This is a genomic window from Betaproteobacteria bacterium (assembly GCA_016713305.1).
Taxonomy (GTDB): Bacteria; Pseudomonadota; Gammaproteobacteria; order Burkholderiales.
In genome coordinates this window covers 571,459-628,652 of the sequence record JADJPK010000004.1, presented here as the reverse complement: position 1 = coordinate 628,652, position 57,194 = coordinate 571,459, and the positions used below count along the sequence as shown (strand labels likewise).

53 protein-coding genes, 3 tRNA genes, 3 rRNA genes and 4 pseudogenes (2 of these 63 only partly in view) are annotated in these 57,194 nt (G+C 57.7%); 42 read left to right on the top strand and 21 right to left on the bottom strand.

Going from position 1 to position 57,194, the window contains the following annotated elements; translation table 11 throughout:
- Window positions 1-296, bottom strand: the start of a protein-coding gene (locus tag IPK20_03660; GenBank protein ID MBK8015892.1) for an ABC transporter permease. 472 nt of this gene lie to the left of the window's left edge; 296 of the gene's 768 nt are visible here — the first part of the coding sequence; the start codon lies at window positions 294-296; the stop codon falls past the left edge of the window.
- A gap of 76 nt (window positions 297-372) precedes the next feature.
- On the opposite strand from IPK20_03660, the gene IPK20_03655 reads away from it, so the two are divergent.
- The 3 genes from IPK20_03655 (at window position 373) to IPK20_03645 (ending at window position 2,084) form a co-directional block, all read left to right on the top strand.
- Window positions 373-639, top strand: a complete 267-nt coding sequence (locus IPK20_03655; protein ID MBK8015891.1) for a hypothetical protein — start codon at window positions 373-375, stop codon at window positions 637-639.
- Window positions 640-750: 111 nt separating this feature from the next.
- Entirely contained in the window at window positions 751-1,380 is a 630-nt protein-coding gene (locus IPK20_03650; protein MBK8015890.1) for a hypothetical protein, read from the top strand.
- Window positions 1,377-2,084, top strand: coding sequence for a HAMP domain-containing histidine kinase (locus IPK20_03645; protein ID MBK8015889.1), 708 nt, complete (start codon window positions 1,377-1,379; stop codon window positions 2,082-2,084). Before IPK20_03650 ends, IPK20_03645 begins: the two co-directional genes overlap by 4 nt.
- A 66-nt stretch (window positions 2,085-2,150) precedes the next feature.
- Here the strand turns inward: IPK20_03645 and IPK20_03640 are convergent, their stop codons facing one another.
- From IPK20_03640 to IPK20_03585, 12 genes and pseudogenes are all read right to left on the bottom strand, one after another.
- Window positions 2,151-2,789, bottom strand: coding sequence for a prepilin-type cleavage/methylation domain-containing protein (locus tag IPK20_03640; protein MBK8015888.1), 639 nt, complete (start codon window positions 2,787-2,789; stop codon window positions 2,151-2,153).
- Window positions 2,790-2,799: 10 nt separating this feature from the next.
- Window positions 2,800-2,931: a prepilin-type N-terminal cleavage/methylation domain-containing protein gene (locus tag IPK20_03635; GenBank protein ID MBK8015887.1), complete on the bottom strand. Its 132-nt coding sequence runs from the start codon at window positions 2,929-2,931 to the stop codon at window positions 2,800-2,802.
- Window positions 2,925-4,967, bottom strand: a complete 2,043-nt coding sequence (locus tag IPK20_03630; GenBank protein ID MBK8015886.1) for a hypothetical protein — start codon at window positions 4,965-4,967, stop codon at window positions 2,925-2,927. Before IPK20_03630 ends, IPK20_03635 begins: the two co-directional genes overlap by 7 nt.
- Complete coding sequence (locus tag IPK20_03625) at window positions 4,964-5,575, bottom strand: hypothetical protein (protein ID MBK8015885.1); 612 nt, start codon at window positions 5,573-5,575, stop codon at window positions 4,964-4,966. Before IPK20_03625 ends, IPK20_03630 begins: the two co-directional genes overlap by 4 nt.
- Window positions 5,572-7,128, bottom strand: a complete 1,557-nt coding sequence (locus IPK20_03620) for a hypothetical protein (protein ID MBK8015884.1) — start codon at window positions 7,126-7,128, stop codon at window positions 5,572-5,574. Before IPK20_03620 ends, IPK20_03625 begins: the two co-directional genes overlap by 4 nt.
- 2 nt (window positions 7,129-7,130) lie before the next feature.
- Window positions 7,131-8,336: pseudogene (locus IPK20_03615) on the bottom strand (type II secretion system F family protein).
- 60 nt (window positions 8,337-8,396) lie between these two features.
- On the bottom strand, window positions 8,397-10,067 hold the full coding sequence (locus IPK20_03610; protein ID MBK8015883.1) for a type II/IV secretion system protein: 1,671 nt from the start codon (window positions 10,065-10,067) through the stop codon (window positions 8,397-8,399).
- An 81-nt stretch (window positions 10,068-10,148) separates the two neighbouring features.
- Complete coding sequence (locus IPK20_03605) at window positions 10,149-10,724, bottom strand: tetratricopeptide repeat protein (GenBank protein ID MBK8015882.1); 576 nt, start codon at window positions 10,722-10,724, stop codon at window positions 10,149-10,151.
- Window positions 10,725-11,662: 938 nt separating this feature from the next.
- Window positions 11,663-13,306: a secretin N-terminal domain-containing protein gene (locus IPK20_03600; GenBank protein MBK8015881.1), complete on the bottom strand. Its 1,644-nt coding sequence runs from the start codon at window positions 13,304-13,306 to the stop codon at window positions 11,663-11,665.
- A 336-nt stretch (window positions 13,307-13,642) separates the two neighbouring features.
- On the bottom strand, window positions 13,643-15,151 hold the full coding sequence (locus tag IPK20_03595) for an AAA family ATPase (GenBank protein ID MBK8015880.1): 1,509 nt from the start codon (window positions 15,149-15,151) through the stop codon (window positions 13,643-13,645).
- 15 nt (window positions 15,152-15,166) lie between these two features.
- Window positions 15,167-16,596, bottom strand: a pseudogene (locus tag IPK20_03590) (sigma-54-dependent Fis family transcriptional regulator).
- A gap of 138 nt (window positions 16,597-16,734) precedes the next feature.
- On the bottom strand, window positions 16,735-17,433 hold the full coding sequence (locus IPK20_03585) for an ABC transporter ATP-binding protein (protein ID MBK8015879.1): 699 nt from the start codon (window positions 17,431-17,433) through the stop codon (window positions 16,735-16,737).
- Between the two features lie 150 nt (window positions 17,434-17,583).
- On the opposite strand from IPK20_03585, the gene IPK20_03580 reads away from it, so the two are divergent.
- The 23 genes and pseudogenes from IPK20_03580 to tatC all read left to right on the top strand — a co-directional run bounded on the left by IPK20_03580 (window position 17,584) and on the right by tatC (window position 32,599).
- Window positions 17,584-18,402, top strand: coding sequence for an ABC transporter ATP-binding protein (locus tag IPK20_03580; GenBank protein ID MBK8015878.1), 819 nt, complete (start codon window positions 17,584-17,586; stop codon window positions 18,400-18,402).
- A pseudogene (gene mlaE / locus IPK20_03575) lies at window positions 18,399-19,192 on the top strand (lipid asymmetry maintenance ABC transporter permease subunit MlaE). The gene IPK20_03580 and the pseudogene mlaE overlap by 4 nt, the downstream one beginning before the upstream one ends.
- Before the next feature lies 1 nt (window position 19,193).
- A complete protein-coding gene (gene mlaD / locus IPK20_03570; GenBank protein ID MBK8015877.1) occupies window positions 19,194-19,670 on the top strand; it encodes an outer membrane lipid asymmetry maintenance protein MlaD in 477 nt (158 codons plus the stop codon).
- Between the two features lies 1 nt (window position 19,671).
- Window positions 19,672-20,106, top strand: a complete 435-nt coding sequence (locus IPK20_03565) for an ABC transporter substrate-binding protein (protein MBK8015876.1) — start codon at window positions 19,672-19,674, stop codon at window positions 20,104-20,106.
- Window positions 20,107-20,157: 51 nt separating this feature from the next.
- Window positions 20,158-20,349, top strand: coding sequence for an ABC transporter substrate-binding protein (locus IPK20_03560; GenBank protein MBK8015875.1), 192 nt, complete (start codon window positions 20,158-20,160; stop codon window positions 20,347-20,349).
- The gene (locus IPK20_03555) at window positions 20,346-20,636 is read left to right on the top strand and encodes an STAS domain-containing protein (protein MBK8015874.1); all 291 of its coding nucleotides are present in this window, start codon (window positions 20,346-20,348) and stop codon (window positions 20,634-20,636) included. The genes IPK20_03560 and IPK20_03555 overlap by 4 nt, the downstream gene beginning before the upstream one ends.
- On the top strand, window positions 20,629-21,546 hold the full coding sequence (locus tag IPK20_03550; protein ID MBK8015873.1) for an ABC transporter ATP-binding protein: 918 nt from the start codon (window positions 20,629-20,631) through the stop codon (window positions 21,544-21,546). The genes IPK20_03555 and IPK20_03550 overlap by 8 nt, the downstream gene beginning before the upstream one ends.
- Complete coding sequence (locus IPK20_03545; GenBank protein MBK8015872.1) at window positions 21,543-22,298, top strand: ABC transporter permease; 756 nt, start codon at window positions 21,543-21,545, stop codon at window positions 22,296-22,298. Before IPK20_03550 ends, IPK20_03545 begins: the two co-directional genes overlap by 4 nt.
- A 21-nt stretch (window positions 22,299-22,319) precedes the next feature.
- Entirely contained in the window at window positions 22,320-22,556 is a 237-nt protein-coding gene (locus tag IPK20_03540; protein ID MBK8015871.1) for a BolA family transcriptional regulator, read from the top strand.
- Window positions 22,557-22,598: 42 nt separating this feature from the next.
- On the top strand, window positions 22,599-23,855 hold the full coding sequence (murA, locus tag IPK20_03535; GenBank protein ID MBK8015870.1) for a UDP-N-acetylglucosamine 1-carboxyvinyltransferase: 1,257 nt from the start codon (window positions 22,599-22,601) through the stop codon (window positions 23,853-23,855).
- A 55-nt stretch (window positions 23,856-23,910) separates the two neighbouring features.
- On the top strand, window positions 23,911-24,567 hold the full coding sequence (locus tag IPK20_03530; GenBank protein ID MBK8015869.1) for an ATP phosphoribosyltransferase: 657 nt from the start codon (window positions 23,911-23,913) through the stop codon (window positions 24,565-24,567).
- Window positions 24,564-25,862 carry a histidinol dehydrogenase gene (hisD, locus tag IPK20_03525; protein ID MBK8015868.1) on the top strand — a complete coding sequence of 433 codons (1,299 nt, stop codon included), beginning with the start codon at window positions 24,564-24,566 and terminating at the stop codon, window positions 25,860-25,862. The genes IPK20_03530 and hisD overlap by 4 nt, the downstream gene beginning before the upstream one ends.
- Window positions 25,855-27,012, top strand: a complete 1,158-nt coding sequence (locus IPK20_03520) for a histidinol-phosphate transaminase (GenBank protein MBK8015867.1) — start codon at window positions 25,855-25,857, stop codon at window positions 27,010-27,012. Before hisD ends, IPK20_03520 begins: the two co-directional genes overlap by 8 nt.
- The gene (hisB, locus tag IPK20_03515) at window positions 27,002-27,622 is read left to right on the top strand and encodes an imidazoleglycerol-phosphate dehydratase HisB (GenBank protein MBK8015866.1); all 621 of its coding nucleotides are present in this window, start codon (window positions 27,002-27,004) and stop codon (window positions 27,620-27,622) included. The genes IPK20_03520 and hisB overlap by 11 nt, the downstream gene beginning before the upstream one ends.
- The gene (gene hisH, locus IPK20_03510) at window positions 27,576-28,307 is read left to right on the top strand and encodes an imidazole glycerol phosphate synthase subunit HisH (protein ID MBK8015865.1); all 732 of its coding nucleotides are present in this window, start codon (window positions 27,576-27,578) and stop codon (window positions 28,305-28,307) included. The genes hisB and hisH overlap by 47 nt, the downstream gene beginning before the upstream one ends.
- A gap of 73 nt (window positions 28,308-28,380) precedes the next feature.
- Window positions 28,381-29,127 (top strand): 1-(5-phosphoribosyl)-5-[(5-phosphoribosylamino)methylideneamino]imidazole-4-carboxamide isomerase, encoded by a 747-nt coding sequence (hisA, locus tag IPK20_03505; GenBank protein ID MBK8015864.1) that lies wholly within the window; start codon window positions 28,381-28,383, stop codon window positions 29,125-29,127.
- 57 nt (window positions 29,128-29,184) lie between these two features.
- Complete coding sequence (gene hisF / locus IPK20_03500; protein ID MBK8015863.1) at window positions 29,185-29,955, top strand: imidazole glycerol phosphate synthase subunit HisF; 771 nt, start codon at window positions 29,185-29,187, stop codon at window positions 29,953-29,955.
- Between the two features lie 8 nt (window positions 29,956-29,963).
- Window positions 29,964-30,368: a phosphoribosyl-AMP cyclohydrolase gene (gene hisI / locus IPK20_03495; GenBank protein MBK8015862.1), complete on the top strand. Its 405-nt coding sequence runs from the start codon at window positions 29,964-29,966 to the stop codon at window positions 30,366-30,368.
- Window positions 30,365-30,697 carry a phosphoribosyl-ATP diphosphatase gene (locus tag IPK20_03490; GenBank protein MBK8015861.1) on the top strand — a complete coding sequence of 111 codons (333 nt, stop codon included), beginning with the start codon at window positions 30,365-30,367 and terminating at the stop codon, window positions 30,695-30,697. The genes hisI and IPK20_03490 overlap by 4 nt, the downstream gene beginning before the upstream one ends.
- Window positions 30,694-31,053 (top strand): histidine triad nucleotide-binding protein, encoded by a 360-nt coding sequence (locus IPK20_03485; GenBank protein MBK8015860.1) that lies wholly within the window; start codon window positions 30,694-30,696, stop codon window positions 31,051-31,053. Before IPK20_03490 ends, IPK20_03485 begins: the two co-directional genes overlap by 4 nt.
- Before the next feature lie 40 nt (window positions 31,054-31,093).
- Window positions 31,094-31,318 carry a Sec-independent protein translocase subunit TatA gene (tatA, locus tag IPK20_03480; GenBank protein ID MBK8015859.1) on the top strand — a complete coding sequence of 75 codons (225 nt, stop codon included), beginning with the start codon at window positions 31,094-31,096 and terminating at the stop codon, window positions 31,316-31,318.
- Window positions 31,319-31,349: 31 nt separating this feature from the next.
- The gene (gene tatB, locus IPK20_03475; protein ID MBK8015858.1) at window positions 31,350-31,814 is read left to right on the top strand and encodes a twin-arginine translocase subunit TatB; all 465 of its coding nucleotides are present in this window, start codon (window positions 31,350-31,352) and stop codon (window positions 31,812-31,814) included.
- A gap of 47 nt (window positions 31,815-31,861) precedes the next feature.
- Window positions 31,862-32,599: a twin-arginine translocase subunit TatC gene (gene tatC / locus IPK20_03470; GenBank protein ID MBK8015857.1), complete on the top strand. Its 738-nt coding sequence runs from the start codon at window positions 31,862-31,864 to the stop codon at window positions 32,597-32,599.
- 24 nt (window positions 32,600-32,623) lie between these two features.
- Here tatC and IPK20_03465 read toward each other — a convergent pair whose 3' ends face one another.
- Entirely contained in the window at window positions 32,624-33,796 is a 1,173-nt protein-coding gene (locus IPK20_03465; protein ID MBK8015856.1) for a Do family serine endopeptidase, read from the bottom strand.
- Between the two features lie 176 nt (window positions 33,797-33,972).
- Here IPK20_03465 and rplM point away from each other — a divergent pair, with 176 nt between their 5' ends.
- The 4 genes from rplM (at window position 33,973) to erpA (ending at window position 35,805) form a co-directional block, all read left to right on the top strand.
- Window positions 33,973-34,401, top strand: a complete 429-nt coding sequence (gene rplM / locus IPK20_03460) for a 50S ribosomal protein L13 (GenBank protein ID MBK8015855.1) — start codon at window positions 33,973-33,975, stop codon at window positions 34,399-34,401.
- Window positions 34,402-34,409: 8 nt separating this feature from the next.
- Window positions 34,410-34,802: a 30S ribosomal protein S9 gene (rpsI, locus tag IPK20_03455; GenBank protein ID MBK8015854.1), complete on the top strand. Its 393-nt coding sequence runs from the start codon at window positions 34,410-34,412 to the stop codon at window positions 34,800-34,802.
- 234 nt (window positions 34,803-35,036) lie between these two features.
- Complete coding sequence (locus tag IPK20_03450) at window positions 35,037-35,432, top strand: polymer-forming cytoskeletal protein (GenBank protein ID MBK8015853.1); 396 nt, start codon at window positions 35,037-35,039, stop codon at window positions 35,430-35,432.
- 22 nt (window positions 35,433-35,454) lie between these two features.
- Window positions 35,455-35,805 (top strand): iron-sulfur cluster insertion protein ErpA, encoded by a 351-nt coding sequence (gene erpA / locus IPK20_03445; protein MBK8015852.1) that lies wholly within the window; start codon window positions 35,455-35,457, stop codon window positions 35,803-35,805.
- Between the two features lie 107 nt (window positions 35,806-35,912).
- On the opposite strand, the gene IPK20_03440 is transcribed toward erpA, so the two are convergent.
- Window positions 35,913-36,854 carry a M23 family metallopeptidase gene (locus IPK20_03440; protein MBK8015851.1) on the bottom strand — a complete coding sequence of 314 codons (942 nt, stop codon included), beginning with the start codon at window positions 36,852-36,854 and terminating at the stop codon, window positions 35,913-35,915.
- A 536-nt stretch (window positions 36,855-37,390) separates the two neighbouring features.
- On the opposite strand from IPK20_03440, the gene IPK20_03435 reads away from it, so the two are divergent.
- The 6 genes from IPK20_03435 to rrf all read left to right on the top strand — a co-directional run bounded on the left by IPK20_03435 (window position 37,391) and on the right by rrf (window position 44,122).
- Window positions 37,391-38,581: a tyrosine--tRNA ligase gene (locus IPK20_03435; GenBank protein MBK8015850.1), complete on the top strand. Its 1,191-nt coding sequence runs from the start codon at window positions 37,391-37,393 to the stop codon at window positions 38,579-38,581.
- 250 nt (window positions 38,582-38,831) lie between these two features.
- A 16S ribosomal RNA gene (locus IPK20_03430) occupies window positions 38,832-40,365 on the top strand.
- A gap of 135 nt (window positions 40,366-40,500) precedes the next feature.
- Window positions 40,501-40,578: transfer RNA gene (locus IPK20_03425), tRNA-Ile, on the top strand.
- A gap of 11 nt (window positions 40,579-40,589) precedes the next feature.
- Window positions 40,590-40,665 (top strand) — tRNA-Ala (locus IPK20_03420).
- A gap of 333 nt (window positions 40,666-40,998) precedes the next feature.
- Window positions 40,999-43,886, top strand: a 23S ribosomal RNA gene (locus IPK20_03415).
- 122 nt (window positions 43,887-44,008) lie between these two features.
- A 5S ribosomal RNA gene (rrf, locus tag IPK20_03410) occupies window positions 44,009-44,122 on the top strand.
- The 16S, 23S and 5S rRNA genes sit together here with 2 tRNA genes alongside, the layout of an rRNA operon.
- Window positions 44,123-44,321: 199 nt before the next feature.
- Here rrf and grxD read toward each other — a convergent pair.
- From grxD to IPK20_03385, 5 genes are all read right to left on the bottom strand, one after another.
- The gene (grxD, locus tag IPK20_03405; protein MBK8015849.1) at window positions 44,322-44,633 is read right to left on the bottom strand and encodes a Grx4 family monothiol glutaredoxin; all 312 of its coding nucleotides are present in this window, start codon (window positions 44,631-44,633) and stop codon (window positions 44,322-44,324) included.
- Window positions 44,630-45,622, bottom strand: coding sequence for a peptide chain release factor N(5)-glutamine methyltransferase (prmC, locus tag IPK20_03400; GenBank protein ID MBK8015848.1), 993 nt, complete (start codon window positions 45,620-45,622; stop codon window positions 44,630-44,632). Before prmC ends, grxD begins: the two co-directional genes overlap by 4 nt.
- Window positions 45,619-46,701, bottom strand: coding sequence for a peptide chain release factor 1 (prfA, locus tag IPK20_03395; protein ID MBK8015847.1), 1,083 nt, complete (start codon window positions 46,699-46,701; stop codon window positions 45,619-45,621). Before prfA ends, prmC begins: the two co-directional genes overlap by 4 nt.
- Window positions 46,698-47,951: a glutamyl-tRNA reductase gene (locus IPK20_03390; protein ID MBK8015846.1), complete on the bottom strand. Its 1,254-nt coding sequence runs from the start codon at window positions 47,949-47,951 to the stop codon at window positions 46,698-46,700. The genes prfA and IPK20_03390 overlap by 4 nt, the downstream gene beginning before the upstream one ends.
- 156 nt (window positions 47,952-48,107) lie before the next feature.
- A tRNA-Phe gene (locus IPK20_03385) sits at window positions 48,108-48,183 on the bottom strand.
- 419 nt (window positions 48,184-48,602) lie between these two features.
- On the opposite strand from IPK20_03385, the pseudogene IPK20_03380 reads away from it, so the two are divergent.
- Window positions 48,603-48,752: pseudogene (locus IPK20_03380) on the top strand (IS3 family transposase).
- A gap of 103 nt (window positions 48,753-48,855) precedes the next feature.
- Here IPK20_03380 and IPK20_03375 read toward each other — a convergent pair.
- Window positions 48,856-49,641 carry a 3-hydroxybutyrate dehydrogenase gene (locus tag IPK20_03375; GenBank protein MBK8015845.1) on the bottom strand — a complete coding sequence of 262 codons (786 nt, stop codon included), beginning with the start codon at window positions 49,639-49,641 and terminating at the stop codon, window positions 48,856-48,858.
- Between the two features lie 96 nt (window positions 49,642-49,737).
- Between IPK20_03375 and IPK20_03370 the strand changes: the two genes are divergently transcribed.
- The 5 genes from IPK20_03370 to prsK all read left to right on the top strand — a co-directional run.
- Complete coding sequence (locus IPK20_03370; protein MBK8015844.1) at window positions 49,738-50,718, top strand: sugar kinase; 981 nt, start codon at window positions 49,738-49,740, stop codon at window positions 50,716-50,718.
- Between the two features lie 1,056 nt (window positions 50,719-51,774).
- A complete protein-coding gene (locus tag IPK20_03365; protein MBK8015843.1) occupies window positions 51,775-52,740 on the top strand; it encodes an HprK-related kinase A in 966 nt (321 codons plus the stop codon).
- A gap of 95 nt (window positions 52,741-52,835) precedes the next feature.
- The gene (locus IPK20_03360) at window positions 52,836-53,945 is read left to right on the top strand and encodes a nucleotidyltransferase family protein (GenBank protein ID MBK8015842.1); all 1,110 of its coding nucleotides are present in this window, start codon (window positions 52,836-52,838) and stop codon (window positions 53,943-53,945) included.
- A 143-nt stretch (window positions 53,946-54,088) separates the two neighbouring features.
- Complete coding sequence (locus IPK20_03355) at window positions 54,089-55,474, top strand: TIGR03013 family PEP-CTERM/XrtA system glycosyltransferase (GenBank protein ID MBK8015841.1); 1,386 nt, start codon at window positions 54,089-54,091, stop codon at window positions 55,472-55,474.
- Window positions 55,475-55,604: 130 nt separating this feature from the next.
- On the top strand, window positions 55,605-57,194 hold the 5' portion of the coding sequence (gene prsK / locus IPK20_03350) for a PEP-CTERM system histidine kinase PrsK (protein ID MBK8015840.1). The gene runs 516 nt beyond the window's last position; the window shows 1,590 of its 2,106 coding nt (coding positions 1-1,590); the start codon lies at window positions 55,605-55,607; its stop codon lies off the right edge, out of view.

Sequence of the window (57,194 nt, the reverse complement as noted above, 5' to 3'; positions counted from 1 at the left end):
CCCACCAGATATACGCCACGGGGCAGATCCACCGAGAGCAGATAGTCGGTGATGCGGTCCTGCTGTTCCCGAAGGGCGCTGCCGATGACATGAAGGCAGACCACGAATGAAGCGGCGACTCTGGCGAAGGAGGCAAGCAAGGCCAAATGGAGTCTCGCCGACTCCGTGAGAGCAAGGGAGCGGGCGAAGAGGCTCGATGCCAGGACGACGGCCGCCATGGCCAGGACAATCCAGGGCAGCCGATTGCGACGAGCCTCGGTCAACGCCATGCCGGCAATGACCCATACGCGTCGCAACGAAGAGGAAGTCCAATCGTGGTGCATGTTCCAGGGAGTGTAGTGGGACGGGCACCGCCGCGCTACGATCCGCTCCATGCAGGGTTCAACAGACGCAATCGCCGGAACGCACAGAATCACCCGCTGGGCACGTCCGAATCTCGTTCTCGGCCTCATGCTCTTCGTCTTGCATGCCGGGCTGATGTTCGGCGTGGGCACGGGGGCCTCCCGTGCATTGCTGCTCGCTCATTTCGGGTTGTTTCTGCTGTGGCAACCGCTGTGGCAAGGGACGAGTCAACTGGTCGCGCGCCGTGCCGTGCTCATCGTCGCCAATAGAGCGTCGCTAGCATGGTGGAGCACGTAATAACTCGTCAACCTGTGGATCGCACTGCTCTTCTCCCTGATCGGCGGAAGCCTCCCCGGCCTGCGCGCCCAGCGCCGGCGCCTCGCGCCCCTGCTGGCAGCGCTCTACCTGTTGTCCGTTCTGCTCGTGTGGGTCGTTCCCCACCTCGTCGGTTCCTTCGAGAGCCAACCATTGCTGGTGGTCACGGTCCGGTATCTGCTCGCCGTTCCCCTGTTGATCATCATCGCCCTCCCCAGCGGTCGCACGACGGAAGGTCCCCGCTATGCCGTGGACCTCTTCTACAGCTTTCTTCTGTTCCTGCTCGTGATCGTACTGGTGCTCGGTGCACTGTTCGTGCAGCAGATCACGCAGCACCCCTACGCGCTTGCCCTTGCCCAGACCGTCATCGCCATCGCGGGGGTGATGTTCCTCCTGTCGTGGCTATGGGATGCCAGAGGGGGGTTCGACGGCGTGGGGCAGTTGCTCTCCCGATACTTTCTCAGTCTCGGCATGCCGTTCGAGCGCTGGATGTACAGCTTGGCCAATCTGGCGGAGGGGGAGGACGACCCGGACGACTTCATTGCCGGTGCTGCCCAGGAGATGCTATCCCTGCCGTGGGTCTCGGGGGTCGACTGGAAGACGGCCGCAGGCGAGGGAGCATCGGGACACACACGCGATCCGTTACGCGCTTCGAGTTCCGCGGCCTGGACCTCCGACTGCACACGCGCTGGTCTCCCGGGCCGGGCATGTTGCTCCACATGAGGCTTCTCGCCAGGTTGTTGGGCGACTACTACGACGCGAAGGTTCGCGAACAGGATCAGCGACGCACGGCCTATCTGCAGGCCATCTACGAAACCGGTTCGCGCGTCACTCATGACGTCAAGAACCTGCTCCAATCGCTGCGTTCGTTGTGCGCCGCCGCCGAATCGGGCCCGGATGCCGAATCCGAAGCCTTGCGTCGGCTGATACAACGGCAACTTCCGCAGATTGCCCAGCGGCTGCAGACGACCCTCGACAAGCTGGACACCCGCAGAACGGTACCCATCGAGATGCAGTCCGCCGCAGAGTGGTGGCGAGCGCTGACGCAACGCTATGCGCACGAGCAGATCGAGTTTCACTACCCCGTCGGGGCGCTGTCGGCCACTCTTCCTCCGGAACTATTCGACAGCGTGGCGGACAACCTCGTGCAGAACGCGCTGGAAAAGCGGCGCAGGGGTGAGGCGGCGCGCATTCAGGTGGTTCTGGAGCCGATCGGCGATCGACGGTGCCGACTCCAGGTCAACGACGACGGCCAACCCATGGGGACAGTGCTTGCGGCGCGCTTGTTTCGGGAACCGGTCGTTTCCGAAACGGGTCTCGGAGTAGGTCTGTACCAGGCAGCGCGTCAGGCGGCCAACCAGGGATACCGCCTTCGCCTCGCGCACAACAGAGCGGGCAACGTTGCCTTTACCCTCGAGCCGGAGTGATTTGGAGGAAGGGTTGCGACCCGGTACTCCGGCGACTCGATACGAATCTATTAGTAAAGAACCTCGTTACAATTTTCCTGCGGCCGCCAACCGGCTGATCATGATGTTCGGCGAGATCCACACAGCAAGATCGTCGAACTCGTTGCCGGCCTGATCACTTTGCCCACGACTCACGAAGACCCTGTTGGTGTTTGCCATGTCAAGATTCTCGGCCTCGTCCGCGTCCGGAACCCGAACGGTATCGAAACCGTTCTTCCCGACGGAGAGTACGACGGCAATCGCATTGCCGTTCGCCAGCGCGACACCCGCAGAGCAACTCGCATCGTTCGTGGAAGCGGCCGAACATACCCATAGTCGGTTGTTCGCAGAAGAAACAAGGTTCATTCCAATAGCCTTCATCTTGCCCGTCGCCGTGTAGACCTTCGCATTGGCATCGAAGTCCACATCTGCCACCGCATAGCGAAGTCGATTAGCGTCACCACCGAACCCGTCGGTCTGATATCCGTTGCGATCCAGTGGCGACAGGCCGAGCGTTACTGCCGGCAGGAACCCACGATATTGCGCGCACATGCCGTTGGCCGCCGTACCGGCCGGAGGTCCCACGACAAACGCTTCCTGCCCATTGGACGCAGCGGAGGCGGGGCACGGAAACCGTTCCTGACCGATGACATATCCCAGCAACGCTTCGCGAGCCGCGTCGAGCAATTTCTGCGTTTCACTGGACCGGCGTTGATCGAGCTGTCGCAAGCGGCACGAGCAGCGCCGAGAGAAGCGTCGCCACGATGACCAGACCAATGGCGAGCTCGATGAGGGAAAAACCGCTTTGGCTCATTCGTGTCTTCAACATGGGTCCACCTTCGGAACGCGTGAGTCGGATCCGACAGTCTGAAACTGGATGCAATAGACCACGTCATTGAAGTTGGCGCTCTCCGCCGTACTTTCATAGGCGGTCCCTGAGCCGAGAACATTCAAGCGCGCCAGGTTCAGTCCTTCAAGATAACTGGACGGCAATCGGCGTTCAGTGGACAGTACGCGCATCTGGTTAAGTGCCGCGAGGCGACGTCCCGCGAACAGGACGAGCCCGGGATACTGTCCTGCACCGTTCACGGACAGACAAGTGCCAGTGCACTGTGTGTTGCCTGAAGAGCCGCCCTGGGAAAACTCCTGGGCAATGGCGTAGAAGAGGTGATCCTTCCAGTGCTGAAACCACGATTGGATCTCTGCCCAATGAGAGCAGTGCATCTCGATGTAGGCGGGATTGAGGGACGCCAACCCGGCGGCCGTATACGACCGTGCGGGAACTCGACCTTCCAGCCTGCCAGGAGACTCCGTATAGGCCGTGTCCGCACTGAAATCGGAAATGGTCATGGTGGCCGCATCGATCATCCGGCGATCAGTGCTGGTGGCGGGTGGATACGCGTCCGAGGGAAACTCGGCCATGCATTCCGCTACACGCCTCGTCAGCGTTCGCAGGATGCCGGGGCTGACAGCCGTACCCACAAGGCTCTTCCGCTTCTCGATCGCATCGAAGATCTCCTTTGGCGTGATCACGATCATCTGATCGTTCACGGAGACGGTCCCGGTGTTGGGATCCACGTAACCGTTGATCAACGTGGAGTTACCGCCTCCCACTGAATTTGTGGGTGTGACGAGCGTGTTGGCGGGAGACGCGTTGTCGGCACTCAGAGCAACCACTGCTTCCAGATACTGGTCGGCAGCATGGCTGCCCGGACAGCTGGGCGTGTTCTCGGCAGGAGCGCGAGACTGCTGTTGCAACGCGGCTCCGGGCGAGACGATGATGGCCGCAGCCAGCGAATCGGACGTTGCGCCCGCCACGCGAGTCACGCCGTCGGGGGCCAGCACCACGAACTGCCCGAGCGTATCCCAGTTCACCAGCTTGCCACCGGCTCCGCTGCGTTTGAAGTTGCCCGCAACCGCATACCAGAGACACTCGCCATGTGCGTCGCGGATCGGCTCGACGTCCAGCGTCTTCCACGGCAACCGTCCTACTGCGCTGACGTTCTGCGCACCGCATTCGAGCGGCGAGTAGCCTTCGTCATTGGGAATTGTTGGTGCCGCCAACTCCGGGCAGGGTAGCCGTCCCGGAGCTTCGTTCGGATATCGGTCCACGTTGGCGACGACATAGGCGATGAGTGCATCTTTGGCCTTCGCCAGCGCTTCCTGTGTTGATCGTTCCCGTTCGAGCTGTACAGGACGCGCTGGCAGGAGATTCACGACGATGAGCACCGCAAGCAGCCCGCTCAACGCGAGCATCAAGAGCAGCGCAGCCCCCCGGTTTGCCCGGGGATTGAGGAGTTCACGAACGGCCATTCGGGTCCGTGCTCCTCGAGCTTCGATCACGGACAGCGGAATCCTCCGCCGGTGAAGTACCTGCGCTTGCCGCAGGATCGTCTGCATCCTCCGGAGGAGCTCTCCACCTGCCACAGGCAAGGTTCGCCGCCGCGCGTAGCTCTCTTCAATGACGCCCGAGGTCGCCTCCACCGTTTGTCCCACCTTGAGACGTACCCGCCGGCCGCTCTCTTGCAGAGTGAAGCCAGCCGACTCCCGGCCGACACCTGTCGGGGCGATGTCGTTCGAGGCGCCTCGTGCCCCCACCGCCTTGCCGTTCACCCAGACGATCGTGTCGCCGTCGCTCCTGCGTACTATCCCATTCAGCGTCATGATCCGTGCCGCGGGTACTCGAGGTGCTTCCACCGGAGCGATTACCTTCGGCTTGTTGGCGTTGGCGATGGCATCCTCCCGGGCTGCGTCCATCCGTGCGCGCTCCGCCGGAGTGAAGAAGAGACGTCCCAGCGATTGCTGTGCCTGCAGTTCGCCGAGGCATAGGTTCATGAGAAGCAAGGCAAGAAGCGCGTGCCTCATGGTCTGTTCCTCTCCGCTTCTTCCTCGGGGACGGTAATCCAGGTCAACTCGCACTCCGCATTGAGCGTGGGCTGGGAGCCGTCGGAAACCCCTTGTCCGATCCGGTCGATCTCACAGGCGTTCATCGTGAAGACGCCGCTCCTGCGGGCCGCAAGCATTCTGAAGAAGTCCATCAGGTCGCCTTCATGCAACAGTGGGAGGCGGACCCTCATGATGGATTGGCGCATGGGCAGATCGGCCACTCCCAAGGTACTCGCTCCTGCATACGGCTCCTGCTGGCCGATCTGATACTCGACGCCATACAGCTTTGCTTCGCGGTTGATGGTGCGCAGGCCGTCCACCCAATTGATGCGCTGTTCGGCACCGACGAATCCGATCGTCTCCAGGGCATCGTAAGTTTCGCGGAATCGCTGAAGGATGTCCTTTTCTAGACCCGCATTGGCGTGGCGTTGGCGGGCTGTGGAAAGTTGCCGGGTCTGGGCCGTCAGTCGACTCTCCGCAGATTCGACGAGGCCTTCCACATACACGACCGCCGCAACCGCGCTTGCCAAGACGATCAGCAACAATACCAGCGGAAGAGCGAGAGGCGCGAAGTTGGCCCGGTTCACGATCCTTCACCCTCCTCCCGCAGCAGCACGGATATCTCGAAGCGCGCGCCCAGCGATGTCTCTGCGCGCGCGCTCGTGGTCCCCGTGAGGCTCTGCTTGGAACTGTCGTCCAGAGGCAGTTTGACGATCTTCGCATCCAGGACTCTCTGATGCTTCCGCAATTGATCGGCGAACTCCCGGATCGCGTTCACTGCCGAGCGATAGTCGCCTGTGAACGGCTGAATCTCCCCGCGGATCAGGCCGACCTGACGCATGGGGCCATCCTGGGATCCCGACTGAACGGAGGAGGTGGAAAACGCCGTCGTCAGGTCGGCGAACCGGCCATGCTTCCACGTCACCGACGATATCGAGACCAATGGATTGGGTTCGAGTGCAGCGCTCACCACCGAAAACAAGAGCTCCGGTGTTCTGGCGCGCTGGCGCAAGCGGTCGAATGCATCGACTGTCTGTTTCAGCGCCGCAGCCGTCACGGGCGCTTCCGGGAACTGACGCGTCAGTTCGGAATAGAGCGCGTCGTACCGGCGGGTCTGCTGCGCTGCAGACGCGATATCTTCCTCGATGGTGCGAACTCGGTTCAAATCGTAAGCGAACCAGAGGACCCCCACCGCAGCGACGCCGCCGGCGACCGCCAGCAGCCCCCGACCAACGCGATGGACGCGGAAGCCCTGTAACAGGTCCGGGGGTGCCAAATTCTCCTTGGGTGAGGCCCGGCCGAGCAGATGCAAGTGCAGCGCGTCGGCTGTCGAGTCGAACGCCGTGGGAGGAATCTTGAGCAGGGCGCCCAGCTGTCCCCTCGATATCCGCTGGGCACGCATCGCGCCGGGATTCTCCGCCACACGACGATAGAGATCCTGCAACGAATCGTCCTGATCGAGCAGGACCACGTCCACGATCTCGTCCGCGCTCGTTGCCTGGAGCGCATTCAGATACAAGCGCGTGTTGACGATCTCGGCGGCAAATGTACTGTCGAGGTTGTCTTCCGAGAGTCCGCGAAAGGGAGTCAGCCGCGAAAAACGGAAACGCCCGTTCTTCAGGAAGGTTTGCCTCAAGCCCGCCACGTGCTTCGAGACGATCAGCAGATTCGGACCCCGCAGCTTGAGTGGCACGACGGCCGCGGATGTTACCGCGGAGATCGGAAACACCCCGGCGATCGGAAGCCCGCGGGCCATCACTGCACCGACCCAAGGCTCGATGATCTCGAGGTCGGTCACAGCCATGAACAGAAATCGATCGTCCTTCCGACGGTCCTTCTCCCTCTCCTGGAGCTGTGCGGAGGCGAAGGGCGTGTTGCGATAGAGCTGCTTCAGCTTCCGGTCGATCATTTCGCGTCGGTCGCGTCCCACCGTATGAGGCAGCGTTTCGAAACGGTAGTCTTCCTCGACGGTGTCGACCACGAAATAGACCGGCACCCGGTGAACCGTCGTGAGCAGCTCGGCGAATTCGGCTTCTCCGGCTTCATCCAGAGAGAACCGCCTGCAGTTGACGAGCCCACGCCTCCATAGCGCGACCGACGCGCCAGCGGATGAGATACATACGAGCAGACGCGGACCCATGGTCAGAACTTGAGCTTGCCGATCATTTCGTAAATCGGCGTCAGGATGGAGAAGAGGATGAGTGCCATCAGCATTCCCAGCAGGACGTTCAGCGCGGGACCCATGATCTTGAGAGCCTTGTCCACCCCTTCACGGACATCCCGACCATAGAAGTAGTTGATGTTGAACAACGCAGTGTCCAGGGCTCCGGTCGTTTCGCCCACGCGAAACATCCGGATCACCAGGGGAGGGAACAGGTCCAGCTTCTGGAAGCTGTCCGACAAGGCTTCTCCGGAATTGATCTGTTGCCACGCCTGGCGAAGGCCTTCCGCGATCACGACGTTACCCACGATTCCCTCGCTGGGTGCGAATCGCATCGAGGATCGAGATGCCGGACTGATACATCAATCCGAAAAAGTTCGCGAACCGAGCGAGGATGATCTTCTGCAACAAAGGTCCGATCACCGGAATGCGCAGCTTGGCCAGGTCGAGCATATAGCGCGCGCGAGGGTCCGAGCGAACGAAACTCGCCAAGGCAATCGTCGCGACGATGGGAGCCCCCAGGATCAGCCACCAGTAATGCTGTGCGGGAAGTCCGAGGTGGCAATAAGGATGCGGGTCTGGATGGGCAGTTCCACGCGCATGGTCTTCAGCACCCCTACCAACTGCGGCACCAGATACATGAGCAGAAACAACGAGACCCCGATCACCAGCACCAGCAACGTGACAGGATAGATCAGCAGCTTCTTGGTTTCCGATGCCAGTTCGTCCTGCCAACGGAGAGATTTTGAAAGATTCTCGAACACGTCGGTCAACCGGCCGGTCTGTTCCCCGGCGCGCACAAGACTCACGAACACGGGATCGAACACCTTGGGGAACTGTGCCATCGCCTGCGACATCATCTTGCCGGCTTCGATGTCCTCGACCAGTGCCGATACGACTTGCTTGAACCGGGGCCGGTCCATGCCATCCCGGAGATCCCGCAGGCCATCGATGATGGGAATGCCCGCCCGGTTGATCTGCTCCATATCGAAGCAGAAGTTGATGAGATCCTTCCTCTCGACGCCGCCCCCTCGCAGCGAAGAGGCGCCGCGCATTTCCCGGAAGGTGATGAGATCGAGCCCCATCCTCCGCAAACGGAGTTCGAGATCGATGTCGTTGATCGCGTCGAGCTTGCCGCGCGCAACGGCACCGGAGGTGTCCATGGCCTTGTAGCGGAAGGAAGGCATGGAGGGGCGCTCTTGGTCGTTCCGGTCGGATGCAGGTCGCCGTCGCCGACCCGCACGGACCTACAGTAGCCGCCCCGTGAGATCCACGGAGCGGGACAGTTCAGCGATGCTGGTCGTGCCATCGAGCACGCGTTCGATGCCCTCCTCGGCCAGCAATCGGAAGCCTTTTTCCGCAGCTACCCGGCGCATCTCCCGGCCCGTGGCGCGGCGAGCCACCAGCTCGTCCAGATCGGCATCCATCGGAAGAATCTCCAGGATCGCGGTTCGCCCCCGGAAGCCGCGGTGATTGCAGTGTCGGCAGCCACCCTCGCGATGACGAAAGAGCGAAACACTGCTTTCAGGCGCCAGACCCAGGATGTGCTTTTCCTCCAGCGACGGTCGATACTCGATCCGGCAATGCGCACACAGCACCCGGACCAGCCGCTGAGCAATGACGCCGATGACGTTTCCGGAAATGATGTCCGGAAGAATGCCGATGTCGAGCAATCGCGGAAAGGCACCCAAGGCGGAGTTCGTATGCAACGTGGAGAATACTTGGTGACCGGTCATGGCGGCGCGGAACGCCATGTCGGCGGTGTCCTTGTCGCGAATCTCTCCCACGAGGATGATGTCCGGATCCTGGCGCATGATGGACCGGATGCCGTTCGCGAAGTCGAGTTTCACCGCCTCGCCTACCGAAGTCTGCCGCATGAGAGCGACGGGATATTCGACCGGATCCTCCAGCGTCATGATGTTGACGCCTTCGACGTTCACCTGGGAAAGAAGCGAATAAAGGGTGGTCGTCTTGCCGCTTCCGGTGGGGCCCGTGATGATGAGAATGCCCTCAGGCCGCGCAAGCATGAGGTGCAGTTTCGCGACCGTGGGCTTGGGCAGTCGCATCTGCTCCAGGCTGATGATCGACTTCTCGCGGTCGAGAACACGAAGGACGATGTTCTCGCCGTAAATCGTCGGATGGCTCGACACCCGAAAATCGATCGGCCTGCCGTTGAGGTTGAGTGACATCCGGCCATCCTGCGGTGCGCGGGTCTCGGCGATGTTCATGCCGCTGATGACCTTCAAGCGAACCGCGATGCCGGGCCAGTAGCTCTTGTGCAGACTTCGAACCTGTTCCAACACGCCGTCGATGCGATAGCGCACGCGCAGGAATGCCGCTTCCGGTTCGAAGTGGATATCGGACGAACCACGCTTCACCGCATCGACGAGGAGCGCACCCACCAGGCGCACGATCGGCTGCGTGTATTCGTCCCCACCTCCCTGAAGACTCTGCCAATCGAGTTCGCCCGTCTCGATCTCTCTCAGGATGCCGTCTACGGAGAGTTCGTATCCGTAGAAGTGATCGATCGATTCCTCGAGCTGGGCCTCGCCTGCCAGCAGAGTCCGCAGCTGAATGTCGGGAGGAAGCGAAGCGCGGAGTTGGTCGGTGACCACGACATTGAGCATGTCGGTGATTGCCACGACCAGGGTGCGCGTCTGCGAATCGAACGCAATGGGCAGCACGTGATGCCGCCGGGCGAACTCCTGAGGCACGAGTTTGAGGGCCTCGGCGTCCACCACGACCTGCGCCAGATCGATGGCCTCCTGACCGATGGTCCGGGCCATGATGTCCCGGATCACTCCCTCCGTGACAAACCCCAGTCGGACGAGCAATCGGCCCAGCGGAATCTTCTGGGCGCGCTGTTCGGTAAGCGCGATCCGAAGCTGGTCAGGCGTGATGAGACCCTGCTGCACCAGGCTTTCGCCAAGGCGCGACTTCCGGCGGGTGTCGGGGACCGGAGCTGCCGCCTTGAGAGGGAGTCAGGGACGCCATGTCATTCATTCTACTGGTGCCCCGAGCTTGCCGAGGCGTGTCACTACTTGCTTCCGGTCGAATCCGGCGAAACCGCGGGCGCGCGCCAGATCCAGTGCCTGGCGGTAATAGCCCACGGCGAGTGGTTGCTGACCAAGATGTTCCAGACCCACGGCCAGGTTGAAGGCGTAGTCGGGGTTCGTGGGTTCCATCTGGAAGGCCTGAAAGTACGCCTGCTGAGCGGCCGCCCACTGATTCTGCTCGGCATGAACGTGACCGAGGGCCGCATAGAGGAAGCCCGAAGGCTCGCGCGCGATCAGCTGTTTCAGCCGCGTCTCGCTGGCAAGAGGATCCACACGTCCAGCGATTCCGATGAGCCCCGCCTGAGCGGCCGCATTCTGGGGTTCGAGTTCCAGCACACGGTAGTAGTAGTCGCTGGCCTTCTCGGAATTGCCCTGGCGCCAAGCCGTGGCCGCCAGGCCGAGGAGAGAATCGACATTGCGGTGGTCCTTGGCGAGGACGGACTCGTAGAGGGACTGTGCTCTCGCCGCATCTCCTCGCTGCAGGGACGCATAGGCTTCACCGACCTGCTGGCTGATCACGCTCCCCGCATCGGTGGAACGGACCCGTAGACGATCTCCCGTTTCCGCGGCGGCGCCATCCCGCGGGGCGGCAGGTCCCCCGGACGCACGTGCAGAGTTCGTGGCGCCGCTGTGGCGGGGGCGCATCGGTCGCGAATCCGGCACGGCGCCAGAGGAACTGTCCGGCGCTTGCATCGTTGCGGACCGTGCGGGACTGACCGTCGCTCCAGAACCGGGTCCGCCCGAACCTTCATTGGCAGGAACCGCCACGGGAACGCCATTCGCGGACGGCGCACTCTTCGAAGGCGTCGAGGGCGGGATTGGAAGGGAAGTGCTGCTGGGACTCGGTGTACCGGTCGTTCCGGCCGGGGCTGCGGCCGTGTTCAAGCCTTTGATGGCGTCCGGCTCCACACGCCCCGGCAGATCAAGGCTTGGCATGGGCGGAGGCGGCAGATCCGCCGGCGGCGGTGCGGTGATTGGGCCCGTCGGCGTCGGCCCGGAGGTTCTGGCGAGGGGCTGTATCTGGGCGCCAGTCGGCGCCGTGAAGCCCGAAGAACGCGTGAAAATTCCCGGATAGTTGATCGCGAGGAATACGTAGGCGAAATAGAAGACCAGAAAGACGAGAACGGCGATGGCGAAGACGTAGACAGGGTTCTCCCGAGCCCATTCGACCACGCTGAAACGTTCAGCCCTCAGGGCACCAGCGTCCACAGTGGCTGCGCTTGCGGCTTCCGCAAGATCTGCCGGTTCGGCGGCACGGGCGAAGAGATTCGAGCCCTTCGGTCTGCTGGTGAAATTCAGATCCCGGGCGGCGGAAGGCGCCCGGGTGCGCGCCCTGGGTGGAAGCCGCGGCAGCTGCGGCACCTCCCGCAGCAGGACGACCTGCCGCGGGCTGGCGGGCGTCGCCACAGCGGATTCGCGGGACTTGGACGCTCGCTGCAGTGCTTTGAGAAGCAGGCTCATGGCGACTTCGGCGAATCCGTCACCGCATCGAACTGCTCCGCCCGGGGAAGCTGCGAGCGGAGGAACCGCAAATCGCCCGCTTCAACGGACGGCGCCTTGACGACGGTGGGCCGCAGGAAGATCACCAGTTCGGTCTTGGTCGTCGAGTCGTTCCTGTAGGCGAAGAGATCGCCCGCACGAGTGTTTCCGATGCCCGGCACCTGGTCACGGTTGCGCCGGACCTCGTCCTTGATCAGTCCGCCGAGGATTGCGGTTTGGCCACTCGACAACTGCAGGACCGATTCGATTTCGCGGATCTCAACGATCGGGATCACGCTTTCAATGGTGATGGCGGGATTGGGATCCCTGGCTGAACCCACTTGGCTGGTCACCGTGGGACGCACCGTCAGACTGACTGTGCCCGCTTCGTTGATCTGAGGCGTGAGTGACATTACCAAACCGATGGGCACGGTTCGAGCAATCGTCGTCGTCGCCTGGAGGTTCTGGCCGCCCACCGATGTAGCTTGCGATATCTGCTGCTGCACTTGAAAGTACACGATGTTGCGCACGACCTTGAGCAACGCAGTTTGATTGTTGAGCGCCATCACCTTGGGGCTCGAAAGCACCCGGGCATTGCCGAACTGCTCGAGCAGCTTGATCGCGGCGAAGATGCCGTTACGGGTGTTTGCGCCATACGTGAGAGCGGTCACCGGCGCCGCCGCAAGACGAGTGGTTCCAACCAGGGTTTGGGAAAATTCTATTCCTGCTCCCTTGGAAGACGCGACTCGACCCCAGTCGACTCCCGCCTGATAGTTGCGTGAAAGCTCGACTTCCACGATGGTTGCTTCGATCAGGACCTGTCGCTGGGCTGACGCCATCACCGAATCCAGATACTCCTGAACCAACTGGTGCTGACGCTCGGTGGCCATCACCGTGACAGTCCCGGCAATCGAATTCACGGCCACTTCGTTGGCAACGTCACCGGGCAGGGGCAATGCAGGCTGATTCGCGAATACGCTGGAAAACAGATCCTTGGCGTTGTCGCCGGCTCGGGCCACGGCCTCGGCCTGTGCAATCCTTTCTTCGCGCTGGGCCTTGGCCGCCTCCGCGCGCGCCGACCGCTCGTCCGCGGACATCGCCTGGGCACGGGTGGCGGAGAGCATGCTCTTCAGGTTCCTTTCGAGCGTTTCCCAGAAGTCGTTGCGGGACTTGGTCGTCACGGTGGCAGTGGATGCGTTGTTGCCCCCGCCAGTACCACCCGTTGCGCCTCCCCCGCCCGCTGCACCCCCTGCACCTCCCGTCGTCACCGTAGCGATCTGCCCCGATACTGCCACGGTGGAATCCGTTTCCCGGGTCACGTTCACGTAGTTGACCCGGTACGACTTCACGTACGGCGTGTCGGGCACGACGTAGATCGTCCGGCCTTCCTGCTTCCAGCGCAGGTTCACCTGCTTGGAAATCCGTTCGAGGATGGCCGGGAGGGTCTCGTCGATGGCATTCAGGCTGACCAAGCCGGACAATGCCGGATGGACGTCGATGTTCTGTTTGGTGTCGCGAGCCAGCGCAAACAGGAGGTCCTTCAACGGCACCTCGTTGACCACTACGCTGTAGGTGGGAAGTTTCTGCTGTGGTCTGGGGGCGGGTACGCTGGGTGATACCACCGGCGGAAGGATGTCATCCGGCGCTGTCGCGGTCTTGTCCGCTGTCAGATGACTCTCCGACAGTGGAAGCTTGGGTGCTGGGTACGAGCATGCTCCCAGAAGCAAGGCACCTGACAGCGAAATCAGAAGCGCACGGATACGTCCGGGCCGCTCGAGGCGAACGTCACGCGCCGCGCCCGTCGACACGGGGCGTCGGATTGCGTGTGACGAAGGCAATACATGATTCATCTGCGGGCTGCGCTCCCTGGCAACGTTCGCCTGCATGGCGGCCGACGGTCGACGGCCTGACGTGCCCAGGGCGCCAACCGATGCAAACGGGACTAGCGCTGGCAAGGACTATTCCAAGCCCGCGACGGATGCGGCCTCCACCTCGGAACGGATCACACGGAAACTCCGCGCATATGGGCGGAATCGGGTGAGTTCGGGGGGCAAGGTCCACAACGCTTCGTTCGCCTCGCGCTGACCGGCGAAGCTGCCGAAGACCACCGTGTACAACGGTCTCGCGTCTGCCGAGGTACGGTACACAAAAAATCTATCCCTTTCAACAGATTTGGGAAGGTTCCTGAAATAGCTCTTGAGGTACTCCTCATCGGCGCCGGTCAGTATCTGGATGGAGAAGGCATCCGGGTTCTGGGCCTTCAGCCATGCCACGCTTTCGACGATTCTCGTGGCAACGAAATCACTGGCGGCGGGAGCCGAGGCAATGCTCGCGGTCTGAGATGACAAAGGAATTGTCGCCTCCGCGGGTGATCGTGCCGGGGCGATTGGTTCCACATTGGGTCCTGCAACCGGTGCCGCAGGAGAAGCAGCTGAAGGGACGTACCCGGCCGGCATGGGCCGCGCCATTGGCTCTTGGGCAATCGACCCTGATGGCGAGGGGCTGGCAGCCGGTTCGTTCACGAGCGAGGTTACCGTTGCCGGTCTGGCTGTCCACAGAAGCCAGCCCACGATCCCCAATACGGCGAGGGCGGCGCCGCCAGCGACGAGCCACTTCCCGGACATCGGCAGAACGCCTGAGGAGCGGTTGGACTCTCCACGGCTGAATTCGCTGTCGGCGATGGCGCTTCGAACATGCTTGACGCCAAGGGTGTGAGTGTTCTCGGTGAATGCCGCGAGCATTGCCTTGTCCGCGATGATGTTGACGCGCCGCGTCAGTCCCTTCGACGCCTCCGCGATGACATCGACAACCGCTTTGGAGAAGAGGGCGGGACCTCTATAGCCCGCGGCTCTCAGCCGGAACGACAGGTACTGGGCGATCTCGTCGTGCTTGAGAGGCCCCAGATCGAAGCTGTATGTGATGCGCTCCCGGAGTTGCCTGATGTGCGGCTGCTTGAGGTTCTCATCCAGTTCCGGCTGCCCGAAGAGCACAATCTGGAGCAGTTTGTGATCGCTTGTCTCGAGATTGGATAGGAGCCGGATCTCCTCGAGCGTCTCCAAGGGCATGCGCTGGGATTCCTCCACGAAGAGGACCACCTGGTGCCCTTTGGCATGACGCGAGACAAGGTAGTTCTGCAGGGTGTGGAGCACCTCGACGCGGCTCGCCTCACGAGGAATCTTGAGAGACAGTTCGAACGCAATGGCGTGGAGAATCTCGTTGGGGGCCACGCTTGGGTTGGCCAGGTACACGACGTCCACGGTCTGGTCCAGCCGGTGAAGCAGCACCCGGCAGAGCATTGTCTTGCCGCTTCCGACTTCGCCCGTGACCTTGATGATTCCCTCTCCCTGCGCGATCGCGTACAGCAGGGCTTCCAGCACTGCACCACGATTCCCACCCTCGAAAAAAAAGGCGGTATCTGGCGTGATCTTGAAGGGTGGGCGCTTCAGGCCGAAAAAGTCGTAATACATGCCTTTGTCTGTGCGTCAGGTCGGTCCGATCCGGCTTCGAGGGACATTCTCGGAATCCGAGTCGAATGCCTGTATGCGACTGTATAGCGTGGTTCGGTGCATGCCCAGCATTTTGGCAGCCTGGGACAAGTTACCCTGGGTAAGCTTGAGGGCGGCCTCCACGAAGCTTCTTTCCCAGGCGCGCAGCGCTTGGTCGAGTTCTATCGATCGGTGGGCGGACAGAATGGACGTGGCGACGGCGACCGACGCATCGAAGTCGACCATCTGCGTTCCGGGCCGCCCGTAAGTGTGCCTTCCAAGTCCAGTTCTCTTCCGAGTTCCTGGGGCCCAACCTGTTGTCCGGCATGCTTGGTGACGAGCCTGATCGCAATGTTGCGCAGCTCCCGCACGTTCCCGGGAAATGAATACCTTCCCCACAGTGATTCCCCCTCTGGAGAAAGCGTGCACGGAGAGGCGCCCGCTTGTGCCGCGTAGAAGTTCACGAAATGCGTGAAAAGCCGCAGCTTGTCGTCCCCGAGATCCCGTAGTGGCGGGACCTGGACAGTGAACACCGATAGCCGGTGGTATAGGTCCACGCGAAAGCGGCCCGACTTGATTTCCTGCCTGAGGTCCCGGTTCGTCGCCGCCACGACTCGGGCACGGCTCACTCTGAGCTGGGTTTCTCCCACACGTTGATACTCGCCGTTCTCGAGTACGCGCAGGAGCTTCGCCTGCAACTCGAGTGGAAGTTCGCCGATTTCATCGAGGAACAACGTGCCTTCGGCAGCTTCCTCGAAATACCCGGCCCGCGGGTTCGTCGCCCCCGTGAAGGCGCCTTTCGCATAGCCAAAGAGCGTGGGCTCCACGAGGCTCGGGGCAATGGCGGCGCAGTTCAGGGCGAAATACGGTCGACCGGAACGCGGAGAGCCCGTGTGAAGGGCCCGGGCAACCAGTTCCTTGCCGGTACCGGACTCACCTTCGATCAACACGGGATACGGTGAGGATGCATACTGGCGTATCTGTTCGCGCAGCTTTCCTATCGCGAAACTCGATCCGACGATACCCGAGCCGTCGGCTGCCGCAGCCTCTTCTGCCTCTCCGAACTGCCGCGCCTTGAGCAGGAGATCCTTGAGCACGATCGGCTCGCAGGGTTTGGCGACGAACTCCACCGCTCCCAATGCGCGTGCATGGCGCGCGTTGATCTCGTCGTTCTGGCCCGAAAGCACGATGATTTTCATGGCGGGCGATGCGGCCATGAGTTCGGAGATGAGTTTGAAGCCCTCGTCGGGACGGTGAGGGGTGGGCGGAAGTCCGAGGTCTACCAGCGCCAGCTCCGGCACGTGCCCCAATTGGTCGATGAGGCCTTTCACCTTCTGCCGCGATTCGGCCGAATAGACGCGGAAATCCCTGCTGAGAACGAAGTCCAGCGTGTCGACGATCAGGGGATCGTCATCGACGATCAGCAGATCCGGCTTGCGGGATGCAGAAGTGTCCACCCGGTATGGTCCCAGTCGCCTTGAAGGATCGAGCGTTCAGGTCTTCAGGTCGAGCGAATCGTGCGTCACTCACCAATTCTGCCAGACATCCAACGGTTTCCTGCTCCGCTAATCGATCGTTGCGAGAAACGCGGATTCCAGGCTGTCTTGCCCGGTGACGGTCCGCAGTCCTCCGGGTGTTCCGATATACCGCAATGCACCACCGTGCAGGACAGCCATGGAGTCGCACATCTCTTCCACGTCCGCGAGCGCGTGAGACGTGAGAAACACCGTGGTGCCCTTCGAGCGCGAGGCCCTCAGTGCGACCTTGAGCAGGGCCCGCGCCTTGGGATCCAGGCCACTGGCCGGCTCGTCGAGCACGAGCAGAGGGCGCTCCGAAAGAAGGCAGGCTGCCAGGCCAAGCTTCTGTGTCATCCCTTTCGAATAGGATTTCACCGGGCGGCAAAGCGCGTCCGGGTCCAGGTCGAGGGACCGGACTGTCGCGTCCACAGCCACAGACGTCGAACGGACTCGATAAAGCCGACTCATCAGAACGAGGAATTCCAGCCCGGTGACATAGTACGGGGCCGAGAATCGCTCCGGGAGAAATGCAAGTTGTCGTCGGGACTGCGTCTTTCGACTCGATTCACCGAAGATACGGATCTCGCCCGAATCCGGTCGAATCGCATCGAGGAGACACTTGATGAGGGTCGTCTTGCCAGCCCCGTTAACACCCACCAAGCCAAAAAAGGCTCCCGCCGCAACGCTGAACTCCACATTTCTCAGGGGATGAACGCTGCCGTAACTCTTGTGCACGGCAGCGACCATCAACGCAGATTCGTTTGCCGGAACGTCCAAGAGATGGGTCATGTAGGGGTCTTGTAGGAACCATGGCACGGTAACCCAATCAAAAACCAGGAACAAGCTGCGACCGTCTACCGAGGCGTTCAATTACAATCGCTTACCCCAACCACCTGCATGCCCGTGATATCCAACGCAATCGTCGAGCTCAATGACGTTGACTTTGCCTACGACTCCCGCCCGATCCTTCAGGGCATCCGGATGCGCTTCCCACGGGGAAGAGTGGTCGCCATCATGGGCGGCAGCGGGTGTGGCAAGACGACGATCCTTCGGCTCATAGGAGGGCAGGTGCGTCCCGCGAGGGGCACGGTGACGGTCAATTCGACACCGGTGGACTCCATGTCCCATTCAGGGCTGTATGCGATGCGCAGGCGCATGGGCATGCTGTTCCAGTTCGGCGCCCTGTTCACGGACCTCACCGTGTTCGAGAACGTCGCGTTCCCACTGCGGGAACACACGAGGCTCCCGGATGCGCTGATCCGTGACCTGGTCTTGATGAAGCTGCACGCCGTCGGTCTCCGGGGGAGCTGCCCAACTCAGCCGGCAGAGTTGTCCGGGGGGATGGCGCGGCGAGTGGCGCTTGCCCGGGCGGTCGCGCTAGATCCGGAACTCATCATGTACGATGAACCGTTCACCGGTCTGGATCCCATATCTGTGGGCGTGATCGCGAATCTCATCAGGCGGCTCAACGATGCGTTGGGCGCAACGTCCATTCTTGTGACACACGATGTCGAGGCGTCGTTCAAGATCGTCGATTACGTCTACATCGTGGCGGCAGGCAGCATCGTGGCCGAAGGCACGCCGGAGGAGATTCGGCAGTCCGAGGAGCCGCTGGTGCGGCAGTTCGTCAGAGGCGAGACGGATGGCCCTGTGGCGTTCCACTACGGGGCGAATTCCTATGCGGGCGACCTGGGCCTGGAGGACGTCGTGAAATGATCGGGACGCTAGACAGAACCCTTCGGCACATTGGCGCCCGCGCGATCGATGGGGTCTGGAAGCTGGGCTGTGCCAGTCGATTCACCGCGACCGTCCTGTTGCGGTCCGGGACAAGCTTCCGGCGACCCCAACTGACGCTGGATGAAATCTTCTTCACTGGGGTCCTCTCACTGATCATCGTGATCGTCAGCGGATTGTTCGTAGGTCTGGTGCTCGGCCTCCAAGGGTACGAGACGCTGAAAAGATACGGTTCGGCGGAGGCCCTGGGTACGCTCGTCGCGCTTTCGCTGGTCCGTGAACTCGGGCCGGTGGTTTCCGCATTGCTGTTTGCAAGCCGTGCCGGGTCCGCCATCACGGCGAAAATCGGGATCATGAAGTCCACCGAACAACTGTCGGCCATGGAGATGATGGCGGTGGATCCCTTCGAACGCGTGCTTGGACCGATCTTCTGGGGCGGCGCGTTGTCCATGCCCCTCCTGGCTGCGATCTTCAGCGCCTTCGGTGTGTTCGGGGTTATCTCATCGGAGTGGTCATCATCGGAGTGGACGCTGGAGCGTTCTGGTCCCAGATGCAGGCGAGCGTGGATCTTTGGGACGACGTCGCCAACGGTGTCATCAAGAGTGCGGTTTTTGGTGTGGCAGTCACGCTTATTGCTCTTTTCGAGGGGTATGACGCTCCGCCGACGGCGGAAGGGGTGTCGTACGCGGTCACACGCACGGTGGTGACCTCGGCGCTGGCCATCCTGGCCCTGGATTTCGTGCTGACCTCCTTCATGTTCACGGGAGTCTGATATGAAACGGACGACGGTCGATCTGTGGGTCGGCGCGTTTGTGGTGGGTGGTCTGATCGCCTTGCTGGTATTGGCCCTCAAGGTTGGCAATGCGAATACGGTGAGTGCGAGTGATGGTTACCGGGTGACGGCCGAATTCGACAACATCGGCGGACTCAAGCCCCGTGCCCCCGTGAAGAGCGCCGGGGTGGTGGTCGGGCGAGTGGAGAACATAAACTTCGACAACAAGAAGTTCGTCGCTCGCGTGACGCTGCTTCTGGACGGGGCGTACGAGTTTCCGACCGACACGACAGCATCGATTCTTACCTCCGGGCTGCTTGGCGAGCAGTACGTGGGACTCGATGGAGGGGGGGACGACAAGCTGCTGAAGGACGGCGACCGCTTGCGCCTCACGCAGTCAGCGATGGTCCTGGAAAAGATGATCAGCCGGTTCCTCTACAGCAAGGCCGCGGAAGGCCCCGCAGCGCCGGAGAAATGACGTGAAGCTTGCAATGGAGATGTCTATGAAGGAATCAATGCGCCGTCTGGCGCTTCGTATCGTGGCATTGGCCTTGCCCGGATTGCTGCTGGTCGCGACGAACCTTCGGGCGGAGATCCTTTCCCCTGACGTGCTCGTCCGACAGACGAGCGAAGAAGTCTTGCGCGGAGTCGCCGACGACAAGGAACTGCGCAATGGTAACGCCACCCGTTTCATCGAACTGATCGAAACGAAGGTCGTGCCTCATTTCGACATGCAGAAAATGACCCGTCTTGCGGTCAGCAAGAGCTGGGAGACAGGCGTCGACCGAACAGCAGAAACAGTTGGTGAAGGAATTCCAGACCCTGCTAGTCCGGTCCTACGGTGCCGCCTACAGTTCGTTCCGCTACGTCAAGGTGGACGTCAAGCCGCTGAAGATCTCGAACGGCGAGGATGACGTCACCGTGAAATCGGTGATCCTGCTTCCAGGCGGGGCACCCCTGTAACGGTGGACTACCTGATGAATCTCACTGCAGATGGCTGGAAGGTTTATAACGTCGTCGTGGAAGGCGTGAGTCTGGTGACAACGTACCGAAACGACTTCGCCACGCAGATCGAGCAGAGCGGTATCGACGGGCTGATCAGGAATCTACAGGAACGCAACAGCAAACCAGCCACGGCACAGAGTACGAAGAAATGATTCAGAGGGATGGAGACCGCCTCAGGGTGCTGGGCGAAGCCACCCTGGAGACGGCCGCTGCTTTGCTGGGACAGGGAGAGGCGCTACTGGGTAGCGGAATAACCACTCTGGATCTCGCCGGCGTTTCCGCGGCGGATTCGAGTGGACTGGCGATACTGCTCGGTTTGAAGCGCGCGGCGCGGCGCCAGGGGGTTGACCTTCGCATCGAGAATCTGCCCGCCAATCTTGCCTCGCTTGCGCACCTGTACGGACTGGAGCCCATATTGCTGCTCGACGCGCATGTCTAGTGTCAGGGCAGGGACGCCTGCCATCGAAGTCACAGCGCTGTGCAAGCGTTACGGAAGTCTCCAGGCACTTGACCATGTCGATCTTCGGGTCGAGGCCGGTGAGTTCTTCGCCTTGCTGGGACCGAACGGCGCCGGCAAGACGACCCTGATCAGCATTCTGGCGGGATTGGCGCGGGCCGATAGCGGCGCTGTTCGTGTTCTGGGGCATGACGTGGTGCAGGACTACCGTGCGGCGCGACGCTGTCTCGGGGTTGTGCCACAGGAACTGGTGTTCGACCCGTTCTTTTCCGTTCGGGAGACTCTCCGCTTCCAGTCCGGATACTTCGGCCTGCGCGAGAACGATGCCTGGATAGACGAAGTCATGGAGCGGCTGGACTTGGCGCCAAAGGCCGACGCGAACATGCGGGCTCTCTCCGGCGGCATGAAGCGGCGAGTTCTGGTCGCACAGGCGCTTGTGCACAAACCTCCGGTCATCGTGCTGGACGAACCGACGGCGGGCGTGGACGTGGAACTGCGTCAGGGTCTTTGGGGCTTCGTCAGCCAATTGAACAAAGACGGCCACACGGTCATCCTAACGACACATTACCTGGAAGAAGCGGAGGCACTCTGCGGGCGCGTTGCGATGCTCAAGCAAGGCAGGGTGGTGGCTCTTGATACGACCGCCAATCTCCTCAAGGGCGTCGCGGCTCTGCGCCTGCGGCTCGTGATCAATCCACGAGTGGTGCCCGAGGTGCTGTCCTCTGCAGTGACCTGGAATGAGGACGGGTCCATCACCATGCCGCTTGAGCGCCCAGCCGACATAGCTGACCTGGTCGCCGCCGTGCGAGCGTCAGGGGTGGAGATCCAGGACCTGAGGGTCCTGGAACCTGACCTCGAGCACGCTTTTCTCAAGATCATGGGAAGCAAGTGACAGGTTTTCGCACACTGCTCTACAAAGAGCTGCTCAGGTTCTGGAAGGTCAGCTTTCAGACGATTGCCGCTCCCATCCTGACGGCCATGTTGTATCTCCTCGTCTTCTCACATGTGCTGGAAGATAGAGTGCAGGTCTATCCGGGAGTGCCCTACACTGCCTTCCTGATTCCTGGATTGGCGATGATGTCGTTGCTGCAGAACGCATTTGCCAACAGCTCGTCGAGCCTGATTCAGTCCAAGGTCACCGGGAACATCGTCTTCATATTGCTGCCACCCCTCTCGCACGCAGAATTCTTCTGGGCCTACATCATCGCGTCCATCGTGCGTGGTATGGTGGTCGGGGCAGGTGTCTTTCTCGTGACGCTGGTGTCGACGAAAGTCCCGTTTCCGAACATCGCCTGGGCGCTTGTCTTTGCTGTGCTAGGGGGGGGGGTACTCGGTGCTCTGGGACTGATCGCGGGGATCATTGCGGACAAGTTCGACCAGCTGGCCGCCTTCCAGAACTTCATCATCGTTCCGCTGACGTTCCTGTCGGGTGTCTTCTACTCGGTCCATTCGCTTCCGCCCTTCTGGCAGGGCGTTTCACATGTCAATCCCTTCTTCTACATGATTGACGGGTTCCGCTTTGGCTTCTTTGGCGTGTCCGACGTTTCGCCCGAGGTCAGTCTGGGAATTGTTGGAGGATGCTTCGCTGCCTTATCATTGGCAGCATTGGCGATGATCCGGAAGGGTTACAAGCTGCGTCACTAGGTCCCCGGGCGGGAAGTTCACATGGTCACCCCACAGCAGGTCCGGCAGTACATTCTCGAGAATCTCGCTTGCGAGCACGTCGAAGTCCAAGGCGACGGCCACCATTTCGAGGCGGTCATCGTGAGCCCGGCTTTCGAGGGCAAGTCGCGGATTCAGCAGCACAAGACGGTCTACTCGGCCCTAGGCGACAGGATGCGCGAGGAGATACACGCGCTTTCCATGAAGACCTACACTCCCAGAGAGTGGGCAACCCGGTAGTCTTCCCTCCCGGGCGTTCAGGCGCCCCCTGAATCTATCTTCATGGACAAATTACGCATCGAAGGTGGTGCGCCGCTCTCCGGTCGGGTGCGGGTTTCGGGCGCCAAGAACGCCGCGCTTCCGATACTCTGCGCTTCGATTCTTACCGAAGAGTCACTCGCTCTGACGAATGTCCCGCAACTGCGGGACGTTACAACCATGCTGAACCTGCTCGGGCAGATGGGCGTGGAGCTCTCGTTGGACGAGAAGTCAGGCGTTTCTCTCTGTGGATCGGGCGTTGCCCGCTTCGTGGCCCCTTACGATCTCGTGAAGACGATGCGAGCGTCGATACTTGCGCTTGGCCCCCTGGTGGCGCGTTTCGGGCAAGCACGTGTCTCTCTTCCAGGAGGCTGCGCGATCGGCATGCGACCGGTAGATCAGCACATCAAGGGCTTGCAGGCGCTGGGCGCGGAAATATCGATAGACCAAGGGTACATTCAGGCGAAGGCGGCGCGACTCAAGGGTGCGAGACTTGTGATGGACATCGTGACCGTGACAGGTACCGAGAATCTGATGATGGCGGCGTGTCTTGCCGAAGGAGTGACCGTTATCGAAAACGCCGCGCGGGAACCGGAAGTCGTTGATCTGGCAGATTGCCTTGTTGCCATGGGCGCCCGAATAGAGGGTGCGGGCACTGACGTCATAACGATAGAGGGCGTTCGTGAACTGGGGGGGTGCTCCTACTCTGTCATGCCCGACCGGATCGAGACGGGTACTTTTCTCGTAGCGGCGGCAGCCAGCCGAGGCGAGATCGTCCTCGACGGCGCTCGTCCTGGAACGCTCGATGCGGTCCTGGCAAAGCTTCAGGAAACCGGGGCAGTGATAGAAACGGGCCCCGATACCATCCGCCTGTCGATGCCGTCGCGACCTCGCGCAGTCAGTCTGCGAACGGCACCCTATCCGGCGTTTCCGACTGATATGCAGGCCCAATTCATGGCACTCAACTGTGTGGCAGAAGGGACGGCGGTGATCACCGAAACGATTTTCGAGAATCGCTACATGCATGTTCAAGAGCTTCGGCGTCTTGGAGCAGATATCGAAGTGGACGGCCATACTGCGGTCGTCCGGGGAGCTTCGCGCCTGCAGGGCGCCACTGTCATGGCCACCGATCTTCGTGCATCCGCGAGCCTCGTCATCGCCGGTCTGGTAGCTGATGGTGAGACGATCGTCGATCGGATCTACCATCTGGACAGGGGATACGAGCGAATCGAAGAGAAGCTGTCGATGCTCGGCGCAAGTGTCGGCAGACATAGAAACTGAGACCTGAAGGTTACAATCCCCGTCATCACTCCCTGATTCGAAGCGCGATTCCGACGTGCCCAGCATTACCATAGCCCTCTCGAAGGGACGAATTTTCGAAGAAACTCAGCCTCTTCTCGCGGCGGCTGGGATCGTGTCGTCCGAAGATCCGGAAAGATCGCGCAAGCTCATTCTTGAGACCAATCGTTCCGATGTTCGAATCATCATCGTGCGAGCTTCGGACGTTCCGACTTATGTCCAGCACGGCGGCGCAGATCTGGGAATTGCCGGAAAGGACGTGTTGATGGAACACGGGGGACAGGGGCTGTATCAGCCACTCGATCTGGGAATTGCGCGATGTCGGTTGATGGTGGCCGTCCGGGAAGGGTTCGACTACGCCCAGGCTGTCAAGAAAGGCGCTCGTCTGCGTGTAGCAACGAAGTATCTCCACACCGCGCGGGAGCACTTTGCCGCGAAGGGCGTGCACGCCGACCTCATCAAACTTTACGGCTCGATGGAATTGGCGCCTTTGGTGGGACTTGCAGATGCCATCGTCGACGTCGTTTCGAGCGGAAACACCCTGCGTGCGAACAAGCTCGTCGCTGTGGAGGAGATCGCGTCGATCAGTGCACGTCTGGTGGTGAATCAAGCCTCGCTCAAACTCAAGCACTCTGCGTTGCAGCCCGTGATCGACGCGTTTTCTTCGGCGTGCGAAGACGAGGTTGAGACATGAAGCCTCGTCGCCTGAGCAGCACGGACCCGGCGTTCGAAGGGGAGCTTGATTCGTTGCTCGCCTTCGAGAACACCCTCGACCCCATCGTAGAAAGAACAGTGTCCGAGATACTGGCCGATGTGCGTCGGCGGGGAGACGATGCGCTCCTGGACTTCACCCGGCGCTTTGACAGGCTGCCAGTGGGTACGGTGGGCGAGCTTGTCGTCGAGGCTCAGGAATGCCGTTCAGCGCTTGAGCGTCTTCCGGCTGAGCAGGCTAGAGCCTTGCAAGCCGCGGCACAGCGTGTTCGCTCCTACCACGAGCGGCAGCTGGCTCAATCCTGGTCGTATACGGAATCGGATGGCACATGTCTCGGCCAGCAGGTTACATCGCTCGATCGCGTCGGAATCTACGTTCCGGGTGGCAAGGCGGCGTATCCGTCGACTGTATTGATGAATGCAATTCCAGCCAAGGTGGCTGGGGTCGGTGAGATCATCATGGTGTTCCCCACACCTGATGGTGTACGTAACGAACTTGTTCTTGCGGCCTCGGCTGTGGCTGGTGTGGACCGAGTCTTCACGGTGGGCGGGGCGCAAGCCGTGGGAGCTTTGGCTTACGGGACACAGTCAGTGCCTCGCGTTGACAAGATCGTAGGGCCGGGAAACGCGTTTGTGGCTGCAGCCAAGCGTCAGGTATTCGGAACCGTTGGCATCGACATGGTCGCGGGTCCTTCGGAGATCCTTGTTATCTGCGACGGGGGCACAAAGCCTGAGTGGATCGCGATGGATCTCTTTTCTCAAGCAGAGCATGACGAACTCGCGCAAGCGATACTTCTGAGTCCCGATGCGTCTTTTCTGGATGCGGTGGAGCGCTGCATGCACGACCTGTTGCCGTCGATGCCCCGCAAGGCCGTGATCGCGGACTCCGTGACCCGGCGGGGTGCACTTATTGAAGTCAGGAGCCTCGAAGAGGCCTGCACTATCGCCAACAGGATTGCGCCCGAGCATCTGGAACTGTCTGTGGATGACCCGAGTCAGTGGCTTCCGAAGCTGCGCCATGCAGGTGCGATTTTTCTTGGGCGCTATACGTCGGAGGCACTCGGGGACTACTGCGCAGGTCCCAATCACGTGCTGCCAACCGCAGGTACTGCGCGCTTCTCGTCGCCGTTGGGCGTCTACGACTTTCAGAAGAGAACCAGCATCATCCAGGTATCGCGCGAAGGGGCTCGCACACTTGGCGCGATAGCAGGCACGCTCGCCGACGGCGAAGGGTTGCCTGCGCATGCCGTTTCCGCGCGGTATCGTCTGCATGCCTGAACAGCATTCGGAGTTTCCGGTGACAAGGTCTTTCCATTCCCCCGCGAGCAGCCCCGCGACATGTTGTCCAAAGGATGTCCTGCGACCGGAGCTCCTGGACTGGAGCTCCTATCACGTGCCAGACAGTTCAGGCATGGTGAAGCTGGATGCGATGGAGAATCCATACAGTCTTCCGGCTGAACTGCAGCGCGAGATGGGGACCATTCTGGCGAGGGCCCCCATCAATCGGTATCCGGACGCCGGATGTACCGCACTGAAGTCGCGGTTGAGGGACTACCTCTCTGTTCCGAACGGCTGCGAGATTCTGCTGGGAAACGGCTCGGACGAGATTATTCAGATTCTGTGCATGGCGGTCGCACGGCCTGGCGCGACGATCATGGGGGTCGAGCCCTCCTTCGTCATGTATCGGGTTTCCGCTGCAGCCGCGGGTGCTGCCTATGTCAGCGTTCCTCTCACAGACGATTTCCAACTGGATCTCCAGCAGATGCTGGAAGTGATGCGAAATCGTCGTCCAGCGCTGGTGTTCCTTGCCTTTCCCAACAATCCGACGGGTAACCTCTTTCGTCGTGCTGATGTCATGCAGATCCTGGACGCGGCACCAGGCCTTGTCGTGATCGATGAGGCGTACCATGCGTTTGCTCGGCAGTCCTTGATGAGCGAGTTGGTTAGCCGACCGAATCTGCTGATAATGCGTACCCTCTCTAAGCTCGGACTGGCGGGTCTCCGTTTGGGAATGGTGGTTGGAAGATCTGCCTGGATTGCGGAGTTCGACAAGCTCCGACTGCCATACAACGTCAACGTGCTTTCGCAGTTGGCAGCAGATTTCGTGTTATCGCATGTGGACCTTCTCGAACGGCAAGCCGAGCAACTGCTTCTGGAGCGTCAGTGCATCATCGATGCCCTCCAGGGAACGCCTGGCGTCCAGGTCTTTCCCAGTGACGCAAACTTCGTAACGTTTCGGGTCGCCGATGCTTGTGCGGTGTTCGATGGTCTCAAGCAGCGCCAGGTACTCATCAAGAACTTGCACCTGGCGCATCCGATGCTGCGGAATTGCCTGCGAGTCACCATTGGAACTCCTGCTGAGAACAGGATGTTCTTGCATGCACTGAATGAGCTCGATTGGATCCGGGAGAACGTTCATGTCGGATGAATCGCGGGGCGTGTTGTCGCCTGTCCGTACCGCCGAAGTCGTTCGAGAGACCTTGGAAACGAGAATTCGTGTGAAGGTCGGCCTGGACGGCACAGGCGCTTCACAACTCGATTCGGGAATAGGTTTTTTTGACCACATGCTCGATCAGCTTGCGCGCCATGGTCTGATGGACTTGGAGGTGGAGGCCCGTGGTGACTTGCACATCGATGGTCATCACACTGTCGAGGACGTCGGTATCACCTTGGGACAGGCCTTCGCCCGTGCCCTAGGGGACAAGAAGGGCTTGCGCCGGTATGGTCACGCTTACGTACCGTTGGACGAAGCGCTATCTCGCGTTGTGGTGGACCTTTCCGGACGGCCTGGATTGGAGTTCAACGTGCCATTCACGCGGACAACGATCGGCGCCTTCGACGCAGAGCTGTTCTACGAATTCTTCCAGGGGTTTGTGAATCACGCGCTCATTACGCTCCACGTAGACAACCTAAAGGGACGTAACGCCCACCATCAAGCCGAGACGGTGTTCAAGGCGTTCGCGCGCGCCCTTCGAATGGCTATCGAACCCGATGCGCGGACTGCGGGAAGATTGCCTTCGACCAAGGGTGTCCTGTAGCGAGTCACTCATGCGGATCACGGTCGTCGACTATGGAATGGGCAACCTGCGGTCGGTTGCGAAAGCTCTTGAGCGAGTGGCTCCAGATGAAGAAGTGGTGGTCACCAGCGATCCGGATGTAGTCCACTCCTCTGACCGAGTTGTTTTTCCCGGCCAGGGAGCGATGCCTGATTGCATGCGGGAAATGGACGCGCGTGGATTGCGGTCCGCGATTCTTGATGCGGCTCGCAGCAAGCCGTTTCTTGGAATTTGCATCGGTCTGCAGATGTTGTTCGAAAGGAGCGAGGAGGGGGACGTAGCCGGCCTTGGGCTTCTCGAGGGCAACGTCCGGCGATTCCCCAGGAACCGCATGGTGGACGCGGAAGGAAGGAAGCTGAAGGTCCCTCATATGGGCTGGAACATGGTGCGCCAGACTCATACCCATCCGCTATGGGAAGGTATTGACCAGAACGCCCGCTTCTATTTTGTACACAGCTACCACGTAGTGGCCAATACGAACATAACTGCCGCAGAGACTGACTATCCAACACCGTTCGTGAGCGCGGTTAGCGTTCGTAACATTTTCGCGGTACAGTTTCATCCGGAAAAGAGTCACAACGCTGGACTCAGGCTGCTTTCCAACTTCGTTTCATGGAAGATCAGCGATGTCGGCGCGCTCGATCTCTCCCGGCAGATCTCCGCGTAGCTTATCGATTGTTCATCGTTCATCCGAGCGTCTCCGATACTTCGGTCCGGGCCTCCAGCGTGCAGAGGAAATCATGCTGATCATTCCAGCCATAGATCTGAAAGACGGCCACTGTGTGCGCCTCAAACAAGGTGTGATGGAACAGGCGACGGTCTTTTCCGAAGACCCTGCATCGATGGCGAGGCATTGGCTTGCTCAGGGTGCACGACGATTGCACTTGGTGGACCTCAACGGCGCATTCGCCGGCAAGCCCAAGAATGAAGAGGCCATAAAAGCGGTGATCCAGGCAGTTGGCGACGATGTGCCTGTACAGCTTGGAGGTGGCATTCGTGACTTGGACACCATCGAGAGATATCTTGACGATGGAGTGAGCTACATCATCATCGGAACAGCTGCGGTGAAGACTCCTGGTTTTCTTCATGACGCTTGCTATGCCTTTCCGGGACACATCATGGTCGCGCTCGATGCGAAGGCGGGAAAGGTTGCAGTAGATGGCTGGTCCAAGATGACTGGACATGATGTGGTTGATCTCGCCCAGAAGTTTCAGGACTATGGTGTTGATTCGATCATCTATACGGACATCGGGCGGGACGGCATGCTCGTTGGGGTCAACGTGGAAGCCACCGTGTCACTGGCTCGCGCACTGTCCGTACCGGTGATTGCTAGCGGCGGCATCGCCTCTCTGGAAGACGTGCGCAGTTTGTGTGCAGTCGCGCAAGAAGGCATTGCCGGTGCCATTTCAGGCCGTGCCCTGTATGAAGGCGCACTTGATTTCAGGCAGGCGCAGGCTCTGGCTGATCAGTTGGCGCCCGAGTCTTGACCGGGTCCACATGATCAGTTTTCGGACCGGACAACTCTTGGCGAGACACTGATTATCATGGGCCTAGCAACTCGAATCATTCCCTGCCTTGATGTGACAGCAGGCCGTGTGGTCAAGGGGGTGAATTTCGTTGGCCTCAGAGACGCTGGCGATCCCGTGGAGATCGCACGTCGATACGACGACCAAGGCGCGGATGAACTCACGTTCCTCGATATCACAGCGAGCTCCGATGGTCGCGATACGATGGTTCATGTCGTCGAGCAGGTTGCGTCCCAGGTATTCATTCCACTGACTGTTGGCGGAGGGGTGCGCTCCGTCAGTGACATTCGTCGTCTATTGAACGCCGGAGCTGACAAAGTCAGCATCAATACTGCTGCGGTACAGGATCCCCACTTCGTAGAAGAAGCGGCGTGTCACTTCGGATCCCAATGCATTGTCGTAGCAATCGATGCTAGGCGAAGAAGTAGTGAAGGGTCCGGGAGGTGGGAGGTGTTCACCCACGGAGGCCGCCGGGCTACGGGGTTGGATGCCATCGAGTGGGGTATTCGGATGGAAGCCGCAGGCGCCGGCGAGATCTTGCTTACCAGTATGGATCGCGACGGCACAAAACTAGGTTTTGACATCGAGTTGACGCGAGCTTTCTCCGATTGTTTGGAAGTACCGATTATCGCCAGTGGCGGTGTCGGAACCCTTGACCACCTTGTGGCAGGTGTTCTTGACGGTCGCGCTGACGCCGTTCTTGCCGCAAGTATCTTTCATTACGGCGAATTCACGGTTGGGCAAGCGAAGGTACATTTGGCAGCGACGGGAATCGAGGTTCGCCTGTGAGTGAGGTCATGTCCTGGATTGACGACATTGCGTGGTCCGCGGAAGGGCTGTTGCCAGTTATTGCTCAAGACTCGAGGAGTGGGCGCGTGTTGATGTTTGCGTACATGAACCGGGAGGCGCTGGAGCGCTCTATCAGTACAGGCGAGGCACACTACTGGTCCCGTTCTCGCGCGAAGCTATGGAGGAAGGGAGAGGAGTCTGGGCACTTGCAGAAGATCAAGGGGATCTTCATTGATTGCGACGGCGACGTGATTCTTCTGAAGGTCGACCAAGTCGGAGGCATTGCCTGTCATACGGGCCGAGAAAGCTGCTTTTTCAGGCGGCTCGATGGAGAGCAGTGGCGATTGACTGATGAAGTCATTGTGGACCCCTCGGTCATCTACGGATCGCGTGAATTGAAAGGTAAGTCATGATCGACGCCGAGATTCTTCATCGTCTCGCAATTACTCTGAAAGAGCGAAAAGGAATGGACCCGTCGTCTTCCTACGTGGCCTCTCTGCTCGCGAAAGGGACCGATGCCATCCTCAAGAAGATCGGGGAAGAAGCAGCCGAAACCATAATTGCCGCGAAGGGCGATGATAAACTTCCCGTTGTCCGTGAGATGGCGGATCTTTGGTTCCATTGTTTGGTGTTGCTCTCCCACTTCGATTTGGGTCCCGATGATGTCTTAGCGGAACTCCGGCGAAGGGAGGGCATTTCGGGCGTGGAAGAAAAAGCGTCGCGTGGACGCAGTCAGTCATGAAATCAGACCCACACTGCATTTTCTGCAAGATCGTCGCTGGGACGATACCCAGTCGAAAGGTGTACGAGGATGAGGAGGTGTTGGTTTTTCACGATATAGAGCCAGTCGCTCCCGTTCACCTCTTGATCATTCCAAAGGAACACGTGCCTTCCATGGCGGAGTTGTCGTTTGATCACACTGCTCTAATAGGAAGAATGATGGTGATGGCTGGCCGTCTGGCGACTGAACAAGGATCCCCAGATGGATTCCGGTTGATTGCCAACACGGGTCGAATCGGGCGCCAAGACGTTTATCATTTGCATCTTCACGTGATCGGAAGTTCCCAGCCTTTGCCGGGTATGATCGCGCGGTCCTAATCGAAGCGGGGCTCGAGCGCCCCCTACTGGAGGTGGGAACATGGGAAGCTTTAGCATCTGGCACTGGTTGATCGTGCTGCTCGTAGTAGTGCTTATATTTGGTACCAAGAAGTTGCGCAATCTGGGGCAGGACCTCGGAGGAGCCGTTCGGGGCTTCAAGGACGGAATGAAGGGAGACGAGGAGAAAGGTTCAAATCAGAAGCTCGAGGCAGCTACCGCGGGTCAGACTATCGATGGTGAGGTCAAAGATAAATCTAAGGCCTGAGTGATCCACTAAGGAACGAGGCGCGACCGGAATGTTCGATGTCGGTTTCTCGGAGATGCTGGTGATTGGCGTCGTCGCCTTGGTGGTCATTGGCCCCGACCGGCTACCGAAGGTGGCAAAGACGGTCGGACATCTGATGGGACGGATGCAACGGTATGTGGCAGATGTCAAGGCAGACATCAACAGAGAAGTGGAGATGTCCGAACTGAAAGACCTGAAGAGGACCATGGAAGACGCGGCTGCTTCCGTGAACAGTGCAGTAACCGCCCACGCAAACGAAATCTCCGAAGAAATAAAGAAGACCGAAGAAGAGTTTAATCGTCTCTCCAATCCCATGGTGCATTTCGGTCTGGCAGGGAGCGGGGTTTCGGCACCGATGCATTCGTCAGAGCATGACTCGGGCGAGGCTCTTTCGCCACCTTCGCAGATGGAATTGGGCCTGTCAGATGTTGGAACGAGTGCCAACGTGGAGCTCGCGCCGGAACCGCGTTCGTAGTTACAAACTTCCTCTCTGAGGCGGTCATTCGCAGTAAAGGAAGTTCTATGAGCGAGCCAGACACCTTTCTTTCACACTTGATCGAGTTGCGTGACCGTCTTCTCAAGGCGGTGCTGGCCGTCTTGATTGTTTTTCTCCCTTGCTTTTACTTCGCTCCGCAACTCTACGATTTCCTTGCGCAGCCTCTGATGGCAGCATTGCCTGAAGGCTCTCACATGATTGCGACTGGGGTGGTCACGCCATTCCTGGTTCCGGTCAAGGTAGCCATGCTGGTTGCGGTCTGTATATCGCTTCCGGTCGTTCTATACCAAGCTTGGGCCTTTGTTGCTCCTGGGCTCTATGCACATGAGAAGCGATTTGTCTTTCCCCTGATAGTCGCAAGCACATTCTTGTTTTTTGCGGGGATGGCATTTTGTTACTACTTCGTATTTGGGGTTGTGTTCAAGTTTGTCTATGCCATCGCACCAAAGAGCATTGAAGTGGCGCCTGACATGGAGAACTACTTCAGTTTCGTGATGGGGATGTTTGTCGCATTCGGCGTAACGTTCGAAGTGCCCGTCGCCGTCGTCCTGCTCGTTAAAATGAACTTTGTGACTGTTGCGAAGTTGAAGGAGGTTCGACCCTACGTCATTGTCGGCGCCTTCGTTGTTGCTGCCGTAGTGACGCCTCCTGACGTTGTTTCCCAAATCATGTTGGCTATACCCGTTTGGCTCTTGTATGAATTAGGAATCATCGTCGCTACGCTTGTCGCTAGGGGGTCACCGCAATCCCAAACCTCGGGCTGACACTATGTCGTGAGTTCCGCGGGTTCATTCTTCTGTAGTGGGGGTGCTGGCTTGCGAGGGTCTTCGTCCGACTAGCACTGATACGTGCATCTCCTTGCCGTTTCGTATTAGTTGGAGCCGAGAGACCTTTCCAGGTCTTAGTGCTGCCACAGAGTTCAACATGGACGAGGAGTCTGTCACGGTCTTGCCGTCGACTTCAGTCAGGATATCCCCAGGTTTTACGCCTGCCTTGTCGGCCGGGCCACCCCGTAAGACACCAGCTATGAGGGTACCCGTAGCGGATCGCAGCCTAAAGGACTCGGCTAGTTCGCTCGTAAGCTCTTGAACTTCTACACCGATCCAGCCGCGCGTAACAGTGCCGGTTGCGATGATTTGATCCATCACCTGCTTCGCCAAGCTTACGGGAATCGCGAATCCTATTCCCATGCTGCCTCCACTACGCGAATAGATGGCACTGTTGATTCCAACAAGATTGCCACTACTATCCACTAGGGCTCCTCCGGAGTTTCCAGGATTGATCGCCGCGTCTGTTTGAATGAAGTTCTCGAACGTATTGATGCCAAGATGACTTCGTCCAAGCGCGCTCACAATTCCCATAGTCACGGTCTGACCTACTCCGAATGGGTTGCCGATCGCAAGTACGATATCGCCCACGCCAAGTGCCTCCGTAGGAGCGAGGGTGACCGCGTGGAGACCCGTCGTCCTCACTTTGAGTACGGCGAGATCCGTCTCGGGATCTGTGCCGACGACACGTGCGGCCATCTTTCGTCCGTCAGGCAAGGCGACCTCAATGCCGTCGGCAGAGTCAATAACATGATGATTTGTTAAAACAAATCCAGTTGCGTCAATAACGACCCCTGAGCCTAGGCTGGAGAATCGCTGGGTTTCTTCGTCAAGCTGATCGCCAAAGAACCGGCGAAAGAACGGTTCATTCGTAAGGGGGTGTCTCGGAATCTTGACGTCCTTGCTTGTGAACACGTTCACCACAGCCGGGGATGCCTTCTTGGCAGCTTCTCGGTAGCCGGTAGCCAGTCCTGACGTTGGGGGTGCGGGCGGGCTCCGAACTTCTCGAATCGTGACAAGGGCGTCTCGCCGATCGAAAAAGGGGACCAACTCCGGTCTCAAGGTTGTTGCTACCAAGGTCGCCGCAAGAGTAACCGTGACCGCTTGGGTAAATAAGAGCCAAAGCTTGTGCATGAAGCGTGTCAATCGAAGGGTAACGTATGAAGAATATCGGAACCCTCTCTGGCGCTACACATCATTCCAAGTGGATATATCCCGCGCTACAAATGGTACTCGCGAATTGGTTTGACTACTCGAGCTCCCTCGACTACCATTTCGGGCTCTTTTGAATTCTCGGCGGATCTTCAACGATGAAGACCTTTTCAGCCAAACCACTCGAGATTGAGCGCGATTGGTTCGTAGTCGATGCAAGCGACAAGGTATTGGGCCGGGTGGCGTCTATCGTCGCTCATCGTTTGAGAGGAAAGCACAAACCTATTTTTACGCCTCACGTGGACACTGGAGACTTCATCGTTGTGGTGAATGCTGACAAGATGAGGGTGACGGGCCAAAAAAGTAAGCAGAAGATTTACCATCGGCACAGTGGATATCCTGGCGGCATCCGCAGTGCGGCCTTCGAGAAGGTTCATGCGCGCTTTCCTGGTCGAGTGCTTGAAACGGCAGTGAAAGGCATGCTTCCAAAAGGGCCACTTGGATATGCCATGCTCCGCAAGCTGAAAGTGTATTCGGGTGCGGCCCATCCTCACGCTGCGCAGCAACCAAAGGCCCTCAATATTTAGGAGTCCTCATGGACGTTCATCAGAGTCTTGGTACAGGACGCCGAAAGAGTGCTGTTGCACGAGTTTTTCTGCGTCCGGGAAAGGGTGCATTCGTCCTTAACGGTAAGCCGGTTGACGAATTTTTCTCTCGCGAAACGGGTCGTATGGTCGTTCGTCAGCCCCTTGAACTTACCAACCATCTCGGTTCATTCGATATCATGGTGAATGTGACTGGAGGTGGTGAGTCCGGCCAGGCAGGTGCAGTGCGCCACGGTATCGCGCGCGCGCTCGTTGAGTATGACGAGGCACTTAAGCCGGCATTGCGGAAAGCCGGGCTGATAACACGGGACGCCCGAGAGGTCGAAAGAAAGAAGGTAGGTCTGCATAAGGCGCGTCGGCGCAAGCAGTTCTCAAAGCGGTAATCGAACTGTATTCAAAGAAGCAAAGGGCCGCATTGCGGCCCTTTGCTTTTCGACGAAGTAAGGGGTTCATCTCGGCTTTCCTTGAATTGATTCGTTGTGTGCTCAACTCGCAGGTATATTGAGTGCTGCCTGTGAGCGACCACCGGTCCTTGGCGACGGAGACACGCGTTTGTCCTTTGGTTGTTTGAAGGAGCCCTTCTGAACGGGCGCCACTACGAAGCGAAGGAGGGTGGGATGAAACCCGCACAGCGGATTGACAGCTTGGTCGGTGCAACGGTCAAAATTCAGGGCAACGTGGAGTTTGCTGGGGGGCTCAGAATAGATGGTTGCGTATGCGGAAATGTAGCTGGACGAGTTGGTGAACCTTCTACCCTGGTGTTGTCAGAACAAGGCTGCATTGAAGGAGAGATTCAGTCATGTGTCGTCGTAGTAAACGGTGCAGTGCGTGGGTCAGTGCGTGGAACCGAGTACGTTGAGCTGCAACCAAAGGCCAGCGTAACCGGAGACGTTTACTATAAGACCATAGAGATCCAGTTAGGAGCACTGGTGGATGGTCGGCTAGTGCACGAAGAGTCTGATGGGGGGGGGAAAATAGTCGCCCTTAAGCACCCTGCCACTTCTATTGAGTAATACTGCAAGTCGGAGTCTTGCTATGAACACGACAACTGGGACTATGGAAGCACTGGTTTTTACGGACGGTGCGGCTGAAAAAGTTAAGCAACTCATTGAAGAAGAAGGTAACCCTGACTTGAAACTCAGGGTTTTCGTAAGTGGGGGCGGCTGCTCGGGCTTTCAGTACGGTTTCACTTTTGAGGAACGGGCGGAGGACGATGATCTGGCGGTCGCCAAGGCGGGCGTAACTTTGCTCATTGACCCCATGAGCTATCAATATCTGGTCGGTGCGGAAATCGATTACCAGGAAAACGTGGAAGGTGCGCAGTTCGTGATCAAGAATCCAAACGCGACAAGTACTTGCGGGTGTGGGTCATCGTTTTCAGCATGAATAGAAGCGCGCGCGTCTGTCGTCGAAAGCCCAGAAGAGCTGTCTTGGCAAGAAAAGTTGGCTTTGCGTAGAACAAGACTGCTGGGATTGAACGAATTACCCTACTATCACTGCGCAGAAGCTACCGATACATCCCTCAACGCACTCAATTGCGAGAGTCTGTCGGACGCAACTTCAAGGAACCGGTGCCTTGAGTTGACAGAGAGTTCATTGCCCGGGCGCTTGGCCAGACGCGTGGGATCGACGTGACTTCCATTCACATGGAATTCGTAGTGAAGATGTGGTCCTGTAGCTAGGCCCGTCATGCCCACGAAGCCAATGACCTCGCCTTGCTGAACCCTGTTTCCCGATCGCAATTCCCTTGGGAACCCGGACAGATGACCATACAACGTCGTGTATCCGCGACTGTGTCGAATCACCACAGTCTTGCCATAGCCATTCTGCCAACCAGCAAACGAAACAACACCGTCCGACGTTGCACGTACTCGAGTGCCGATAGGTGCTCCATAATCGATTCCCTTGTGCGCCCGCCACACCTGCAGGACTGGATGAAGTCGCGATGTTGAGAATCCCGACGTTATGCGTGAAAACTCGATTGGCGACTTCAAGAATGCCTGGCGGAGGTTCTTTCCGTTCGGTGCGAAGTAACTTGTCTGCCCATTCTCATCTTGGAAGTAAATCGCCTGAAGGGTGCGACCTTGATTGGTGAATTCGGCGGCAAGCAGCTTGCCGGGACGCAACGCTTCTCCATTTGAGTAGGTCATCTCGTAGACCATCGAGAAGTGATCGCCTGCTCGAAGGTCTCTGTGAAGGTCAACTTCGCTGGAAAATACCTCCGCGAACGCAGCGGATATCGAATCTGGTATGCCCGCCTCGTCCGTTGCCGAGTACAAGGAACTCGCCACAGCGCCCGACTTGAGCACAATTCGGATCTCGGTTGCGACGGGCTTAACGGACAACAGGAAATCGCTATCGTTTTCTCTTGATACGACAATGACCGACTCATCATCACGTACGGTCAATTCGAGCAATCGACCTTCGCGGTCCACGCGCGCCACAACCGTGCGGCCGGTCGTCCAAGGCGCCAGAGCTCGAATAACGGTCGGTCGGCTAAAGAATCGTTGAGCGCCCGTGTCGGAGACTTGGAGGCGAGCTAGCAGGCTAAAGATCGTGTCTCCTCGTAGGACGCGTTCTTCCCGAACGAACCCCTGCGAAGAGTCTGCCGACACGATTTCTCTTGGACTTATCGCTACAGGTGCTGAAACAGACCGAATCTCAACATTTTCATCCAATGTGGAATGTGGAGCCACTCCAAGAGCCACGCCAACTGCTCCTGCCAGCCCAAGCAAGCCTAGGAGGAATCGCCGAACAAGCGTTAGACGAATGATGGCAACATAATAGGAGACGCTTCTTGGGGACTTCATTAGAGAGGATTGGTCCGAGATCGTCAGCAAGCGAGACAAAAACTGTTGGAAGTCTACCATGAGAGGGACACTGAATCGCCTCTCGTCAAACGCCGATCGGACGACTTGGTCGACGGAATCTGTAACGACCCATTCACAAGAACCTTGAGCAAATGAACCAGATGCGGGAGCAGCTTGAAACAATAAAGCGCGGTGCAGAAGAACTTCTCGTGGAGTCGGAATTAGTTGAGAGGCTCAAAGGGGGGCGTCCGCTACGAATCAAGGCCGGCTTTGATCCAACGGCACCCGATCTGCATCTAGGGCACGTGGTACTGCTAAACAAGCTGAAGCAATTCCAGGATCTTGGTCATCAAGTACTTTTCCTAATCGGCGATTTTACGGGGATGATCGGAGATCCCACCGGCAAGAACACAACACGGCCCGCCCTAACGCGAGACCAGATTCTCGAAAACGCCGAAACCTACAAATCCCAAGTATTCAAGATATTGGACCCTAGTCTTACGGAGATCTGCTTCAACTCCTCATGGATGGATGAACTTGGGACGACGGGGCTCATAAAGATTGCGTCGATGTACACGGTAGCCAGGATGCTGGAAAGAGACGACTTCGGTAAGCGGTACCGTGAGAATCGCTCAATAGCCATCCACGAGTTCCTGTATCCGCTAGTTCAAGGTTACGACTCCGTTGCCTTAAAGGCTGATGTCGAACTGGGGGGCACGGACCAGAAGTTCAATCTCTTGGTTGGCCGTGAACTACAAAAGCATCACGGACAAGCGCCCCAATGCATCCTTACCCTCCCCTTGCTGGAAGGGCTTGATGGCAATGCAAAGATGTCCAAGTCTCTAGGAAATTATGTGGGCATCACCGATGCGGCCGATGAGATGTTCGGAAAGCTGATGTCGATTTCCGACGAATTGATGTGGCGATACATTGATCTATTATCTTTTGAGCCAGCCGACCATATCGCACGCTGGAAAAGAGAGGCCGCGGAAGGGCGAAATCCCCGAGAGATCAAGGTGCACTTCGCAAAGGAGTTGGTAGCACGCTTTCACAACGACTTTGCGGCGAATCAGGCAGAGAAGTCGTTCAATGCAAGATTTCGCAGCGGTGAACTACCAGAGAACATGCCTGAGTTTAATGTGGCAAGCGCGAGGGATCGTTTGCCGTTAGCTCAGGTCTTGAAGGAATGTGGTTTAGTCGTAAGCACTTCCGAAGCTCTGCGCCTACTTGACCAAGGGGGTATTCGGGTGGACGGGGAAAAGATCACAGATCGCAATCGAACGGTTGCAAAGGGAAGTACTGTAGTTGTCCAAGTCGGTAAACGCAGGTTCGCTCGGGTGCATGTCCACTGAGAGCGTCGTCGAATCACTCATCGAATCGCAAAAACCCTTGACGATCTGATCGTGCCCCGTATAATGCGCGGCTTCCCGTTGACGCGGGGCGCTCTTTAACAAGAAGGAACAGCCGAGAGGTGTGGGTGCTTGGGCTGAGTTTGCTTTGGGTTGGTTGGCCTGAGAGGGTTGATTGAGCTGAGGTGGATGAGGTTGGAGTTGGGGCACTTGCACTGACGGAAACGTCAAGCGAGTTTTAGCTAGAAGAATTGAACTGAAGAGTTTGATCCTGGCTCAGATTGAACGCTGGCGGCATGCTTTACACATGCAAGTCGAGCGGCAGCGCGGGGGCAACCCTGGCGGCGAGCGGCGAACGGGTGAGTAATGCATCGGAACGTACCCTGGAGTGGGGGATAACGCCGCGAAAGCGGCGCTAATACCGCATATGCTCTGAGGAGGAAAGCGGGGGACCGAAAGGCCTCGCGCTGTGGGAGCGGCCGATGTCCGATTAGCTAGTTGGTGGGGTAAAGGCCTACCAAGGCGACGATCGGTAGCTGGTCTGAGAGGATGATCAGCCACACTGGGACTGAGACACGGCCCAGACTCCTACGGGAGGCAGCAGTGGGGAATTTTGGACAATGGGGGCAACCCTGATCCAGCCATGCCGCGTGAGTGAAGAAGGCCTTCGGGTTGTAAAGCTCTTTCGGACGGAACGAAATCGCTCGGGCCAATAATCCGGGTGGATGACGGTACTGTAAGAAGAAGCACCGGCTAACTACGTGCCAGCAGCCGCGGTAATACGTAGGGTGCAAGCGTTAATCGGAATTACTGGGCGTAAAGCGTGCGCAGGCGGACTTTTAAGCCAGATGTGAAAGCCCCGAGCTTAACTTGGGAATGGCGCTTGGAACTGGGAGCTAGAGTGCGGCAGAGGGAGGTGGAATTCCACGTGTAGCAGTGAAATGCGTAGATATGTGGAGGAACACCAATAGCGAAGGCAGCCTCCTGGGCCGGCACTGACGCTCATGCACGAAAGCGTGGGGAGCAAACAGGATTAGATACCCTGGTAGTCCACGCCCTAAACGATGCTCACTAGGTGTTGGGGAAGCGATTCCTTGGTACCGTAGCTAACGCGTGAAGTGAGCCGCCTGGGGAGTACGGCCGCAAGGTTAAAACTCAAAGGAATTGACGGGGACCCGCACAAGCGGTGGATGATGTGGATTAATTCGATGCAACGCGAAAACCTTACCTACCCTTGACATGTCCGGAACCCTGGTGAGAGCTGGGGGTGCCCGAAAGGGAGCCGGAACACAGGTGCTGCATGGCTGTCGTCAGCTCGTGTCGTGAGATGTTGGGTTAAGTCCCGCAACGAGCGCAACCCTTGCCGCTAATTGCCATCATTCAGTTGGGCACTTTAGTGGGACTGCCGGTGACAAACCGGAGGAAGGTGGGGATGACGTCAAGTCCTCATGGCCCTTATGGGTAGGGCTTCACACGTCATACAATGGCGCATACAGAGGGCTGCGAAGGGGCGACGGGGAGCCAATCCCAGAAAGTGCGTCGTAGTCCGGATTGCAGTCTGCAACTCGACTGCATGAAGTCGGAATCGCTAGTAATCGCGGATCAGCATGTCGCGGTGAATACGTTCCCGGGTCTTGTACACACCGCCCGTCACACCATGGGAGTGGGGTTCACCAGAAGGCGTTAGCCTAACCGCAAGGAGGGCGACGACCACGGTGAGCTTCATGACTGGGGTGAAGTCGTAACAAGGTAGCCGTATCGGAAGGTGCGGCTGGATCACCTCCTTTCTAGAGAGTGGTACCAAGACGTTTCCCAGCACTGACCGAAAGGTCCTGAGTGCCCACAACCTGTCGGTTGTTTCAACACTGCACATTCGAAGACGGAAGGTCCTGGAGAGGCGTGAAGGCTTTGGGTGTCTGGCCGGGTCTGTAGCTCAGTTGGTTAGAGCACCGTCTTGATAAGGCGGGGGGTCGTTGGTTCGAATCCAACCAGACCCACCATCGATCAAAATGGGGCCATAGCTCAGTTGGGAGAGCGCCTGCTTTGCAAGCAGGAGGTCATCGGTTCGATCCCGCTTGGCTCCACCAGAAGGTAGAGGTCAGCAGTCAGGGTCGTGCGATACGAGGAGTATTGGACGGCATTGACTCTTGGCCTTTGAGGCGAAAGCTGAGAAGGGCAGTGTTCTTTAACAATGTGGAAGAAGTGAATCGGCGATCTGGAAGGTGATCGTTCTGGTGCTTGAGTCGCGTGATGACGGGGCGAGGGGCTGGGCGATGCTGGAGAGATGACGATCTGGGTTAAGATTGTATCGCGTGCACTCTGCCGGTCAGATGACGGCGTGGTGGGGTGTGCAGTGGCAAGCATTTGCAAGGTTGCAGAGACGAAGTCTGGGGTCCTCGGAAGAGGGTTCAAGGCTATAGGATCAAGCGACTAAGTGCATGTGGTGGATGCCTTGGCGATCACAGGCGATGAAGGACGTGACAGCCTGCGAAAAGCTCCGGGGAGCTGGCAAATGAGCATTGATCCGGAGATGTCCGAATGGGGAAACCCGGCCCGCAAGGGTCACCGCCGCCTGAATACATAGGGCGGAGGGAGCTAACCCGCTGAACTGAAACATCTAAGTAGGCAGAGGAAGAGAAATCAACCGAGATTCCGGAAGTAGTGGCGAGCGAAACCGGACGAGCCTGCTGTCTTTAGCCAGTGTTTTAGCAGAACGGTCTGGAAAGGCCGGCCATAGTCGGGTGATAGCCCCGTATGCGAAAAGACGCTGGTGGAACTAGGGCAGCGAAAAGTAGGGCGGGACACGTGGAATCCTGTCTGAAGATGGGGGACCATCCTCCAAGGCTAAATACTCGTGATCGACCGATAGTGAACCAGTACCGTGAGGGAAAGGCGAAAAGAACCCCGGGAGGGGAGTGAAATAGATCCTGAAACCGCATGCATACAAACAGTCGGAGTCCCTGAAAGGGATGACGGCGTACCTTTGTATAATGGGTCAGCGACTTACGTTTACCAGCGAGCTTAACCGAATAGGGGAGGCGCAGCGAAAGCGAGTCCGAATAGGGCGCTTTAGTTGGTAGGCGTAGACCCGAAACCGGATGATCTACCCATGGCCAGGATGAAGCGGGGGTAACACCTCGTGGAGGTCCGAACCCACTAGTGTTGAAAAACTAGGGGATGAGCTGTGGGTAGGGGTGAAAGGCTAAACAAATCCGGAAATAGCTGGTTCTCTCCGAAAGCTATTTAGGTAGCGCCTCGTGTATCACTCCTGGGGGTAGAGCACTGTCATGGCTAGGGGGCCGTTCTAGGCTTACCAAACCATAGCAAACTCCGAATACCGGGAAGTGCAGCACGGGAGACAGACATCGGGTGCTAACGTCCGGTGTCAAGAGGGAAACAACCCAGACCGCCAGCTAAGGTCCCTAATGACACGCTAAGTGGAAAACGAGGTGGGAAGGCTTAGACAGCCAGGAGGTTGGCTTAGAAGCAGCCATCCTTTAAAGAAAGCGTAATAGCTCACTGGTCGAGTCGTCCTGCGCGGAAGATGTAACGGGGCTCAAGCGTGTAACCGAAGCTGCGGGTGCACAGAAATGTGCGCGGTAGGAGAGCGTTCCGTAGGCCTGTGAAGGTGTCCTGTAAGGGATGCTGGAGGTATCGGAAGTGCGAATGCTGACATGAGTAGCGATAAACAGCGTGAAAAGCGCTGTCGCCGAAAGCCCAAGGTTTCCTGCGCAACGTTCATCGGCGCAGGGTGAGTCGGCCCCTAAGGTGAGGGCGAAAGCCGTAGCTGATGGGAAACAGGTCAATATTCCTGTACCAACGTGCAATGCGATGGGGGGACGAAGAAGGTTAGGCTAGCCGGGTGTTGGATGTCCCGGTTTAAGCCTGTAGGCATGCTGCGTAGGCAAATCCGCGTGGCTAAGCCGAGAGGTGATGACGAGGTCTCATTGAGACTGAAGTGACTGATACCCCGCTTCCAGGAAAAGCCTCTAAGCTTCAGTTGTACGTTGACCGTACCGCAAACCGACACAGGTGGGCAGGGTGAGAATCCTAAGGCGCTTGAGAGAACTCGGGTGAAGGAACTCGGCAAATTGGCACCGTAACTTCGGGAGAAGGTGCGCCCCGGTAGGTTGTAGTCCCTTGCGGACGAAGGCCGATGGGGTTGCAGTGAACTGGTGGCTGCGACTGTTTAATAAAAACACAGCACTCTGCAAAGATGATGAATCGACGTATAGGGTGTGACGCCTGCCCGGTGCCGGAAGGTTAAGTGATGGGGTGCAAGCTCTTGATCGAAGCCCCGGTAAACGGCGGCCGTAACTATAACGGTCCTAAGGTAGCGAAATTCCTTGTCGGGTAAGTTCCGACCTGCACGAATGGCGTAACGATGGCCACACTGTCTCCACCCGAGACTCAGCGAAGTTGAAATGTTTGTGAAGATGCAATCTACCCGCGGCTAGACGGAAAGACCCCGTGCACCTTTACTGTAGCTTTGCATTGGACTGTGATGGGATCTGTGTAGGATAGGTGGGAGGCGTTGAAGGGCGGTTGCTAGATCGCCTGGAGCCGACGTTGAAATACCACCCTGATGTCATTGCGGTTCTAACCTTGGGCCCTGAATCGGGCTTGGGGACAGTGCATGGTAGGCAGTTTGACTGGGGCGGTCTCCTCCCAAAGTGTAACGGAGGAGTGCGAAGGTACGCTTGGCGCGGTCGGACATCGCGCTGAAAGTGCAATGGCAAAAGCGTGCTTGACTGCGAGACTGACAAGTCGAGCAGCTACGAAAGTAGGTCATAGTGATCCGGTGGTTCTGAATGGAAGGGCCATCGCTCAACGGATAAAAGGTACGCCGGGGATAACAGGCTGATTCCTCCCAAGAGTTCACATCGACGGGGGAGTTTGGCACCTCGATGTCGGCTCATCACATCCTGGGGCTGTAGCCGGTCCCAAGGGTATGGCTGTTCGCCATTTAAAGTGGTACGTGAGCTGGGTTTAAAACGTCGTGAGACAGTTTGGTCCCTATCTGCCGTGGGCGTTGGAAGTTTGAGGGGGGCTGCTCCTAGTACGAGAGGACCGGAGTGGACGAACCTCTGGTGTACCGGTTATGACGCCAGTCGTATCGCCGGGTAGCTAAGCTCGGAAGAGATAACCGCTGAAAGCATCTAAGCGGGAAACTTGCCTCAAGATGAGACTTCCCGGAGCCTTGAGCTCCTTGAAGGGTCGTTGAAGACCACAACGTTGATAGGCGCCGTGTGCAAGCGTGGTAACACGTTGAGCTAAGGCGTACTAATTGCCCGTACGGCTTGATCCTATAGCCTTGAATGAAAGGCTCGATCTTGCAGCCACAAGCGAAACACTCTGCAACCCAGACACTTCTTCCCCATCGCATGTCGTGATCCAGCCGCTTGGCGACACCACGACATCCAAGCTTTGCCTTGCGGCCATAGCGTCTTGGTCCCACCCCCTTCCCATCCCGAACAGGAGCGTGAAACGAGACTGCGCCGATGATAGTGCGGCAACCCGTGCGAAAGTAGGTCACCGCAAGGCTCCCCAAAACACAATGCCCCGTCGATCCCTTCGACGGGGCATTGGCGTTTCTATTGCCACAACTTCAGCCACCCCTCCACCATCCCACTCCGCCCAAACCTCACCCCATCACACCCCCTATCCAGAACGCCTCTTACCCCACCTTCAACGACACAAGCGCTTAGCAGCACGGTATCGAACCACCGGAACATGGGGCGCGTCAGTTCTTTCCTATGAGCTTCTGCAGTTCACCGTTGGCGAACATTTCTCTCATGATATCGGCGCCACCGATAAATTCCCCATTGATATATAACTGGGGAATCGTAGGCCAATTTGAGAACTCCTTGATCCCCTGCCGAACTTCGGGGTCGTCCAGAACGTTTACCGTGGCAACCTCTTGTGCACCACACGCCTCCAGAATTTGAACTGCCGCTGCTGAGAAACCGCACATAGGTGCATCAGGAGAACCCTTCATGTAGAGGACGATTGCGTTGTCCGCGATTTGCTGTTTGATGCGTTCGTGCGTGTTCATATTTCCACTCCTTTTGGTCGGAATCGGTACCACGCCACCAACTCATGCTCTTTCTGTTCACGTAGCTTGAAGGCGGCGCGTCTGAGCCCTAAACGTTGGCCGGTGCCCTTCTCTTGCGGGGGGCGAACAGGTGCTCTTTCACCCATCTTTCCCGCTACCATCCTTGGGTTTCCAGACAGATCGCGCAAGACGTGAAGCATCGAAAAACCCGCGGCCTCAAACAAGGACACTACGGCTTCTTGTTGGTCGAATCCATGTTCGACAAGTAGAGCCCCTCCCGGACGCAAGTGCCTGGGCGCAAGCGAGACAACTTTCCGCAATGCGTCAAGCCCATCTTCGCCGCCAATCAAGGCAACTGGTGGCTCATACCTCAACGCGTCCAAGTGCGTGTCAGATTCGCGAATGTACGGCGGATTGGAGACAATCATGTCGAATGCGTCTTGGTCGACAGAGTCATACCAGTCTGACAAGAGAAAAGTCACGTTTGTGGCACCTAGGCGTTCGGCGTTTTCCTTAGCTACAACAAGTGCCGACTCCAATACCTCAGACGCTGTGACTGCGACAAAAGGGCGTTCAAGTGCCAGGGAAATCGCAACGCAGCCACTGCCAGTACCCAGATCAAGTATCCGCGTTACGTTTTCGTTGTCGATGATTCTCAATGCTGCATCAACTAGCTCTTCTGTTTCCGACCGAGGTATAAGGACGTCCGGCGTCACGCGAAACACATGCTCGCGGAAACCGCATTCGCCCATTATGTACGTTAGAGGTTCCCCGCGAAGTCGACGATCAAAGACGATCCCATACGGCGAAAGGTCGAATCGACCAGGCGCTTCTCTCTCTCGAATGGCCAGTTGAGCTGAGGACAATTTCAGTGCGTGTGCGGCAAGTCGCCGAATCTCGCGCAGTGCATCATCTTTGGGTATCTTTATCGTCGTTGAAAGTCGACGAGCATCTGCCGCGAACCTGGCGCCCAGCGTAAATAAGCTCATTGATCCTCCCCCAATGCCGCAAGTTGTTCCGCTTGGTATTCCGTACCGAGCGCTGCAATTAGCTCGTCAAGCTCGCCATCCATGATTTGGCCAATTTTGTAGAGGGTGAGATTAATGCGATGATCCGAGACTCGACCTTGGGGAAAATTGTAGGTACGAATACGCTCTGATCGATCACCGCTGCCAATCAACAACCGTCTTTCTGTTGCCGTCTTTTCCGCTCGCTCACGTAACTGCCTGTCCTTTATCCGTGCGGACAATACGGCAAGTGCCTGCGCCTTGTTCTTATGCTGCGAACGATCGTCCTGGCATTCCACAACAATACCGGTCGGTAGATGCGTGACTCGCACGGCGGAGTCGGTCTTATTGATGTGCTGCCCACCGGCCCCGGAGGCCCGAAACGTATCAATTCGAATCTCCGCAGGCGTGATAACAGTGTCGCTAACATCGTCCAACTCCGGAAGCACTGCAACGGTACATGCGGAGGTATGAATTCTCCCTTGGGTCTCCGTTTCGGGAATGCGTTGTACCCGATGACCACCCGATTCAAACTTCAACTTCGAGTAAACCCCCCGACCGCTGATCTTGCAGATAACCTCCTTGAATCCACCGGCTTCACTTGGCGTACGAGACACTAATTCAACGTTCCAACCCTGGCGCTCCGCGAACCTACAGTACATTCGAAGCAAGTCACCCGCGAACAGCCCCGATTCATCGCCACCGGCCCCGGCTCTAATCTCGAGAAAGACGCTACGTTCATCGTTGGGATCTCTTGGAAGTAACTGTTGCTGTAACTCTAGTTCAATCTTCGCTAGTTCCTCTTGCACCACATGCATTTCGCTCTCAGCGAAATCCTTCAACTGAGGATCAGACGCCATTTCCCTAGCCGTTGACAGATCAGCGCTGGCGCGGCAATGCAATTCATACAGTCTTACCAAAGGTTCGATCTCGGCCAGTTCCTTTGTGATTCGTCTATAGCTATCTAGGTCTTGGGTTGCCGAACCCGTTGCGAGTACGCGATCAATTTCCTCTTTTCTCACGGATAGCTGAGAGAGTTTGCTTCGAATACTCGCCTTCATTGCCTGCGATCAGTGAAATAGAGGCGGGAAAGCATGCCGGCTAAGCGATCTCTCTCCTCGCTCGCGACATCGTTCAGCGCATGAGTTGGGCCGTGGAGAAACTTGTTCGTGAGACCTATAGACAAGGCTTCGAGAACTAACTCTGGATGGGAGCCCTTCGTTAGTGCCTTCATTGCCTTTTCTAATTCATGCAGTCGAACACTTTCTGCTTGCGCTCGGAATGCCTTTATCGTGGGAACACTATCCCGAGCCAACAGCCAACGCATGAACTCATCCACCCCTCTGCCAATAATCTTCTCTGCTTGCGCAACCGCGGCGCGCCGTAGATCCACTCCTTCCTTGACAATCTTGCCAAGGTCGTCGACCGTACAAAGAAAAACATCCTCAAGCTGTCCGACTTCAGGTTCGACGTCTCTAGGCACCGCAAGGTCGATTATCAGAATAGGGCGATGGCGTCTGGCCCTAACTGCACTCTCTACCAATCCTTTGCCAATCAACGGCAAGACACTCGCCGTACAACTCACCACGACATCATGACTGGCTAGAGTCGTCGGAATTTCCTGAAGACCGATTGCCTCTCCAGAGAACCGTTGCGCGAGTTGAAACGCACGATCTAACGTTCTGTTCGCAAAAACCACTCGCTTCGGCGATCTACCACAGAAGTGCGCAGCGCATAGTTCAATCATCTCCCCTGCGCCAATAAACAGTATGGATTGCTGCGTTATCGATGGAAAAATACGCTCTGCTATACGGACCGCGGCCGCGGCCATAGACACAGAGCTGGTACCAATCTCAGTATGGGAGCGAACTTCCTTAGCGACGGAGAACGACCGCTGGAAAAGTTTATGCAACACTGCGCCGAGTGTGCCGGCATGCTCTGCTGATCGAACAGCTTGCTTCAACTGGCCAAGTATCTGCGGTTCCCCCACAACCATGGATTCAAGACCACTTGCGACTCGGAACACATGAGTGACAGCTCGGTCCGAGGGGTACGTGTAAACGTAGGGAGCGAGCTGCACGGAATCTATTCCGTGGAAGCTCGCAAGCCACTTTGAAACTTGATTCGAATCGGCTGTAGCGCAGTAGACTTCCGTACGATTGCAGGTGGAGACGATCGCCGCTTCGCGAACCAGATTGTGTTGAACTAGATCACGCAGTGCTGGTTCAAGCTGGTCCGCATTGAAAGCGATCTTTTCACGCAAGGAAATCGGCGCAGTCTTATGATTTACGCCAAGGGTGATCAGTTCCATGTGCGCGTACTACCCGATCCCTATGGGATCAGCGTTGTCCAGCACAGGGGCGGACCCGGTTACTGGGCGCTCCCTGATGCTGCTCTCTATCTTCACCGCGCCATAGACGACAATGGAAGGATCTCGAGCCAAGGGCTTCCATGGATCAGATTTAAGTGGTGGCCAAGGGCGGAATCGAACCACCGACACAAGGATTTTCAGTCCTCTGCTCTACCAACTGAGCTACTTGGCCTAACGCTCACATCGCAACACAAAGCAGGACCAACCCACCCGCGCGCCAAGTACGTTGTTACTTGGGAGCGGCAATCATTGCAGAACGTTCTCTGGGGAGAACTCTCCGTGAAGCCCATAACTATACCGGAAAATCCACTCCAGGACTAGCGGCGCCGGGGCTCTGAAGAACGGCTAGCGTTTTGGGGCGCGTCTGGCCAGTCTGGTGAGTCTGCCCGCCATACGAAGTTCGCCCCACAGGACGCACGCTCAGTAAGCTCTCTGTCAATGCTTGTAGAGGCTCATCTGGGCGAGTACGCCGGCGATTTGACCATTCAGGAGATGCGCCTAAGGCCGTCGCGTGGCATCAGCACTAGGGCGAATCGCCCCGGAATTTCAGGAGCCTCCAATTGGGGATTGTTGGATTACCGCTGACAATAGTCGGAACGGCTCGCGACGACCGGAGCAGAACCCTCCGTCGGCAGTATTGGGGACTCCGACGACAACGCCCTGGCCGAGACCATCATCGGGCTGTTCAAGACGGAAGTCATCCATCCGAGGAGTCCGTGGAGAAATGTGGATGAGGTGGAGTAGGCGACACGGGAGTGGGTGGACTGGTTCAAACCCGGAGCGCTCCGGGAAACCCGGGGCGATTCAGTTCCCCACCTTCCAACTTGCTCAAGAGTTCTTTCGGTCACTGAGCAGTCCACCCTCCATCGATTGAAAGAGAACTTCCCGTAATGGAGCTCGAAGCATTTCCACATAAGAACAAGCACAACTCAGCGACTTGGTCCACGCTAACGAATTTCTTCGTCGGTTGACGGTCGAGCATCACCTTTCCAATGACTTCGTCGCGGGAAATCGCATGGGCCTTGGCCTGATCGTCAACTTGCCTCTCGACTAACGGAGTAAGAACGTATCCAGGACACACTGCATTGCAGGTAATGCCCAACTCGGCAGTTTCCAGCGCGACGCTCTTGGTAAGTCCTATTAGCCCATGTTTGGAAGCCACGTATGCTGACTTGTAGGCAGACGCTACGACACCGTGGGCCGACGCTATGTTGATGATCCGTCCCCATCCCTTGTCTATCATCCCGCCGATGCATCCTTGTATGGCATGAAAGGCCGCCGATAGATTGATGGCAAGAATTTGGTCCCACTTCTCTGTGGGAAAACTGGTGATGGGCGCGACGTGCTGTACGCCAGCGTTATTGACAAGAATATCCACACTCCCGAATGCCCTGACGGCTTCGTGCGTCAGCGTCCGGATGTCAGAAGGAAAATTCATGTCCGCATCAGAATATAGAATGGTGGCTACGGTCTCCCTTTGAATTCGCGCCCGGAGATCTGCGATTTCGGCCGGGTCACCAAGTCCGTGAAGCATCACATTAGCCCCGTGGCGCGCCAGCAGTGTCGCAATAGCGAGTCCGATGCCGCTCGTGGAACCCGTAACTAAGGCGGATTTGCCTGAAAGCATGATGAAGTCCTTGTGTGATGCGATGCACAAAATTCTATCAAACGGCGTCTCCCCCTTGTGCCACACGCTGCTCGTTCAGTTGCGAATGGAGCGGTTCACATGAGCGACTCTGCGCTAGCTGATTCCAGTCACGCAACTTGCGAGTGGGACCTAGTCTCGCTCGGAGAGCCTATGGTCGAGTTCAGTAGTCTCCCGGGGCTTCCTGGGCAGTACCTCCAGGGTTTTGGCGGTGACACCATGAACGTGGCGATTGCTGCGGCACGACAGGGAGCCCGGGTCGCTTACATCACGCGAATTGGGAATGACGAATTCGGGCAGCAGTTGCAGTCGCTGTGGCGTCGAGAAGGGATTGACCAGCGCGGCATTCACGTGGACGACGAGTCACCGACGGCTATCTACTTCATCTCACACGGAGCAGAAGGGCATACTTTCACTTATCGGCGGGTCGGTTCTGCGGCATCCAAACTTACTCATCGAGATCTACCGCTGGAAGTATTGGAGCGAAGCAGGTTCTTTCACACTTCAGGAATCACGCAAGCAATTAGTACATCTGCTTGTGACGCAGCATTTGACGCTATGGAGCGTGCGCGTCAGCAGGGTGTGAAGGTCGTGTATGACTCCAATTTTCGAATGAGACTTTGGCCCCTCAGACGAGCCAAGGCCGTCATTGAGACATCAATCTCTCTGTCTGATTTTTTCCTTCCGAGTTTGGAGGATGCGCGCACCTTAACCGGTCACAGCGAGCCAGAAGCAATAGTGGAATGGGCACTGTCACTGGGGGCGCGCCATGTTGCCCTTAAACTGGGGGCGGAAGGGGTGCTTGCCTCAGACGGGCGCAAGTCCTTCCGCATCCCCGCGCTGGAAATTTCTTTCCTCGACGCGACCGGCGCCGGAGATTGTTTTGCGGGCGCGTTGATTGCGGAAATGGCCTCGGGACGAACTTTTGAACAAGCTCTCGCTTATGCTAACTGCGCAGCCGGTTTGGTGTGCGAGGGGTTCGGTGCGATCACACCTTTGCCTTCTCGAGAGGAAGTTGAGAAAGCGCTGCGGGCGCGGACAAATCGGCGCGAAACATCGTGATCGCATGTTACGGTGGACTGATAGTGAATATGTCGACCAGCCTTACAGTGATGTTTATCCTGCATGGCGTCGACGGCTAATTATGATTTTGGGTCAGTATGTTAGAAACGCGCTCTAGGCAGGTGCGAGTCTTGCAGTAAGTTATCAAAACGGCAGAAGTCTACGTGCTGTAGGAGCGAATCTCGATGAGTGATATCAATACGCAACGCAGGCAACTCCTGCGAGGGGGCGCTTCTGTTCCAGTGGTGCTCACCGTCCAGCCTGGAACTGCGTTGGCAAACAGTAGCGCGTTTTGTCGTACCGTCGACAAGACGGCAGCTGACCCAACTTACGTGAGTCCTTCATCCGATGGCTGGCTTCGGTGCGAGGTCACTAGAGTCACCTCCAGCAGGTACATGTGGCAGAACGGTTCGTTCAAGTGGGTGAAGCAAGCGGACTATGTCACGCCAACGAACATCGATGCTTCAATCAACGATGGAATGTCGTTAGTCTGTCCCAAGAACGTGTATTACAAGCTTGACGCTAACGGAAATCCGGGCGCGGTCCCAGAGACGCCCCCCTCAGGGTCTTCTTATAAGTTGGATCAAACAAACGAGAAGAAGTCCGCGCTTGTGCTGTTCCAGCCTCGAGATGAAGCATCGGGTACCCCTGGGCACATCAAGGGATTTGCCTGGCAAGACAGTTTAAAGATCACTGACGGACCGCAAAAGATCCGAAAATCCTGTGCATGTTCGTTCGTGTAAGAGTTCTGCGACGTACGATTCGAGATTCCGTTTTCACGCTTGAATCTGACCTTGAAGTGGTCTCTTGTCCGGCCGTTGGCGCAATTGGAGATTTTCTCCGAGCAATGCGCCATATTCAATCCAGTCTCGTGGGAAACTCACTTCATACCGCTCGCCGCGGCTGAGGTACTAAAGTTGCTTGCTGCAGGTCCGCTCGGTTTCGAGAATCTCGCGGAGTCGTTTGGCATAGAGGCCAGATCTGAGAGAGATTCGGAGGAATTTCTCCGATTATCGGACATACTAAGCGGACTAAGGCAACAAGGACTGGTATCTAATGAGTCAGCAGCCGACGGTGGGTGGTTTGACTGCGCCTTCGTTGGTCCAAAGGATGACAGAGGTCGGCCTAACGGTTGACTTCGGCGCCGCGAGAGTCCGGATTTTCACCGATTGCGAGCCTCTCGCATCCGCCATTCTGTCCGTATATCAGCACTTCCCTGATGAACAGCATTCCGGGTTCGTGGATGCAACTGTTCAAGTCCTGCGCGTCAGAGGCTTAAGGCGTTTCATCAACCCTCAGATTGAGTTCCTCTCTGACGCCAACAGGCCCTTTGAGCCGTTTCCAGCAGATACAACGCTTCCCTTGCTCGAGTGGGGAATGAACTATGCGCTATCTGACCGGATTTTTCATTACTTGGTGCTCCACGCCGGAGTGGTCGCCAAGAACAACCGTGCAGTGCTCTTCCCTGCCATACCAGGTTCAGGCAAGAGCACGCTGACCGCTGCTTTGCACTTGTCTGGGTACCGATTGCTGTCTGACGAATTCGGGGTAATTGAACCGGAAAGCGGTCATCTCATCCCGATGGTACGCCCAGTCGCTCTAAAGAATAACTCGGTCCCGATAATCCGTGATCGCTTTCCGAGTGCAGTGCTGGGTCCAATCTTCCCCAAGACGAAGAAGGGAGAAGTTAGTCACCTTGCGCCTAGTCTCGACAGTGTAAGGGCTCGTCATACCGTCGCCGTGCCGGCGGTGGTTGTCTTTCCGAGGTATGCGAAAGGTGCGCGTTGCCGACTAGAAGATGTAGACGCCGCCAGTGCGTTCAATCGACTCGCAGTAAACTCATTCAACTATGAGTTTCTCGGCCCCAAGGGTTTTCTCCGCGTGACGGACCTCGTTAGAAAGTGTCCTTGCAAACAGCTAATTTTTGACTCGCTCGACGATGCCATCGCGACCATCGATGATCTGCTCGAATCGATAGAAGGTTCGAAGGGTTCGTGGGAATCGGTCACTGACGCTGCTTAGAGTGAAGAGGACCATTGATGCAGGTGTCCGTGAGTGAGACGACACCCATACAGGAGACTGCGAGAAAAGATCGCAGCGGATACACGTCATTCGCGATGAGAAAGACTGAACCGGCCAGACATCAAGTGCTCCTGTTGAGCGCATTTGACGATCCGCACCGCTGTGTCAGTCTTGGTGGGGATGAGTGGGACATTCTCATTCGCACTGCTAGGCAGGCCAAACTTCTGGGGCGACTCTGTGCTGAACTCAGGCGCCGCGGAGTTCTAGACGCTGTGCCCGATTCAGTAAGGGCGCACCTTGATGGAGCGTATGGATATTCGCTCCATCGCAAGCACACGGCGCTCGGCGTGCTCTGGGGGCTTGAGCTGGTACTGAATGGTTGTGGATTCCCCCTTGTGTTACTTAAAGGTGCGTCATACATCGCGCAAGGCATCTCCACGTCAGACGGACGTCTGTTCGAGGATATCGACATAATGGTGCCCAAGGACTCGCTAGCTGAAGTGGAAGACCGCCTAACCATTCACGGCTGGAGAACGGAGAAGCCGGACACTTACGACCAGCGGTACTACCGCGAATGGTCACACGAACTGCCGCCCATGTGGCACAGCAGTTACGCGATGGAACTAGACGTTCATCATACGATTCTTCCTGTGGTTGCTCGCGCAAAGCCCATCGCTGAACGCTTGCTGGAACGAGCTATTCCGGTCGTCGGATCAAAGTTTCGGGTCTTGAGCCCTGTTGATCAACTTGTTCATGCCTCAGCACATCTGTTTTACGACTCAGATTTCCAAGGTCGGTTCAAGGACCTCATAGATCTGAATTCACTCTTCGTGGATCACAGTAGCTCACCGCATTTTTGGGACGAACTGGCCCGAGAGGCAAAGATCCACGGTTTGGCCCGTTCAGTCTGGTACGCAGCCTACTTTTGCATGGCTTGGCTCGGGACGACTGTGCCCGGGGAGTTCTTTGCCCTCCTTGGCGCCGAGGCTCCGGGAAGATTCGCGCGTCGCTCCATCGAGTTCGGAATGACCGCGCTTGCATTCCCCCTTCATCCAGATAGGCGGGACTTCAAGCGACCGACATCCATTTCCTCCGTTTTTGAGGCGAGAGCGCTGTGGTTACGCTTCCCCGCTCGGATCCTCGTTTACCACACGATCATGAAGGCAATCCGATCGTCCATGCCGAGGACCGTACGGTCAGCTTGACGGACGGGCAAGATTCAACGAGCCACCGGCGACCTTGTGGTCACCATTTCTTGGCCCAGCGGTCAGCCGGGCATCTTGTTCGCTTTAGTGCCGCCAGACCTCTATAGCCGTCAAGCTGGCAACCACGATTTTTTTAATGCTGTATGGTTATTCTCTTCAATCAACGAATTCCCGTTGTCGCCGCCTTAGAAGTTGCGTTGGCTGTGCTCGTCTTATCTGGTTCGTTCATTAATGCCCTTTCGGGGCACGTTTCGGACCCTTTGGCTGACGAATACTCGCTTGGAATGGCCGTTTCGATGTTCGCTTTCGGCCAGATAATTTGCCTGGGCGCGTTTCAACTCTATAGGCTCAACAAGAATACGACTGCTTCTGCGTTTGCTGGTCGAACGGCTCTCAGTCTAGTAACAGGAGGTGCCGCAGTCTATTTTGCGTTCGCCGCACTTCCAGGCGGTGAAGGCTATCGCGCGGCGCTGCCCGAAGCGCTCCTGTTATCCGCCGCGGGGCTGATGCTAATTCGCCTTCTCCTGATGTTTGGAGTTGAGATGGACTGGCTTTCGCACCGGATACTGGTGCTTGGGACGGGTCCAGAGGCACTTTCTGTAGAGCGGGCTTTGGATGGGGCAAAAAGTTCGGGGGTAACGTTGGTCGGCTTCTTCCCAGTAGGAAACAGCCCAAACCTCAATGTTTCTGTGGAAAAGGTCATAAGGTCAGCTTCCACTCTGGAAGAGACCATACATCGCTTGGCAATCAACGAGGTGATCGTAGCCCTGCAGGAACAACGCGGGGGCGTTCTTCCGGTTAGTCAACTATTGAATTGCCGGCTCAGGGGGATTCGCATTACAGATCTTTCAGCATTTTTCGAACGAGTGACAGGCGAGGTCCCCGTCAATTCGCTAAAGGCGAGTTGGCTAATTTATGGAGAAGGCTTCAGGCAAGGATGGATTCGACGCCTCATCAAGCGGACGTTTGACTTAGCAACGTCGGCTACGCTGCTCACTCTAGCCGCCCCTTTGATGCTCATTGCGGCCTTGGCTATTTTTCTCGAGAGTGGTGGGCCCGTCATCTTTCGCCAGGAGCGCGTGGGAATGGGGGGGCGAAAATTCATGCTACTGAAATTTCGAAGCATGCGCGCCGATGCGGAAAAGGATGGTGTGCCACGATGGGCTGCGACAGGAGACCCGCGCGTGACCCGGGTTGGGCGGTTCATCAGGAGGACTAGAATAGATGAACTTCCTCAGATTTTTAACGTGCTGCGAGGCGAAATGAGTTTCGTGGGTCCCCGACCTGAAAGGCCCTTCTTCGTTGCGCAATTGACGGAACAGGTTCCCTTCTACGGCGCACGACACAGCGTCAAGCCTGGTCTGACTGGCTGGGCACAAGTCAGATACAGTTATGGTGCTTCCGTCGAGGACGCGGTTCGCAAGCTTCAGTACGACCTCTACTACGTGAAGAACCATAGCGTTCTCTTGGACGTATTCATAATATTCAGCACGTTCCGTGTCGTATTAATGGGTGAAGGTGTGCGGTGAGTGGCGCCATGGGTTTCAACATCCAAATGAGGGTGAAAACCCCAGGCGTAGTTAGACCAAATGCGTAAAGGTTCGCGAACATCGCGTACCTCGTGAGCAGTCCTGCTCACTTCGATATGACCTGACGGTCATGACGCCCAACTATCTTGCGAGCATATGCTACGGTGGCGGACTGCTAGCGTTTCTTGCGCTAGCCGCACTTCTCGCGGTTCGAGCGAAGGGTAACCAACGCGCTCGTCTATTGGCCGGAGCTTGTGCGGCTGCCGGAATATGGGAGCTCACCGGCATCTTCGCTGCAGTCTGGCCCTCCGAAGAGACCGTACTTGCCCACGTGCTGAGTGACGCTTTGCGCTTCTCCGCATGGTTCCTCTTCATCCTCCATCTCCAAAATAGCATCTCCATATTCGGCAGGAACGTGACCATCGTCGCGTCAATGCGATGGAGTGTTGTCATCGTGGTGTTCATGGCGCTCTCTGGGACGACGATCTTCGCGTTCTTCGGAACATGGGCCATGACGCAAGAGCCTATTGGCAACGATGCCATCTTCGCCGCCTTCGCCGTTAGCGCTGTCTTGGGCCTCACTCAGGTTGAGCAACTGTATCGTGGCGCGGAGGACACGCAGAAGTGGGCACTGAAGCCTCTCTGCATCGGTGTCGCGGCGATGCTAGCTTTTGACCTGTTCGTCTTTTCCGATGCACTGCTGGTAAAGGAAATGAACTCCCAGGTTTGGGCGGTGCGAGGGTTGGTTCATGCTCTGACTATTCCGCTACTGCTCATTGCCACCCATAGAAACCGTCAGTGGACCGTCGATGTGGCGGTATCCAGACGTGTGGTATTTGGTTCCACTGCATTGCTCCTGTCAGGGCTGTACATGCTGGCGGTTGCCGGTGCCGGTTATTTCGTGCGCATTTTCGGCGGGAGTTGGGCCACTGCAGCACAAGCAACGGTGATCTTCGTGGCCATGCTAGGGCTTGCAGTTTTGGTGTTCTCCGGGTCGATCAGAGCGAGGATCCGCGTACTAATCAGCAAGAACTTCTTTTCCTATCGGTACGACTATCGAGAGGAGTGGCTGAAGTTCACGGGGTTTCTCAGCGAACCGGGCAGGCATGGGGATATCGTTACGCGGTCGATCCACGCCCTCGCCGACCTTGTGGAAAGTCCAGGAGGTACCCAATGGTGGCGAACAGAGGACGGGGCATTCGTTCAGGTTGGAAGATGGAACATGCCCAATGACCAAAGGACTATTCTTGCCGGCGAGTCACTATTGGTCTTTCTCGAGAAGACGGGTTGGGTCATCGACATTGCGGACTATGGTACTCGGCGGGAAGCTTACCCGGACCTCGAACTGCCTCCCTGGCTGACCGAATCAAGAGATGTATGGATCGTGATTCCGCTCTTCGCCGGAACACGCCTGGAAGGGCTCGTCGCTCTGCTGCAACCCAGAACTCCAATCGACCTGGACTGGGAAGTTCTGGATTTGTTGAAGACCGCGGCAAAGCAAGCGGCTAGCGTGCTCAGCCAAGTTCGGCTGGCAGGCGCTCTTGTAGAGGCTCAGCAGTTTTCCGCGTTCAACAGGATGTCAGCCTTCGTAGTACATGACTTGAAGAACCTGGTTGCCCAGCTTTCGCTCATGCTCAAGAACGCGGAGCGTCATGGAGCCAATCCGGAATTTCAAAAGGATATGCGCGAGACGATCGAGCATGTCGTATTGAGGATGCAA

Excerpts from the sequence above, each read along its gene's own strand:
- IPK20_03655 (MBK8015891.1), top strand. The coding sequence starts at position 373 with ATGCAGGGTTCAACAGACGCAATCGCCGGAACGCACAGAATCACCCGC.
- IPK20_03645 (MBK8015889.1), top strand. The coding sequence starts at position 1,377 with ATGAGGCTTCTCGCCAGGTTGTTGGGCGACTACTACGACGCGAAGGTT.
- IPK20_03635 (MBK8015887.1), bottom strand. The coding sequence starts at position 2,931 with ATGTTGAAGACACGAATGAGCCAAAGCGGTTTTTCCCTCATCGAGCTC.
- IPK20_03630 (MBK8015886.1), bottom strand. The coding sequence starts at position 4,967 with ATGAGGCACGCGCTTCTTGCCTTGCTTCTCATGAACCTATGCCTCGGC.
- IPK20_03620 (MBK8015884.1), bottom strand. The coding sequence starts at position 7,128 with ATGGGTCCGCGTCTGCTCGTATGTATCTCATCCGCTGGCGCGTCGGTC.
- IPK20_03595 (MBK8015880.1), bottom strand. The coding sequence starts at position 15,151 with ATGTATTACGACTTTTTCGGCCTGAAGCGCCCACCCTTCAAGATCACG.
- IPK20_03585 (MBK8015879.1), bottom strand. The coding sequence starts at position 17,433 with ATGGTCGCTGCCGTGCACAAGAGTTACGGCAGCGTTCATCCCCTGAGA.
- IPK20_03580 (MBK8015878.1), top strand. The coding sequence starts at position 17,584 with ATGCCCGTGATATCCAACGCAATCGTCGAGCTCAATGACGTTGACTTT.
- mlaD (MBK8015877.1), top strand. The coding sequence starts at position 19,194 with ATGAAACGGACGACGGTCGATCTGTGGGTCGGCGCGTTTGTGGTGGGT.
- IPK20_03555 (MBK8015874.1), top strand. The coding sequence starts at position 20,346 with ATGATTCAGAGGGATGGAGACCGCCTCAGGGTGCTGGGCGAAGCCACC.
- IPK20_03550 (MBK8015873.1), top strand. The coding sequence starts at position 20,629 with ATGTCTAGTGTCAGGGCAGGGACGCCTGCCATCGAAGTCACAGCGCTG.
- IPK20_03540 (MBK8015871.1), top strand. The coding sequence starts at position 22,320 with ATGGTCACCCCACAGCAGGTCCGGCAGTACATTCTCGAGAATCTCGCT.
- murA (MBK8015870.1), top strand. The coding sequence starts at position 22,599 with ATGGACAAATTACGCATCGAAGGTGGTGCGCCGCTCTCCGGTCGGGTG.
- hisD (MBK8015868.1), top strand. The coding sequence starts at position 24,564 with ATGAAGCCTCGTCGCCTGAGCAGCACGGACCCGGCGTTCGAAGGGGAG.
- IPK20_03520 (MBK8015867.1), top strand. The coding sequence starts at position 25,855 with ATGCCTGAACAGCATTCGGAGTTTCCGGTGACAAGGTCTTTCCATTCC.
- hisB (MBK8015866.1), top strand. The coding sequence starts at position 27,002 with ATGTCGGATGAATCGCGGGGCGTGTTGTCGCCTGTCCGTACCGCCGAA.
- hisH (MBK8015865.1), top strand. The coding sequence starts at position 27,576 with ATGCGCGGACTGCGGGAAGATTGCCTTCGACCAAGGGTGTCCTGTAGC.
- hisA (MBK8015864.1), top strand. The coding sequence starts at position 28,381 with ATGCTGATCATTCCAGCCATAGATCTGAAAGACGGCCACTGTGTGCGC.
- hisF (MBK8015863.1), top strand. The coding sequence starts at position 29,185 with ATGGGCCTAGCAACTCGAATCATTCCCTGCCTTGATGTGACAGCAGGC.
- hisI (MBK8015862.1), top strand. The coding sequence starts at position 29,964 with ATGTCCTGGATTGACGACATTGCGTGGTCCGCGGAAGGGCTGTTGCCA.
- IPK20_03490 (MBK8015861.1), top strand. The coding sequence starts at position 30,365 with ATGATCGACGCCGAGATTCTTCATCGTCTCGCAATTACTCTGAAAGAG.
- IPK20_03485 (MBK8015860.1), top strand. The coding sequence starts at position 30,694 with ATGAAATCAGACCCACACTGCATTTTCTGCAAGATCGTCGCTGGGACG.
- tatA (MBK8015859.1), top strand. The coding sequence starts at position 31,094 with ATGGGAAGCTTTAGCATCTGGCACTGGTTGATCGTGCTGCTCGTAGTA.
- tatB (MBK8015858.1), top strand. The coding sequence starts at position 31,350 with ATGTTCGATGTCGGTTTCTCGGAGATGCTGGTGATTGGCGTCGTCGCC.
- tatC (MBK8015857.1), top strand. The coding sequence starts at position 31,862 with ATGAGCGAGCCAGACACCTTTCTTTCACACTTGATCGAGTTGCGTGAC.
- IPK20_03465 (MBK8015856.1), bottom strand. The coding sequence starts at position 33,796 with ATGCACAAGCTTTGGCTCTTATTTACCCAAGCGGTCACGGTTACTCTT.
- rplM (MBK8015855.1), top strand. The coding sequence starts at position 33,973 with ATGAAGACCTTTTCAGCCAAACCACTCGAGATTGAGCGCGATTGGTTC.
- rpsI (MBK8015854.1), top strand. The coding sequence starts at position 34,410 with ATGGACGTTCATCAGAGTCTTGGTACAGGACGCCGAAAGAGTGCTGTT.
- IPK20_03450 (MBK8015853.1), top strand. The coding sequence starts at position 35,037 with ATGAAACCCGCACAGCGGATTGACAGCTTGGTCGGTGCAACGGTCAAA.
- erpA (MBK8015852.1), top strand. The coding sequence starts at position 35,455 with ATGAACACGACAACTGGGACTATGGAAGCACTGGTTTTTACGGACGGT.
- IPK20_03435 (MBK8015850.1), top strand. The coding sequence starts at position 37,391 with ATGCGGGAGCAGCTTGAAACAATAAAGCGCGGTGCAGAAGAACTTCTC.
- grxD (MBK8015849.1), bottom strand. The coding sequence starts at position 44,633 with ATGAACACGCACGAACGCATCAAACAGCAAATCGCGGACAACGCAATC.
- prmC (MBK8015848.1), bottom strand. The coding sequence starts at position 45,622 with ATGAGCTTATTTACGCTGGGCGCCAGGTTCGCGGCAGATGCTCGTCGA.
- prfA (MBK8015847.1), bottom strand. The coding sequence starts at position 46,701 with ATGAAGGCGAGTATTCGAAGCAAACTCTCTCAGCTATCCGTGAGAAAA.
- IPK20_03390 (MBK8015846.1), bottom strand. The coding sequence starts at position 47,951 with ATGGAACTGATCACCCTTGGCGTAAATCATAAGACTGCGCCGATTTCC.
- IPK20_03370 (MBK8015844.1), top strand. The coding sequence starts at position 49,738 with ATGAGCGACTCTGCGCTAGCTGATTCCAGTCACGCAACTTGCGAGTGG.
- IPK20_03365 (MBK8015843.1), top strand. The coding sequence starts at position 51,775 with ATGAGTCAGCAGCCGACGGTGGGTGGTTTGACTGCGCCTTCGTTGGTC.
- IPK20_03360 (MBK8015842.1), top strand. The coding sequence starts at position 52,836 with ATGAGAAAGACTGAACCGGCCAGACATCAAGTGCTCCTGTTGAGCGCA.
- IPK20_03355 (MBK8015841.1), top strand. The coding sequence starts at position 54,089 with ATGGTTATTCTCTTCAATCAACGAATTCCCGTTGTCGCCGCCTTAGAA.